General features: G+C 34.9%; 45 protein-coding genes (1 of these 45 running past the window's edge). 3 read left to right on the top strand and 42 right to left on the bottom strand.

Features of this window, described 5'->3' with window-relative positions; translation table 11 throughout:
* The 5 genes from RT261_RS07585 to deoC form a co-directional block, all read right to left on the bottom strand.
* Positions 1–1084 carry the 5' portion of an ABC transporter ATP-binding protein gene (locus RT261_RS07585; protein ID WP_313131342.1) on the bottom strand. Its footprint begins 455 nt before the window's first position, so 1084 of the gene's 1539 nt are visible here — the first part of the coding sequence; its start codon is at positions 1082–1084; its stop codon lies beyond the left edge, outside the window.
* Positions 1085–1923: 839 nt separating this feature from the next.
* On the bottom strand, positions 1924–3108 hold the full coding sequence (locus RT261_RS07580) for a BMP family lipoprotein (RefSeq protein WP_331665432.1): 1185 nt from the start codon (positions 3106–3108) through the stop codon (positions 1924–1926).
* Positions 3109–3129: 21 nt separating this feature from the next.
* Positions 3130–3552: a cytidine deaminase gene (gene cdd / locus RT261_RS07575; protein WP_313131340.1), complete on the bottom strand. Its 423-nt coding sequence runs from the start codon at positions 3550–3552 to the stop codon at positions 3130–3132.
* A 241-nt stretch (positions 3553–3793) separates the two neighbouring features.
* Positions 3794–4501, bottom strand: a complete 708-nt coding sequence (gene deoD / locus RT261_RS07570) for a purine-nucleoside phosphorylase (RefSeq protein WP_313131338.1) — start codon at positions 4499–4501, stop codon at positions 3794–3796.
* Between the two features lie 21 nt (positions 4502–4522).
* The gene (deoC, locus tag RT261_RS07565; protein WP_313131335.1) at positions 4523–5188 is read right to left on the bottom strand and encodes a deoxyribose-phosphate aldolase; all 666 of its coding nucleotides are present in this window, start codon (positions 5186–5188) and stop codon (positions 4523–4525) included.
* Between the two features lie 378 nt (positions 5189–5566).
* Here deoC and RT261_RS07560 point away from each other — a divergent pair, with 378 nt between their 5' ends.
* Positions 5567–6349, top strand: a complete 783-nt coding sequence (locus tag RT261_RS07560; RefSeq protein WP_313131333.1) for a DeoR/GlpR family DNA-binding transcription regulator — start codon at positions 5567–5569, stop codon at positions 6347–6349.
* A 550-nt stretch (positions 6350–6899) separates the two neighbouring features.
* Here the strand turns inward: RT261_RS07560 and RT261_RS07555 are convergent.
* From RT261_RS07555 to RT261_RS07545, 3 genes are all read right to left on the bottom strand, one after another.
* Positions 6900–7463 carry a GNAT family N-acetyltransferase gene (locus RT261_RS07555; RefSeq protein WP_313131330.1) on the bottom strand — a complete coding sequence of 188 codons (564 nt, stop codon included), beginning with the start codon at positions 7461–7463 and terminating at the stop codon, positions 6900–6902.
* Positions 7464–7716: 253 nt separating this feature from the next.
* Complete coding sequence (locus tag RT261_RS07550) at positions 7717–8220, bottom strand: GNAT family N-acetyltransferase (RefSeq protein WP_313131328.1); 504 nt, start codon at positions 8218–8220, stop codon at positions 7717–7719.
* A gap of 130 nt (positions 8221–8350) precedes the next feature.
* Entirely contained in the window at positions 8351–9898 is a 1548-nt protein-coding gene (locus tag RT261_RS07545) for a glycoside hydrolase family 3 protein (RefSeq protein WP_313131326.1), read from the bottom strand.
* Between the two features lie 343 nt (positions 9899–10241).
* Here RT261_RS07545 and RT261_RS07540 point away from each other — a divergent pair, with 343 nt between their 5' ends.
* Positions 10242–11099 carry a MurR/RpiR family transcriptional regulator gene (locus RT261_RS07540; RefSeq protein ID WP_313131324.1) on the top strand — a complete coding sequence of 286 codons (858 nt, stop codon included), beginning with the start codon at positions 10242–10244 and terminating at the stop codon, positions 11097–11099.
* 18 nt (positions 11100–11117) lie between these two features.
* Here the strand turns inward: RT261_RS07540 and murQ are convergent, their stop codons facing one another.
* The 31 genes from murQ to RT261_RS07395 all read right to left on the bottom strand — a co-directional run bounded on the left by murQ (position 11118) and on the right by RT261_RS07395 (position 53239).
* Positions 11118–12023 (bottom strand): N-acetylmuramic acid 6-phosphate etherase, encoded by a 906-nt coding sequence (gene murQ, locus RT261_RS07535; protein ID WP_313131322.1) that lies wholly within the window; start codon positions 12021–12023, stop codon positions 11118–11120.
* A gap of 22 nt (positions 12024–12045) precedes the next feature.
* Positions 12046–12915, bottom strand: coding sequence for a carbohydrate ABC transporter permease (locus RT261_RS07530; RefSeq protein WP_313131320.1), 870 nt, complete (start codon positions 12913–12915; stop codon positions 12046–12048).
* A gap of 10 nt (positions 12916–12925) precedes the next feature.
* On the bottom strand, positions 12926–13882 hold the full coding sequence (locus tag RT261_RS07525) for an ABC transporter permease (protein ID WP_313131318.1): 957 nt from the start codon (positions 13880–13882) through the stop codon (positions 12926–12928).
* A gap of 70 nt (positions 13883–13952) precedes the next feature.
* Positions 13953–15584, bottom strand: coding sequence for an extracellular solute-binding protein (locus RT261_RS07520; protein ID WP_313131316.1), 1632 nt, complete (start codon positions 15582–15584; stop codon positions 13953–13955).
* Positions 15585–15949: 365 nt separating this feature from the next.
* On the bottom strand, positions 15950–16141 hold the full coding sequence (locus RT261_RS21135; protein ID WP_442871768.1) for a phospho-sugar glycosidase domain-containing protein: 192 nt from the start codon (positions 16139–16141) through the stop codon (positions 15950–15952).
* Between the two features lies 1 nt (position 16142).
* A complete protein-coding gene (locus RT261_RS07515) occupies positions 16143–17327 on the bottom strand; it encodes a serine hydrolase domain-containing protein (protein ID WP_313131312.1) in 1185 nt (394 codons plus the stop codon).
* 652 nt (positions 17328–17979) lie between these two features.
* Positions 17980–18192 (bottom strand): hypothetical protein, encoded by a 213-nt coding sequence (locus tag RT261_RS07510; RefSeq protein WP_313131309.1) that lies wholly within the window; start codon positions 18190–18192, stop codon positions 17980–17982.
* A 9-nt stretch (positions 18193–18201) separates the two neighbouring features.
* A complete protein-coding gene (locus RT261_RS07505) occupies positions 18202–18963 on the bottom strand; it encodes a hypothetical protein (protein WP_313131307.1) in 762 nt (253 codons plus the stop codon).
* 301 nt (positions 18964–19264) lie between these two features.
* The gene (locus tag RT261_RS07500; RefSeq protein ID WP_313131304.1) at positions 19265–25435 is read right to left on the bottom strand and encodes an endo-alpha-N-acetylgalactosaminidase family protein; all 6171 of its coding nucleotides are present in this window, start codon (positions 25433–25435) and stop codon (positions 19265–19267) included.
* 959 nt (positions 25436–26394) lie between these two features.
* Positions 26395–27033 carry a hypothetical protein gene (locus tag RT261_RS07495; protein ID WP_313131303.1) on the bottom strand — a complete coding sequence of 213 codons (639 nt, stop codon included), beginning with the start codon at positions 27031–27033 and terminating at the stop codon, positions 26395–26397.
* 21 nt (positions 27034–27054) lie between these two features.
* Positions 27055–27783 (bottom strand): Fic family protein, encoded by a 729-nt coding sequence (locus RT261_RS07490; protein WP_313131544.1) that lies wholly within the window; start codon positions 27781–27783, stop codon positions 27055–27057.
* Between the two features lie 58 nt (positions 27784–27841).
* Entirely contained in the window at positions 27842–30838 is a 2997-nt protein-coding gene (locus tag RT261_RS07485) for a TOTE conflict system archaeo-eukaryotic primase domain-containing protein (protein ID WP_313131302.1), read from the bottom strand.
* Positions 30839–30856: 18 nt separating this feature from the next.
* Entirely contained in the window at positions 30857–31012 is a 156-nt protein-coding gene (locus tag RT261_RS21130; protein ID WP_331665431.1) for a hypothetical protein, read from the bottom strand.
* Positions 31009–31278 (bottom strand): hypothetical protein, encoded by a 270-nt coding sequence (locus RT261_RS21125; RefSeq protein ID WP_331665430.1) that lies wholly within the window; start codon positions 31276–31278, stop codon positions 31009–31011. The genes RT261_RS21130 and RT261_RS21125 overlap by 4 nt, the downstream gene beginning before the upstream one ends.
* Positions 31279–31657: 379 nt before the next feature.
* Positions 31658–32578 (bottom strand): BsuBI/PstI family type II restriction endonuclease, encoded by a 921-nt coding sequence (locus tag RT261_RS07475; protein ID WP_313131299.1) that lies wholly within the window; start codon positions 32576–32578, stop codon positions 31658–31660.
* The gene (locus RT261_RS07470) at positions 32571–34058 is read right to left on the bottom strand and encodes an Eco57I restriction-modification methylase domain-containing protein (protein WP_313131297.1); all 1488 of its coding nucleotides are present in this window, start codon (positions 34056–34058) and stop codon (positions 32571–32573) included. Before RT261_RS07470 ends, RT261_RS07475 begins: the two co-directional genes overlap by 8 nt.
* A gap of 638 nt (positions 34059–34696) precedes the next feature.
* Positions 34697–34891: a hypothetical protein gene (locus RT261_RS07465; protein ID WP_313131294.1), complete on the bottom strand. Its 195-nt coding sequence runs from the start codon at positions 34889–34891 to the stop codon at positions 34697–34699.
* 63 nt (positions 34892–34954) lie between these two features.
* Complete coding sequence (locus RT261_RS07460) at positions 34955–35413, bottom strand: hypothetical protein (protein WP_313131292.1); 459 nt, start codon at positions 35411–35413, stop codon at positions 34955–34957.
* 32 nt (positions 35414–35445) lie between these two features.
* On the bottom strand, positions 35446–35787 hold the full coding sequence (locus tag RT261_RS07455; RefSeq protein WP_313131290.1) for a hypothetical protein: 342 nt from the start codon (positions 35785–35787) through the stop codon (positions 35446–35448).
* A gap of 461 nt (positions 35788–36248) precedes the next feature.
* Positions 36249–37784: a glutamine-hydrolyzing GMP synthase gene (gene guaA / locus RT261_RS07450; protein ID WP_313131288.1), complete on the bottom strand. Its 1536-nt coding sequence runs from the start codon at positions 37782–37784 to the stop codon at positions 36249–36251.
* 314 nt (positions 37785–38098) lie between these two features.
* Positions 38099–38683: a 5'-deoxynucleotidase gene (gene yfbR / locus RT261_RS07445; RefSeq protein ID WP_313131286.1), complete on the bottom strand. Its 585-nt coding sequence runs from the start codon at positions 38681–38683 to the stop codon at positions 38099–38101.
* Positions 38684–39240: 557 nt separating this feature from the next.
* On the bottom strand, positions 39241–42078 hold the full coding sequence (gene uvrA / locus RT261_RS07440) for an excinuclease ABC subunit UvrA (RefSeq protein ID WP_313131284.1): 2838 nt from the start codon (positions 42076–42078) through the stop codon (positions 39241–39243).
* A gap of 57 nt (positions 42079–42135) precedes the next feature.
* Positions 42136–44121, bottom strand: coding sequence for an excinuclease ABC subunit UvrB (gene uvrB, locus RT261_RS07435; protein ID WP_313131282.1), 1986 nt, complete (start codon positions 44119–44121; stop codon positions 42136–42138).
* A gap of 582 nt (positions 44122–44703) precedes the next feature.
* On the bottom strand, positions 44704–45957 hold the full coding sequence (locus RT261_RS07430) for a S41 family peptidase (protein WP_313131281.1): 1254 nt from the start codon (positions 45955–45957) through the stop codon (positions 44704–44706).
* A 33-nt stretch (positions 45958–45990) separates the two neighbouring features.
* Positions 45991–47334, bottom strand: a complete 1344-nt coding sequence (locus RT261_RS07425) for a murein hydrolase activator EnvC family protein (RefSeq protein WP_313131278.1) — start codon at positions 47332–47334, stop codon at positions 45991–45993.
* Between the two features lie 66 nt (positions 47335–47400).
* The gene (ftsX, locus tag RT261_RS07420; RefSeq protein ID WP_313131276.1) at positions 47401–48315 is read right to left on the bottom strand and encodes a permease-like cell division protein FtsX; all 915 of its coding nucleotides are present in this window, start codon (positions 48313–48315) and stop codon (positions 47401–47403) included.
* Positions 48305–49042: a cell division ATP-binding protein FtsE gene (gene ftsE / locus RT261_RS07415; protein WP_313131274.1), complete on the bottom strand. Its 738-nt coding sequence runs from the start codon at positions 49040–49042 to the stop codon at positions 48305–48307. The genes ftsX and ftsE overlap by 11 nt, the downstream gene beginning before the upstream one ends.
* A gap of 1 nt (position 49043) precedes the next feature.
* Positions 49044–50132, bottom strand: coding sequence for a PucR family transcriptional regulator (locus tag RT261_RS07410; protein WP_313131273.1), 1089 nt, complete (start codon positions 50130–50132; stop codon positions 49044–49046).
* 273 nt (positions 50133–50405) lie between these two features.
* Positions 50406–51518, bottom strand: coding sequence for an ABC transporter ATP-binding protein (locus tag RT261_RS07405; RefSeq protein ID WP_313131271.1), 1113 nt, complete (start codon positions 51516–51518; stop codon positions 50406–50408).
* A 197-nt stretch (positions 51519–51715) separates the two neighbouring features.
* Entirely contained in the window at positions 51716–52588 is an 873-nt protein-coding gene (locus tag RT261_RS07400; protein ID WP_313131269.1) for a YitT family protein, read from the bottom strand.
* A 222-nt stretch (positions 52589–52810) separates the two neighbouring features.
* A complete protein-coding gene (locus RT261_RS07395; protein ID WP_313131268.1) occupies positions 52811–53239 on the bottom strand; it encodes a hypothetical protein in 429 nt (142 codons plus the stop codon).
* A gap of 589 nt (positions 53240–53828) precedes the next feature.
* On the opposite strand from RT261_RS07395, the gene ymfI reads away from it, so the two are divergent.
* Positions 53829–54560 carry an elongation factor P 5-aminopentanone reductase gene (ymfI, locus tag RT261_RS07390; RefSeq protein WP_313131267.1) on the top strand — a complete coding sequence of 244 codons (732 nt, stop codon included), beginning with the start codon at positions 53829–53831 and terminating at the stop codon, positions 54558–54560.
* A gap of 461 nt (positions 54561–55021) precedes the next feature.
* On the opposite strand, the gene RT261_RS07385 is transcribed toward ymfI, so the two are convergent.
* From RT261_RS07385 to RT261_RS07375, 3 genes are all read right to left on the bottom strand, one after another.
* Positions 55022–55990, bottom strand: coding sequence for a DUF4825 domain-containing protein (locus RT261_RS07385; RefSeq protein ID WP_313131266.1), 969 nt, complete (start codon positions 55988–55990; stop codon positions 55022–55024).
* Complete coding sequence (locus tag RT261_RS07380; protein WP_331665429.1) at positions 55983–56459, bottom strand: RNA polymerase sigma factor; 477 nt, start codon at positions 56457–56459, stop codon at positions 55983–55985. Before RT261_RS07380 ends, RT261_RS07385 begins: the two co-directional genes overlap by 8 nt.
* Positions 56460–56922: 463 nt before the next feature.
* Positions 56923–57671: YitT family protein (locus tag RT261_RS07375; RefSeq protein ID WP_313131262.1), on the bottom strand; the 749-nt coding region annotated here is incomplete at its 5' end.

The raw sequence follows: 57671 nt of genomic DNA, 5'->3' as shown, positions 1-57671 counted from the left end.
AAGTCTGAAGTACCGCATTCTGCTGGAGATTGTAGTCAAGTACAAGACCATGTTTATGTCTGTCTTCCGGAATGTGTGACATACCTGATACACTTCTCTTACGTATCGATTTCTTAGTAATATCTTCACCATTCAGGATAATTTGTCCGCTGTTAACAGGCATCAGACCGGTAATTCCATAAACCAGTTCCGACTGGCCGTTACCATCGATACCTGCTACACATAATATTTCTCCTTTTCTGGCTTTAAAAGAGACATTATTCACTACATCTTTCTTGCTAAGTTTTGATTTAATGGTAAGATCCTTTACTTCCAGTACTGTTTCACCCGGTTTAATGTCGATTTTATCCAGATGAAAATTAACTTTACGCCCTACCATCATTTCCGACATTTCTTCTTTTGTGGTTGTTTCTACGTCAACTGTTCCTATGTATTTCCCTTTCCTAAGTACGGAACAGCGATTCGCAACCTCTTTAATTTCATTCAATTTATGAGATATAAAAATAATAGACTTTCCTTCATCTACTAAATGCTTCATTATCTTCATTAATTCTTCGATTTCCTGTGGTGTTAAAACTGCTGTAGGCTCATCGAATATCAGTATATCATTGTCACGATACAACATTTTCAGTATCTCTACTCTTTGCTGCATACCAACTGTAATATCTGAAATATATGCATCCGGATCGATTCTAAGATTATAACGGTTGCTTAAGTCTATTACTTTTTTTCTTGCATCATCCATTTTTAAGAAACCCCGTTTAATGGTTTCTTTACCTAATACGATACTCTCTAATACCGTAAAATTATGAACTAATTTAAAATGCTGATGAACCATACCGATTCTTAAAGCATTGGCATCATTTGGGTTGTTTATTTTTACTGCTTCCCCATTAATTTTAATTTCACCTATTTCAGCCTGGTATAAGCCGAATAATACACTCATTAAAGTTGATTTTCCTGCTCCGTTTTCTCCTAACAGTGCATGAACTTCACCTTTCTTTACTTTGAATGTTACATCATCAAGAGCTTTGAAGTTGCCAAACTCTTTCGTAATATGATTCATTTCAATGACATATTCCATTGTAGTACCTCCTAAGCATAACACTATGCCGATTAATAAAATATCTGATATAAGCCGGTATACTGTGTTTGTAAAATTTCACCAACTTATCTTGATGGGTTATTCATCTTTTCCTGCAAATTGATTCATCTGGCTCTCTGTGGATACAACATATCTATATAATTCTATGTTGAGTGTAATAACCTCCTTTATATAATTTTGAATGAAGAGTTTTGCTTAGGAAATACCCCAATACTTCTATGTAACTCTTTATTCATATTAAACACATATTGCATATCATATCTGTTACAGATGTAATGCTCTGTTTATAGCTCTGATACTGCTATGGAAACCGGTTGAAAGAATTATTATATGAAAGGTTTCACATATTCTTTTCAACCCTATATTTTCAACTTACCACCTATGAATGCATTATCAGAATTGGGTAAGTAAAATATACCTCTTAAAAAACAGCACTTCTATCTATATTTAACTGCTGCAACGTCAGTTCTTATTAACATAATATCTTCTATACATGCTCCACATATAAATGTTCCTTTTTCCAATATGTTTATATGATTCACAAATAATTTACACATATAATTTCATATTTTATATAGCTTCCAGACAGGCTCATGTAGGTTACAGCAGAATCTTTCATTTTAATATATATTTTGTAGTTTGTCCTTCCAAAATAACGAATAAGCGAGTCTTATTCCACTGAATTTATATATTTGTTAAATAAGGATGCCGCAAAAGGCTTTTGCACCTCTTGAGGCAACCCTTACTTAATTTACTATTTAATAATTAATAATACGTTCCTGATCTCATCTATAAATATGAATTAAAAAACAGTAAAACTACTTAATTAATTCTACAGCAGCCTTTGGTGCTTCGATTGCTGCTGCATCTGCAACATCAGTATCCTTCTTAAGAGCAATTTCACCAGCTACGATCTTTGCATAGATAGTATCATAATCTGCCTGTGAAAACTTCGTAAATTTTGATGTAGCCATTGGAAGTTGAACACCTTCAACAGATGCATTTAAAACTGCTGATGTTCCACCTGGGAATGTATTGTTATAGAAAGCTGTAATTGCATCATAAACAGATTTACTTAAGTTCTTCATGGAAGAAGTAATAACTGTTTCAGATTCACTGGATTGGTCAACGTCTACACCAATAACTTTTGTTCCTGCTGTTTCAGCAGCTTTCATAACGGAGTTACCAACTGCACCACCACAGGCAAAGATTACTTCTGTTCCTTCATTGTACCAGGAAGCTGCTTTTGCCATATTTTCAGGAGTTGCTTCGAAGTTACCAACATATGTGTATTTAATTTGAACTGCATCATCCGCTAAGCCCATTTCCTGAGCTGCATATTCAGCGCCCTGAATGAATCCATAACCGTAACGGATAACTGCCGGAACAGCAATACCACCCATGAAACCTAACTTAGTATAACCTTCTTTAACAATTGCATAACCTGCTAAGAAACCTGCTTCTTCTTCTGCATAGAAAACAGAGTAAGTGTTAGAAGCTATATCAATTGGCGCATTCTCTTCATCAGAATGTGGAGCACCGTCTAAGATAACGAAGTTTACATCCGGATATTTTGTTTGAGATGTATGGATTGGTACTTCAAATAAGAAGCCTGGGCAAACGATAATCTTTGCTCCACCTTTAACTGCTAAATCGATTTGAGTTAAATATTCATCATCAGATTTACCAGTTGGTTGATAATATTTATATGTAAGTCCTTTTTCTTTCGCGTAAGCTTCAACACCTTCCCAAGCACCTTGGTTAAAGGATTTATCGTCGATAGTTCCAACGTCTGTAATTAAAGCTAATTCATAAGTGTCAGTTTTAGGCGCTTCTGCTTCCTTGGTTGGCTCCTTAGTAGCTTCAGGTGTTGTTGTTGTTTCCGTATTTTCCTCTGTTTTGTTTTTATCAGTTTCTTCCTTATTTTGTTTTCCACATGCACCAAGAACAAAAATCATGGTTGCAATCAACGCTACATTAACTAATTTTTTAAATAATTTCATTCCAATTCCTCCCAATACATATTATTTGTTTAAATCTTTTTCTGTAAAACTTAGTGGCAATAATTGCTCTAACGTATATACCTGATAGTCCTCCTCTGATCTGGCTAATATAATCCGGAATTCCTTTGGATCACAAAATTCTGCCATGACCTGTCTGCACACTCCGCATGGCGCACAGTATTCAAAATCTCCTGATGAGGCCCCTTCAAGATTTCCTACAACCGCAATTGCTTCGAAATCTTTTACCCCCTCTGAAACTGCCTTAAAAAATGCGGTGCGTTCTGCACAATTAGTAGGTGTATAAGCGGCATTCTCAATGTTACAGCCTCTGTATACTTTACCGTTCTTTCCTAATAAAGCTGCCCCCACTTTAAAATTAGAATATGGAGTATAGGAATAATCTTGTGCCAGATACGCTTCTTTGATTAACTCCTGATCTTTCATATATCCTCCTTTCCTCATTAATTTGTATCAGGTATTGCAATACTAAGCTACTTTACATCATGTTAGTATTTATTTATGAACATGCACAAATAGCAATCGTTTTAATATGTGATTATACCATTCATGCAATTATCACCATACAGTTCACTTAATACATATTAACAATTTAATTATATAATAAAACAAACCAATATACCATAATTTTCATAAATTATCTTTATAAAGTTTACAAAAATTAGGTTTATGCTATCTCTAAAGCAATCTTCATCATATTATTGAAACTAGTCTGTCTTTCTTCTGCAGTGGTTGCTTCTCCAGTAACTATGGAATCAGAAATAGTACAGATTGCCAATGCATTCTTACCGGTTCTTGCAGCATTCATGTATAATGCAGCAGCTTCCATTTCTACACATAAAACGCCCATCTTAGCCCACTTCATTGTTCCCATGGAATCATCATAGAAAGTATCTGAGGACAAAAAGTTACCTACTTTATAATTAACACCTTCCATGGACTCTGCAGTTTCTACTGCTTTCTTCAATAGTTCAAAGGAACATATAGGAGCATAAGTTCCGGGAAGCTCAAACTGGCTTCCAAAACTTGAATTGGTACATGCACCCATTGCAAATGCCACATCCCTGATTTTTAAATCCGGATGCATGGAACCTGCTGTTCCAATACGAATAATATTATCTACATCATAGTAATTAAATAATTCATATGAATAAATGCCAATAGAAGGCATTCCCATGCCGCTTGCCATTACAGATACCTTTTTACCCTGATAAGTTCCTGTATAACCATTTATTCCTCGAACCGAATTAACAAGAACCGGATTTTCCAAATAGGTTTCTGCTACAAACTTAGCTCTTAAAGGATCTCCCGGCATCAATACTGTTTTTGCAAAATCTCCTGTTTTTGCTGCTATATGTGGTGTTGGTATTCCCATAGTTTATCTTCCTTTCTATTATTAATATCCTTTTGTTTCTTCACCATGCACTATTTTAATTGCAGAACTTGTTCCGATTCTCGCACAGCCTTCGTTAATAAAGTTTTCAAAATCTTCAATAGTTCTTACACCGCCTGCGGCTTTCATCTTCACATTAGGACCAATATGTTTTTTAAACAACTTAATATCTTCCAATGTAGCTCCTGCTGTACCAAATCCGGTAGAAGTCTTAATAAAATCTGCTCCTGCATCCGTTACTATCTTACATAATCTGATCTTTTCTTCTTCGGTTAGATAACAGGTTTCAATGATAACCTTTAATATCTTATCCCCAACTGTCTTCTTTAATACGGCAATCTCTTCCTGTACTTTTTCATAGTCACCATTTTTAACATCAGTTATATTAATTACCATATCAAATTCTGCGGCACCATCTGCCAATGCCACTTCACATTCGGCAATCTTAGCCTCTGTTGGGCAGTATCCTAAAGGAAACCCGATAACTGTACAAATGTTAATTTTATCTCCATAGGTCTCATGAATTCTTTTTACATAACAAGAAGGAACACAAACAGAAGCTGTTTTATATTGAATGGCTTCCTCACATAATTGCTTTATTTCTTCCCATGTTGCGTACGCTTTCAACAGTGTATGATCAACATAATGCAGCATATCTAATTTATTCATTTAAAAAATTCTCCTTTCACGAGGCATACACCTTACCAGGTGTGTTATGATAGAGTAATGATCAAATTTATCAAACCACTACTGCTGATTAAAACATGTATCTTTTATAAATTTTTCCAAATGGTTCAGCATGCTTTTATGAGTTTATTTTACCACCATTTAATATCTTGGTCAACAATATTTTGTTCAACTTTTAACATTTGTTCATTCTATTTCATTTTATTTCTAAATTATTTTGTTTAATTTGTAGAAATAAAAACATTTTTCAAAAAATCTTTGCATATTTATCCACATAATGTTATAATGGTAACAAATTTAGCTGAAATAATATAATAAAATACATTTATGACCCAATGTTATTATAAAAGGAGAATTTAAATGGGCAAAAAGACTGACCGAATTAACCAGTTAATCGAGATAATAAGAACAAAAAATGGAGCATCCATAAAAGAACTTGCTAGTCTCCTTGATGTATCTGAGATGACCATTAGAAGAGACTTAGCTGTATTAGAGAAAAATAATATCGTTAATAATGTATATGGTGCTGCTATTTATAATCCGGTGAATAAGCAAACACAACTTGACTCAAATTACGAACTAACCAGTGCTCAAACTACACAGGACTCGGAAAAAAGAAAAATCGGTGCTTTTGCTGCCTCTTTAATAGAACCAAAGGACATCGTGGTTATTGATACCGGATCTACCACAGAAATGCTGGCTCTAAGCATTGATGATAATTTAGAAGCAACTATCTTATGTTATAATTCAAATATATTTAATTCTATAAAAATGAAAGAAAACTTATCACTTCTTTTTTCTGGGGGAAGGTATCATCAAAAGACTCAGATGGTAGAAAGTGCAGAAGGAATTTCCCTTATAACCAGTATGCGATTTACAAAAGCCTTTGTATCCGCGGCGGGAATCCACCGTAATCTTGGAGTTACCTGTGCTTATCCTTATGAAGTGCCAACTAAAAAGGCAATCCTGCAATCTTCCGTACAAAAGATATTACTTTTAGACTCCAGTAAATTTGATCAGGTAAAACCTGCTTACTTTGCTGATTTAAAAGATTTTGATACAATAATTACAGATGATTCTTTACCAGAGGAGTGGAAAGAGGAAATAGAAAAAATGAATATCAAATTATACACTGTTTCGTAAAAAAACAAGGGCTGACTTAACTGTTAGTCCTTTTCTATTTTAATCCTTATATTCCCCCTGCTTTCTAACACGAATTCTCTCGCCCCTCTTGTAAATTACTTCGTATATTGCCAGTACCTTGCTTTTTAAAAATAATCACGAATATTGTATATTTTTATTCACACATATCGCATTAAGTCATATTATGTAATATCAAAATAAAAAGGAATGATAAGTCTATGGGCAGATATGAATCAAATTGGTGCCGTGATAATTCTTGTAATGACAAATGGCGAAGAGACGGTCTTTTAGGCGATAGGTTCGACAAATTTGACAGGTTTGACAGGTTCGACAGGTTCGATAGGTTTGACAGATTTGATAAAGAAAGATTTGGCTTTCGCGGTGAGAGATACGATGATTGGCATGGTAAACGCGGTGGTGAATACCGTAGAGACAGGGGCAAAAGAGGATGTTGCTGGTAAAGCAACAAAATATTCTGCATCACTTAATTATTTGGTGATGCAGAATATTTTTTCTTATATTTATATTACGCATTTTAATTGGCTTTTTATTAAAGGTCAATATCATAAAGCATTTGCTTGTAATCCAATGATGTGTAGCCTTTTCTCAAATATAGTTTTTCCGCTGCCTTATTTGATTCACATATTTCTAGTCTAAACCTTTTTGCTTTTGAAGCATATTCTTCTTTAATAAAATTTAAAAAGGTACTTCCAAGCCCTGAACCTCTGAACTGTTCTAGTATATACAGTTCTTCAATCCACACCGCCATACCACCTGCTTCATTGGAATAGGTTAAGCTAATTTGCCCATAACCTGCGATTTCTCCCTGCTCCTCAAAAATATATACTTTGGCATAGGGCGATCCTGATATAACTTCATCAAATGTATTAAGAATATTTTCTTTTGGTATGGCATGTAAAACCGCTTCTGAATGATAGAATGCATCTACCATTGATATAAATTGTTCTTTATCCTGTTCTTTTAGTTCTCTAATCACTTTTCTCACCTCTGTTACTAAATAGTTACTATTTAAAATAATTAGGATTGCTTTCATTTTAAAAAGTGAGTAGCTATGATTACGATTATATTCGCATCGTTTATCATAACTGCTCATCTAATAAGGATAACATATTTCGTTATACAAAGCAAATTTTTAAAAGTTAGATAGTAAGGTTGTCTCCAAACGGATTTTTATATACTTGCATATTTCATTTAATAAATAAAGGAAGGGCCATTGCAAAATGAATCTTTCATACTGGATAAGAATTGTATAATCAGTCTAATTCTCTGTATCCGATATCTATATTCCACTTTGCAGCAGCCCCCTTTATTATACGGTACGCTTTGTTACTGGTCCTTTTAGGATATTAATTTATGTTATTTTCCTTTTTCTCAATTGATGCTAAGAAATGCTGGTAAATATTTATTTCCTTGGAGCTTTCAATTAAAACTGCACCCACACATTTTTCATAGAATTTTACCGGACCCACACCTCCAATAATCGCGTAGGCATATCCTTCCTCTTTCATCGCATTTAAGGAGCGAAGCAGCAGTGCTTTTCCAATACCTTTGCCCTTGAATTCATCTGCTACTCTGGTTGGTCCAAAAAAATCCGGCGCCGTTGCATTATAACATGCATAGCCTAATATCTGGCTGCCTTTTGCAGCAATAAAGCAAGATACCGGACGATTTGAAAAACATACATCGCATTCTCCTGCTGCACTGGCACTGGAATGCGTCTTCACCCAGTCAGTAATACGAATTTTGTCAGGTGGTAAAGCACGGAATATTTCATTTCCTTCCCCTTTCAGACGTTCTACTTCTGCGTGATAATCATCGATTGCTAATAGATTGACTAACATATCTGCCATTGTTCATACCTCTTGTTCTTTATAATGTTATGTACTGACTGACGTAACTGTTATAATATTATCTTGCAGCTTTGTAATTCAAGACTTTGGAAAATAAACTGCAACATATTATTTTCTTTATCTTCTCTGCCTACATCTGAATTGGCAATCTGCCCTTTAATTCATATGGATGTTTTAACAACTCGGTCAATACATCCAGGCTATTTATAGTATATTCGTAAACAGCGATTCCATATACGTTTTTCGGAAGCTTCCTCAAATCATAAGGATTTCGCAATGCGAATACAATGACGTTCTGATTCCTTTTTGCAGCTTCATTAACTAAATCAAGCTGTCCTTTGTTCAGATGTCCATTATAAGTTCCGATTACAATAGAACTGGCCGTTTCCCCTTGTTCCAATACTTTCTCAATTTCTTTTTCTTCCGGATTCGGTGAAGTTAGAATACCCCGTCCATTAAATTGTTTTGCCATGTATGCCGCGAAATGAAAAGTGTCATCATCTACATTAGAAATATTAGTAGCTCGGAATGGTATACTGCCTAAGAACAGGGAATCTGAATCAACTTTCGGCAAAGTATTCGTAGGCATCTGAATTGGTGTAATGCTATCTTTCCGTAACTGCCTTGCAAAAGCTTTTCCTTTCTCCACATCAAACTCCGTCTCAGTATCGTTTAAGTTAATATACTTTTCTTTGAAGCTAAGTATTTTTTCAACTGAGGCATTCATCTCTTCCATGGAGAATTCACCTGCCTCAAGTGCTGCAGTTAATACTGTCGCTGCTTCTTTAGGATAGTTTCTGGTATGAGATAAGAAAATCAAATCCACCCCAGCTTTCACTGCGCTCTTAACTCCTTCTATTGTACCATAATACTTTTGAATTGCACTCATTTCCATACAATCACTTACTACTAATCCCTGAAATCCCATCTTATTTTTTAACAATCCAGTAATAATATTGCGAGACATAGTTGCCGGTATATGTTCAGGTTCTAATTCTGGAAATATAATATGTGAAGTTGTTATGGCAGGAATTCCTGCATCGATGACGGCCTGAAAGGATACTAGTTCGCATTCCTGCAATTGAGCAAGGTTTTTATTTACCTGTGGCAGTCCAAGATGTGAATCCACATTGGTATCTCCATGACCTGGGAAATGCTTCGCCGAGGCAAGGACTCCCCCTTCCAAAAGACCTTTCACCATTGCAACGCTGTATTCTGCAACTTTATGTGGATCATCACCATAGCTTCGTACACCTATGACCGGATTATCCATATTAGAATTAATATCTACATCAGGAGCTAAATTGAAGTTTACTCCAAGTGCCTTTAATTGCTCTCCGGTGATTTTACCTGCCTGATATGCATTCATAACATTATTGGTAGCTGCAATTGCCATAGCACCGGGAATATTAACACAGTCTTCTTCCAGTCTGGTTACCATTCCCCCTTCTTGATCAATAGTGATAAATGCGGGATATCCTGTACTTTCCAAAGCTAAACGTTGCAGCTTATTGCATAAATTCCTTAATTGGGGTGCACTTACAATATTGTGTTTAAACAATATAAAGTTCCCAATTTTATGTTGAAAAATTAATTCTTCCAACTCAGTATCAGTATCCGTTCCCGGAAAACCAACTACAATACGCTGACCTATTTTTTCTTTTGCTGATAAATTCATATTAACCTCATTTCTGGCGCTTGGCGCCGTTTTAACAATTTAAGTGTCTGATAATACACCGATAATTGCTGTCTGCTCCTGAAATGGAGATAATAAGACCGATCGTTGTATTTGGGTAGCTGCCATATTACTGCATATGAGTATTTCTTTCAAAACCATATATGATTGACAGCGTCTTATTTTTATAGTTAAATAGTTACATAATATTCATCATCACATGGAATTATATTTCAATAAAGTCCTCTATTAATATTCTGGTAAAGAAGACAGCTTTCGTTGTTCCAAACTTAGTTCATTGCTATGACAAAGCAAATTATGCAAAGGAAGGCAGGTATCATATCAAATGACAAATATTGAGATCAAAACACGCAGTATTATGGATTCCCTTAACAATTCAGAGAAAAAAGTTGCAACCTATTTCTTAAATAATATAGAAAACATATTCTCCATTCCCATTGCCCGTTTGGCAGATGAATCGGGGGTTAGCCAGGTAACCTGGATTCGTTTTTGCAAAGCAATTGGATATGATGGTTTAAAAGACTTAAAGAAAAGCCTTTTTATTGAGTTGAATAATTCAGCTGCAGATATAACAGATACTCTGGAATTCTCTGATATCAGGAAAGACAGCACACTGGAACAAATGTGTAACACAATCAAAAATGCCGCAATACAAGCAGTTGATGATACCATTAAACTAATTGATCCTGAAACCTTCACTAAGGCTGTAGATATCATAGCGAAAGCAAATAATATACGAATATTTGGTGTTGGTGCATCTGCACAGGTTGCAGATGACCTGTATAAAAAGTTGATGCGCATTAACAAAAATGCAACATTTGGATATGATATGCATACCCAATTAACTTACGGTGCCAATGCAGGACCAAAAGATGTTGCAATCATTTTTTCCTATTCCGGAACCACAAAGGAAATGCTTGAAATATTATCCTTAACACAGAAAGCAAATTGTCCCACTATAGCCATTACGAAATATACAAAAAGTCCGTTAGTGGCAAATGCAGATTATTCTATCTACTTATCTGCACCGGAAATTGATCACCGAAGCGGTGCTATGAGCAGCCGTATTGCCCAGTTAACAATAGTGGATCTGCTCTTTACAAGCTTAGCAAACAAGAACTACTCAAGAGTAGAAAAATATCTTGAGAGGAGCTCTGAAGTTTGCCGCAGCCATAGACTTTAACTTTGGTAAAAAGCTATTTTAATTCTTTCTCCTGCTAATAACTCTCGCGATATGACCATTTGCATCCATTAACGCCTTTTCTGCTTCTTCCGCATTCATATTACATTTTATCATGACAATTGCGGTTTTGGCAGAATACCCGCATAGAGATAACGTTTCTCTTGCTTTGGCATCACTGACTCTGGTAGTACTTCGGACAATGGAAACGGTTCTCTCCACTAGTTTCTCATTGGTTGCTTTTACATCAACCATTAAATTACCATATACCTTACCTAATTTTATCATAACGGAGGTACTTAACATATTTAATACCATCTTCTGGGCAGTTCCGCTCTTTAAACGTGTGGAGCCGGTAATTACTTCCGGTCCCGGTTGGGGTGTTATGGCTACATCTACAATAGAATTCAGTTCAGAGTTCGGGCTGCAAGTTACACTAATTGTCTTAGCACCAATACTCTTTGCATAATTCACCGCCCCTATTACATAGGGTGTCCTTCCGCTTGCTGCAATTCCAACTAATACATCCCGATTATTAAAGTTGATGTCTTGCAGATCCTTTACGCCTAGCTCCTGATTATCTTCCGCACCCTCCACTGCTTTAATAATAGCCGTGATTCCTCCGGCTATAATTGCCTGAACTAATTCCGGATCCGTTCCAAAAGTTGGAGGACATTCCACAGCATCCAATATGCCTAATCGTCCAGAGGTTCCACAACCACAGTAGATAAGGCGTCCTCCCTGAACTATCTTTTCATAGATGATTTCTACTGCTTCTGCAATATGTTCTAATTCCTTCTCTACTGCAAAGGCGACTTTTTTGTCCTCATCATTGATTAGCAGCAAGACTTCTAATGTGGAAAGACTATCAATATTTTTTGTTCTTTCATTCTTCTGCTCAGTTTCAATTGCATTTAATTCTAGCATTTGTTTTACCTCTCTGTCCTTATCAGCCTTTTACAGATCCTACTGTAAGCCCTTTCACAAAATATTTCTGTAAAAATGGATATAGAATAATAATTGGTAATGTTGAAGTAATGATTACTGCAGATTTTATTGAAATTCCTATGGTTGCTTTATCTGCAGAACCAGCTGCATCTCCAACCATGGTGGTTCCATTTACTATATTTCTTAAGAATAACATTACCGGGAACTGACTTGTGTTTAGGTAGATTAATCCATTAAACCAGTCATTCCAGAAAAATACAGCGGTATACAGCCCGACCGTCGCAAGAGCTGCTTTTGATAATGGTACTACGATTTTTCTTAACACACCAAAATAGCTTAACCCGTCAATTAATGCCGCTTCTTCAATCTCCAACGGAATGGATTTAAAGAAATTAATTAATATAATTAAATTAAACTGATTGATTGCAAATGGGAGTAACATTGCCCATCTTGTTCCCGTTAAGTGTAAATTCGATACTATCAGGTAATTCGGAATCAAGCCACCTGAAAAAAACATTGAAAACACAACCATTTTCATTACAATTTTATGGCCTTTTAAAAATCCTTTAGAAAGCGGATACGCAAATAAAGTTGTCATGGATAAGGAGATTACTGTACCAATTGTTGTATAGAATATGGTATTTCCATAAGCTTTAAAAAAGTTAGGGTATGTAAATATTTGCTTATATGCTTCAAAATTAAGGCCTACCGGTAATAAGGAAACTTGATTGTTCACAATTGCTTTCGGAGAGGAAAGAGATAACGCAATCATATAAATAAATGGAACTAAGCACATTAATAAAACAAAAATCATAATCAAATAAATTATGGCATCAAAGATTACGTTGCCTTTTGTACGATATTTTTTCACAGGGCACCTCCTAATAGATTCCATCGCCGGTTAATTTTTTACTGATTGCATTGGATGAAGACACAAGCACTACGCCGATAATTCCAGTAAATAAACCGATTGCTGTTGCATAGGAATAGTTCTGATTATAAAGACCTATTCGATAAACTAAAGTATCTATAATATCGCTAACCTGTGAATTTGACGGAGTATACATTAACAGAACCTTTTCAAAGCCAAGACTTAGCATACGTCCAACATTTAATATAAGCATAACCATAATGGTTGGTAAGATGGAGGGTATTGTTACATGAGTGATTTGTTGAAAACGATTCGCTCCATCAATTTGAGCTGCTTCAAATAAATCAGAATTTATGCCGGTTATAGCAGCTAAATAAATAATAGCTGTCCAACCAGTAAATTGCCAAGTATCCGTAAGCACATAAAGCCATCTAAAATACTCCGGCTCATTCATAAAATAAATTGGTTTCATACCAAATACATTCTGCAGAAATATATTTAACAATCCGGAACTTGGTGATAACAATTCACTTAATATGGCGATTACTACTACAGTTGATATGAATCTTGGCATATACGAAACGGTCTGTATCACTTTCTTAAAACGTACATTACGTACTTCGTTTAGCAATATAGCAAAAATAATTGGTATTGGAAAATTAATAATTAAATTCATGAGGGATATAGTAAAGGTATTCCTAAATGCTCTCCAGAATGCTGGGTCCTTTAGAAATGTCTCAAAATACTTAAATCCAACCCATTTTGCCCCAAATGGCCCCATTCCTGGTCTATAGCGACGGAATGCAAGCACATTTCCAAACATAGGAAGATACTTAAATATAATAAAATATAAAATTGGCAAAACCATCATTGCATAGAGCTGCCAATAACGTCTTATATGTTTTTGCAAAGGGCTTCTTCTCTTTATTACGTTTACGTCTACATTCTGTTTTTCGCGTAAATCCATAGTTAACCTCCTGTTTCTATAAGAGGCTACCCTTAGTTTGTATTATAAGGGTAGCCTCCATCATTAAAGATTATTTCTTTAGATTATCATTATAAATCTTGCAGAATTCGTCAATCTTTAGTGTCTTCATTTCATTTACATAAGCATCCCAGTCTTTTTCAACACTCTTCTTGCCTGTAGTAAATGCATCTGCCCAAACGTTAAAAGTATCAAATAATGGTGTCTGTAACACAACCGCGTCTTCTGCCTGCATATCGTCAAACGCTGGTACAGGTGGAAGTGAGCGAATTACATTATCCATTGCATTAACTTCCTGGTTAATACGTGCATAGTTTTCATCGTATTTTGTCATTTCCCGTTCATTTACCCAAACCACTTGTGTAACATCAGAACCACATCCATATTTTGTTTGAAGTGTTTTGTAAATACCTTCTGGAGAGTTAACTATTTCGTCTGCATATTTAACTTTTCCATTTTCCATAGTATAAGTAACACCTTCAACACCTAAGCACCATAATTTAGCACCTTCTTCTGAGAAGAATACATTATCGATGGTACGTACTACACGTTCAAAATCATCTCTTTTTGCTGTTGAAGCTGGGAACATAATACCAGAACCAGTACGGCTCTTTTCTTGATGATGAGCACCAGCTGGACCTGCTAATGCAGGATACATTTGTAACTTAAATCCTTCAATTTCTGAAGTAGCAGTAACACCACCAATTTGATCATAATAAGCGTAGGTAGCCATAGATTTGCCAGTAGCCATCTTCTGAGACCACATATCGCCGTCGATTGGATCTGCCATCTCAGGATCTAATAAACCTTCTGCATATAATTTTGCAAGGTAACTAATGTATTCCTTGTATCCTTCACTAATTGCTCCTGGGAAGTATTCTTTCTTATCATAATCCCAGCTTAATGTATTTGTACCTGATGAACCGTTCTTACCTAAACTAACGCCGAAAGAAGGCATTGTCATTCTGTATAATACACGTGGACCAGCCAAAATGGTAAGTGGATAAGAATCCGGATTCTTTGCTTTATAAGCTTTTAATATATTGTATAAATCATCAAATGTTTTTGGTGCTTGTAATCCTTCTGCTTCTAAGAAATCTTCTCTTAAAATAAGGCCACCATCATAAAAAGGTTTATCAAAAAGTCCTGGCATATAATAACGTTTACCATCTGCTAGATTTTTCGAATCAACTTCTTCCTGTAATCCAAATTCTTCTACACGAGCATTAAAATTTGGAGTGAACTCTGAATAATCACTGATAGGAACTAATGCACCGTTCAAAGCAAGAGAAGCATTTTCACCTACTGTACTCTGGTAAAGAATAACATCCGGAGCGTTGCTGCCAGTATTCAGTGTTAAGGAAACTTTTGTCTGGTAGTCAGCAATTGGAATAACCTCAAATTGGAAGTCAACGTTAAACATCTTTTCTGCTTCTTTTACCGTTAACCAATCCTCTTTAAATGGTAACGTAGCATTATCTGAGTAGTAAATTTTGATTTTAACCGGTTCTTCTGTCTCCGGCTGTTTTGTTTCTGCCCCCGCTGTTTCTTTTCCTGTTGTTTCTGTCCCTGTTGTTTCTTTTTTAGAAGAATCATTTGTAACAGGGGTTTTCTTTTGGCCGCATGCTGTCAATAACCCTACTACCATAGCAAGCGTCAAAAATAATGATACCAACTTTTTCATTTTAAAATCCTCCTCATAAATTTTGCTATGTATTCACGCATATTCAACAAAGATACATATGTATGTAAGTTTCATAATATAGAACATATCATGTAACTTTGTTTCATAATTGTATCTTAACATTATAATAAAGTTTCGTCAATATAATAATGCAAAATTGTTAAAATAAATAATTAATATCACTAATTTATGTATATGTTGCACAATAAGAAAATAGCCCTGTATCTGTATAGGTCGGGTTTTAAACCGCTCCTTAATACCAGATGCAGAGCTTAATAAGCCAGATAGCAGCTTTTTTATTATAAAATTCTTTAATTATATGTATTTAATGAAGGTTCCTACTCCTTCTGAAACAGTTTTGGTTCTTAAATTGGTTTTAGGAATCCTATCTTTGAACCATTCGTAATATTCTTCAATAAAAGGTGATATTCTTTTGGTAGTTGTCCGATAACATTTACCCTTTCATCTGCCGGAAGATTTTCTGCTCTTAATTGTAGTAAATATTTATTTGTATAAGCAGTATATATTATAGCATTTATAAAGCGAAGGTCAATCATTTCAAAAAACATTCAACAATTGCATCATAAAATAAAATGGATACCCAGGATTAGACATTTGATTTAAAGTACCCGTGATATATAAGTCTTTTTCAGGGCAATAAAACGCAAAAGAGCTGCTTGCTCCTGAATGCCCGATAATTGTACACTTAGGAAAAAATATAGCAACAGGTTTTACAAGCTTACTGCGCATAAGACCACCCCCATATTCCAACGAAGTCATTCCGGGACTTGTAATCTTTCTAAAATTACAAATATGATTCAAATTGTCTTTTGAAAACAATTTCCCTTGGAAAAAGGCTTTCAAGAATATCATTTGTTCTTTTGAATTTGATACAATACCTCCACTGGCGGGAAAAGAAGCCAAATATAGTGGAGCAATAACCGTATTACTTTGCACATATACTGGCTGCATCTTATTTAAGAACTCTTCTGTATTTTTTTCTTTTGTCATCAAAAATGTTTCTGTCAGTTCAAGTGGCTCAAAAATATAATCTTCATATGCCTGCTCTAAAGGTATGCCTGAAACTTTTTCAATAATAAGACCTAGCAAATCAAAATTAATATCCGAATAATATGATTTTCTTGATTCTAGCGGGATAAAATGAGTATTTAATTCTTTTGCGATATTTATGGCTTCTTCTACAGAACTGTTGACATCTCCTCTGGTCATTAGGTGCTGTATCAAGCTTTCTCCATTTTTATTCTTTTCCTCAAAGTAATCAGGCAAGCCAGATGTTTGAAATAATAAGTTCTCAATGGTTAGTTGTTTTGAATAATCGACACCTTTGTAAATATGTAGATCGGTTAAGGTTTCCTCCGATAAGTAAAGCCCAAGATTATCTTGCAGTGATAGTTTTCCTTCATCATAAAGCCTCAAGATAACTGCGGCTGTATACAATTTAGTTATACTGGCGGCAATATAGTCTTTGTTTTCATCAAAACTTCCCGCACAAGCCTGCCATTGAAATGAGCCGTCTCCCGATTCTATTCTTACAGTCCCGCTAAAAATATTTTTACCATCAACTCTTTTTTCTAAAATTTCTTGCAATTGATTTTCTGTTTCTAAATTAGTTTTCAATACAAACTTTTTGTTTTCCTGATAGTGATTGATAATTAAAATTACAATGGATAAAACAATAATTGACAAAATAATAATTATTACAACTTTTAAAAATTTTATCATACGACTTTACTCCATTCTATTCTTTTTATTTTCTTAATCTCCATAGAATCAATATTTCAATACTTCTATATTACTACATTTATCTTATACTTACAATATTTTCTTGTTACTGTTATTACACTACACCATCTTCTTCTATTTGCTTCCGTAACCACCATTTTGGTACTTCAAATTGTTTAACAATACAATTTTCTTCGCTGTCATATGTGTCATATATATCAATCTGTAACCATGTATTTGTAACTTGAATTTTGTACCTTACATTCTAGTAATGATTTTCTTTTTCTTCTGTTTGTAGTAGGTAATGATTCATTCATTACTATCTGCGTTGAGTGTCCTTTCATTAGTGGTAGCCACCTTCATACGTAAAAAACGGGTAGTTATGATTGGCACTTTAAAAGCCGAAAACAATCAAGAACTACCCACTTTTGTATATAATAACTATTCAATTAAAAAAGCGAGTAGTATTGATTGACACTTTAAAAGCTACGGACAATCAAAAACTACCCACTATTATAAATAATAACATTTAACTAATTCTTAAAAAGCTAGTAAAATCAACGCTTTATCAGATAGAAATCATTTACAAGTCTCTCTCATTCAACAATTTTTTACTGTTATTAAGCATATTTGTTTTACACTCTTACATATATCAATCTTTCTTTTCAGGTTTTAACAATAGATATATTCCTAAAATAGCAGATATAATAGCTAATACAATAGTCACAATGTCATTAATATATCCAGTTTTAGTAGAAACCCCCAAATTACTCATTGCAACATTTAAAAGATAGTAACCAATTCGATCTGTTGCATAAAGTATGCTCGCTATAAGAAGGAATATTGAACCAACTATTTTTTTCATTTTAACCCCCTAATAATTACTATTGTAATTATTATCTTCTTTCCACACATAAGCACCATCCGGACAATAGAATGATTTTCCTGCTAAAGTCATCCTTACTTGTGTTGGACTAGTAGAAGATACCGATTTTCTTTCCTCAATTATAGTAGTCGATATGGGTCCTCGTGTTGTATAGTATTTCTGTGCCTCGCCGTTTACATATTTTAACTTCGGTTTAAACTCCAACCAAACCCTCTTTTTGGGAGCTACATTAATAGTAAATTGTTCAGAAAAACTGCTTGTATTTTGCCAACCAGAACCAACTGATGCCGTAAATGCGTCATTAAACTTACCACTTAAGCTGGTATTGATTGTCCACGATACACTTGTTGATGCGTTTAATGTTTTAGATTGTTGAACGCTCGTTCCATTACCCGCATATGTTGATACCCTTTTGCTGGTTCCCCATTTTGTTCCACTTGAGCTTTGTACAAATCTGTACTTATAAGTAAACATTCCTCGCATCAGCCCATTGTCCTCTTCCACCTCAACAGGCTCTGGTACAAATGATTCCTCCGGTACTTCGATGTCTGTTTGGTTTTCTAATTCATCATAAATTATTTGCGCCTCGATCCCGGTATAAAATTGAAACACACCATTTTCATCTGGTATTGCAACTTGAACTACGATTGCATCTTCGTTACCAGAAGCTGCTGATACTGGCATAACCCCTGTTACTAGTAAGCCTGACATAAATGCCAGAGCAGTTACTTTCTTTAACTTATTTCTCATTTTTTTACTCTCCCTTCCAAATATGTTAGTTTTCACTAACTTATTTTACCATATCATATATTTTACAGAACTTCAATAACCTCTAATGAGTGTTTTTCTCAGTAAAGATTATTTTTCAGAGTCTTTCATTTATCAAGTTAATTCTTAAAAAACTGTGTTGGATGGTTTTCTTTATTTCTCTTTTTACTTCGCCCCGATTTTTTTCACTGCATCATCTTTTCCTTAAAAAGATTCGAAAAAGGACTGTACACGGCTGATTTGAATCAATCCGTGTACAGTCCTTTCCAAATTGTTTAATTTACTATTTGATTGTAAGTTTATTCTTTATAGATTTCTTGTTTCCGTTCTTTAGTGTAATTGTTGTAGTAATTGTTACTTTTCCCTTCTTCTTGCCAGTTATATTACCTGATTTATCAACTGATGCAACTTGGGAATTACTGCTTGTAAATGTAATTTTAGCTTCTTCTTTTGTTTTATCTTCTGCTTTTTTACTAAAAGTACTTACTTTCTTAATTGTATCAGGTAACGAAAGTGTAATTTTTTTCTTCTTACCAACTGCAATGTTACTGGTATTTAATTTAACGGCTATCTGATTTACTAATGTTAAACCTGTATTCTTATCTGGTTTAGCAGGTGTAAGAACATAATCTGTTCCAACTGCTGCATTAATAGTTACAGTGCCATCTGATCCAACTACATACTCATTATTAGGAAGATAACTAAGCTTTTTTGTTTTGGTATTGCTTGTAAACAAATAAACCTTTTTGCCTGATTTAAATTTACCATCTAACGGAACTTTTACTGTAGCTGCGGCTGGTAATTTACCTTTTTCAGCAAAGGAGATTAACATTGTATTCTTTTCAGAATTAGCAGTATCTTTTTTGATAATATTTTTTATATTCTTCTTATCCGTTCCTGCTTTATCTAAAGGTTTTATTTCCAATCCTAAATTGATATCCTTAAGCTTCGCAGTACTTGCAGCTAATGCGCTTCCAGTGAATGTCCATTCTGTATATGTTGTTTTAGCAGCGTTCTTAATAGCTATTACGATATCTTTTTTGTTTGTTTTAGCAGCACTAATTACGTCTTTTGAGAGCACTATTTTACTAATAATGTGTTTTGTTTCTTCACTTGGAAGTGTTACTATTACTTTGACTTTCTTGATATTTTTATCCTTAAGTCTGGTTACAGCCTCTTTCTTTGGAATTTCAATGGTTGCTTTAATATCAATGTCTGTTTTGTCACCAAGTGCATTAGATATAGCTGTTGATGCTTCCTTTAATTCCTTTGAATTTAAATTAACTTCCACTTCCGCTGTCTTTTTATTTGTCTTTACAGTTTCTTTCTCTGAACTTATTGTAAGGTCAGCATTACATTTTCCTTTATCTAATGTAGCAATTCCTTTTACCGATACCTTAGAATTATTTCCATAGTTTGATATACTAATTTCTACTTCTCCTGCTACGGATTCATTCTTAATAATTGTTGTTTTAATGACTTCTCCAGTTTCTTTAATTACAGTTTCTCTGCTGTATTCTGTAGTTACTGAGCCATCTGCTTTCTTATCGGTTGTAATTGTAGTTACTGTCCTTTGCTCTGCAGTTTCCTCTTTGATAACATCTGATTGATTTGTACCGCCTTCGTCAGGTGTTGTTGGTGTACCAGGATTTGTCGGCGTATCAGGATTTGTTGGCGTACCAGGATTTGTTGGATTTCCTTCTGGGAAGTTTGGAACATTTCCTTCATATACTATCATTTTCACTGGCATGCTCATCTTGCCTTCAACCGCTTTATATCTTACATAGTATACACCAGCTGCCAATCCAATAATTTCAGTTGATGTACATTCTTGATAATTAGTCAATACCTTATTGCTGTATTCCATAGCTGTTGTAACACCAACTATCTTACCATTTTTTTGTCCTACAGAAGCATTTCTTACACTCAATGATGTTGGCTTAATAATTTCTGAATTTTCTGATTTTGTAATTCTGAATTCTGCTGCTGATGCATAATCTCCAGTACTTTTCACCGCATATATTCTTACATTCGTAACATTACTTACCTCATTAAATCCAGCAATCTGCCATGCATCTGTTGCGGCCCATGTACCAGTAGCTACTTCAGTAAACGTTTTTCCGTTATCCTTACTTACGCAGATTTTGTATTCTGATATGGAACCATTTCCCCCGCCCTGTCTTCTCATATGGCGAACACCATTAATTGTTTTGGCTTCCTTCAAATCAAACTGGAACCAGAAGTCTTCTCTGTCACCACCATCCCAATTCGTATGCCAGATTGTATCCGGGTCATCATCCACTGCATATTCAGCATCCCCTTCACCTGAAATACCCGGTTGGAAGGAACCTGCTTGAACTGTAAATTGGTCAACTGTAATATCTTCACCAATATCAAACCCTGCATTATCAAGTAAAACAAGTTCAGCTAATACTAATTGTTCAAATGCCTTTTCTATAATGGTCTGATTTGTAATCTTTGCTGTAACAACTGCCTGAGCATACTCAATACTTGACTGTAATTCCTGCCATCCTAATTTCTTATAGTCTTTCTTCTCATACTTTCGAAGATCAGAAATAAGTTCCCTCAAAGCATTGCTGTCAATTTTAATCGCTTTAAGTCCTTTGATTGCTGATGCTAATTCTGTTGCAGCAGTATTAATTACGGTTTGGCTTGCATCAATATTATTGTAGACAGTTTTTGCTTCATCAAATTTTATTTTGAATACTTTATAGCTTTCTGGGCTAAAGTAACGTTCTAATTTTGTTTCTGCCAGGTTCAAAGCAGATAGTAAAGCAGTTCTGTCAGTACTAATTTTCTTGATAACCAAATTATCAAGCATGAAATCACTATAACCTCTAAAGTTTAAATCTCCATCAGATAAACCAGTTTGATCTGGTTTGGCTTCATTCATTGTAGAGTAAATACCAATCCAACCCTGACCAGATTTATCACCAATTATTTTTGTTGTAAATCTTCTCTCTTCCGGCAATTTTAAAACAGTTGACTCAAGTTCTGTTTGAGACTTAATCACACCATCTTTCTTTAAATAATCGCCATTTCCTACAACAAATGCATAAGTTCCATCACTTCCTGCTTCATAATCAAATGTGATTTCATAAATACATCCTGGTTCAAATCTGAAGTTTTGTGGAATTGTCTGGTAAACCAGGCTGTCTCCTTCTACAAGACCATTTGTCTTTACTGACCAGTTACCTTCAATTACATCATTTATTCTCTTGTTATTCCAGCCTCTTTGTGTATATGGTTCATGTTTTTCAGCAAGATGTGTTCTATTATCCTCAACGCCTTCAATATTACCAATTACAAATGGATAGATTCCTTGTGCAACATTTTCAAAATTTTGCACAAATGTATCATTGTCTGGATAGTTAACGGAATCATTTTCACAGATTCTAATATCGTCAAAGTATACGGCACCTGCACCTGCTTCTTTATCTAATGCCAATCTCACATTTGATACATCCGAACCTGTTTCAAAGAATACATACAGGTTCTGGAAATAACTTGTATCGTCAACAGTTGCTGTTGATTTATTCGTATTGTGTGCATAGGCTTTAATAAAATTAAGTGCTATTGATTCTGCTGCATAATTACTTACCGCCTCTTTCCCTCCAGTTACAGTCAGCGAAGCTTTACACTCACTTCTATTATCTACACCAACATATGCTGCATATTTTGTATTTGGTTTTAAGTCTGTTAATAACTGACTTACAGATACCTTTTGAACATTATCTTCAATCTTCAACATCGGGTTGTTGCCTTGGCTCTTATAAATAGCTGCATCTTCCGGTTTTGTAGCTCCCTCTATCGTCCATGCACTTAAGGAACCACTGTTAAATCCGGAATCAACGATTTTCATTCCATCGCTCCAAGTCATATTTTGATTTGGTTTTTCATTTTTCAAAATTACATATGGAGTTTTTGCTTCTGCTGTTAAAGTAATTTGTCCGTTTTCAACATTAACAGTTTTTAAATCCTGCTTTCCTAAATCGTCTAAACGATACACTTTAACGCTTCCGGTCCATCCAGCAGGTACAGTCCATGTTGTTGTACCGCCTTGTGTGTTCCAGTGGTATAATTTTTCATCTTCTGAATTTACTACATTACCATCTTTATCCCATATCCAAGGAATCAAATACTTTGTATCACCTTCCATACCTTCGTATATTTTAATTCCATCATAGTTCATTGTTCTTGTTCTGTAGCCAGTTTTATTACCTGTAAAATCATTAGATTGTCTTTTGATGGTTAGGGTATGTGCCTGATCCTCTGTTTTAAGCTCTGCTTTCATACCTGGTATCCATGTGTAAGTTTCATTATTATCCGTCATAGTAACTGGATTTCCATCTTCCCATTTCATTACACTAAAGTGCTGCACAAGTTTTGTTGCTACATTTACTTCGAACAAGGTATTGATGTAATCTCCATAATTACTTCTTCCCTGCCATCCTTCGAAGTCTTTCATACTGTAACCACCAAGAAGTGGTGCATCAGCTTCACCGCCATATGATGGATAATTACCAACCCATGCATCCTTTTGATGATTTCTAATAAATCTGGTAATTCTACTGTTAATTCCCTTATAGGTATAGCCACCATAGGTAAGGTCTGCTGCCCAGTGCTGGAATGTGGAATCATATTCATTGGCGAAACCCCATTCACCGGCAACTCTCCAGCCATGTCCTAGAATTTCTTTTGCCAGCTGACGGCTTGCCCATGAGCCATTGTCCCCTGACTGACCATTTCCCCATACGTCTACATAAATAAATTCAAGATTGTTATTTTGACCACCTAATTCATCATATAAGTCTTTCCAACGGTCTACTCTTCCGTGTTGCAAATCATATGCTGCATCGATGTTAATACCCTGATCAATCCAGTTCCAACCATATTTATATGTTCCATCTTCATTTTTTCTCAAAATATCTTCTGAAAAATATTTTGACTCTGGATATGTTTCACTTGCATTAACATGGATACCAAAGGTTGTAGCGTATTCTTTTCCTTTTTCCAGAAGTGTTTTCATATCCTCAACGCCACCAATTCTTGTTCCGATATCGGCATAGTTTAAATGGCCAGAATCATGACCTTCACTTCCATAACCTTTTAATAAGACAGACTGACCAAGACCATCTGTATTCAGAGCTATCTTCTTCACATTATCCAGTGTCATAAGGAATGGATTCTGTGCCTGACTACCAAAATTCATCGCAATTCTATATGCTACAAGGTCTGGTACTTTTTCTGATCCAAATGGATTATTCATAATAGTACGGTATCCGATTGCTCCATCCTGCCAATCGACTAATCCGTCAACATTTTCATCCCCACAGATAACTACTTTACATGATGGTAGTTCATCAAGTACAATTTCATTTCTTCCATTTATATCAGGACCTCCTGTGTACTCAATAGTTCCATCTTCTTTTCTATCATCTGCTGATTTCTGATATGTCCAGAATGTACTGGAGAGACCTATTGTCTTATATGTATGATCTTCCGCTGTTGCAGTTACTCTCTGCCAGTCCGTGCTTGCACCTAAATTATTTTCAGAGTTGCTCCAAAGACCTGCACTTAATTCATTATTTGATACAAATGCATACATATAACCTTGTCTTGCCTCTGCTGTAACATTCAGTTTGTCGTCTACAATAACTTCTCTGTCACCTGATTTATGTGTATTTACTGACATTCTCGCACCCTGTAGATTTGCACCTTCTTGAGTACTTCTAACAGATACAAGACTGTGATTTTTTATTTCAATTGTCTTAACTATACTATTATCATCAATCTTTGTTATGTTAAATTCAAGTGTATTGCCCTTAACAACAAGTTCACAGGTAATAACAGCATCTATGCCCTTTTCAGAATCCAGAGCGGTAAGTACATATTCCATCTTATCGGAAGTTTTTGTACTTGCAACAGCAGGTCTCACATCCACTCCGTTAATTGTGATTGTGTCAAGCTGTTCTGTCTGTCCATAGAATACTTTCCCGCTATCTGTACCAGATTTCATATCGTACTGAATAACTCTTGGGAAGGCTGTATCAACTGTAACATCCATTGCTTCTGATGAAATTGTATCTAATACGATTGCCGGACCAGAAACTGCAACCACATTCGCATCCGCTGCAGCACCTGCATTGTTTTCCAATGTATCTAAAACTGCATCATCATTTTGACTTTCATTAAGCTTTTTACCATTGTCTTCATTGTCTGAGTCTATTAACTCTTTTTGTTCAATCTGTTCATTTTCCTCTGTCACAGGATCCTCATGTCCTGAATCCATAGAATCTCCTAATGAAGCTTCATTATCTTCCAATGCAGCAGTCTCTGCTTTGGCTACAATCATTCCATTCATCGAAGATGTAGCAATTAATGAACTGATTAACATCATACAAAAAATTCTTTTTACTCCTCTTTTTCTCATTGGCTTCCTCCTTGTACAGTAATCAAGTTAAATTACATTTTTAGAATTTAACTCTGCAATATTAGAATAATAGTTAATATAACTGTGATAACTGTTATTTCTTAGTGTTATCTTAACTATTACTTACTGTAACAAATCTAACATTTACCCGATTGACCATCAACATATTAATTGCTTTTTTATATAGATTTATTGCTTTTTTGTATGTTTTGATATATTTTTATCTAATATTTTGCTAATTTCCATCGTTTTAACATTTAACTTTAATATTATCCAGAAATCATTTGTATAATTTTCACATATAAGCTATTTGAACATGTTTCAATAACGTAGATATAAAAGTTAAACTTCCTATGCAGCAGCTTCATCTACTATTTTAACCCGGAGCAACTGTCATTGATCCTTATGCACAACTATATACAAGGTCATGGTAAAGTAACCTTCGCTTTTTGGCACGCCATTTTTATTTGTAAACTGCAAAACATTCGTAATTTGACAAAATGCCACCATTTGAAATGCCTTTCCTATGAAAAACATAGGTTCTTTCGTTCCTTACTTGATTGGCTATAATCTATTCTTCTGACCTTGGGATATGATCCTCTTCGCTCTTTTGTTATGTCATTTTTATTTCTTTTTTATTTCTTTTCTATTATCACTATTTTTCATTTTGAGAAATTTCCTAATAATTCAAAAATGGGTAGTCTTGATTATCACTTTAAAAAGTTAAAACAATCAAAAAACTACCCACTTTATATATATAACTATTCAACTAATATTTAAAAGCTAGTAAAATTAACACTTTTCAGATGTAAGCTTTTAGAAATTATCCAACCAGTGCATGGAGTTATTTTACAAATCTATTTGTTTCTATTTTTCTAAATGGCCGATTTCTATGTATTATCTAATTTTTCATATGGCACGATAAAATTTTAGAATCAAAATAGAATCACCAATTTAACTTACTTTTTTATCAGTGTTTCTATATCATTTATGAAAAAGGATAGCATATCTCCTTTTTTTAGTCTCCTTCCTAATCCTACATCTCTGCGAATTTCATAAATAATATCTTCCATAAGTATCAACGTTTCTGCCCCACCATTTTTAATAGATTGTTTTCGATATTTTAACCACTTTTTCACTACGCGATTTGATCCCCAAAGAGTCAATCCCTTTGAAAATTCTGAAACCATACTTATCATATCTTCTTCAGACATCTTATTTTGATCAGGCTTGTTGGAGTCTTCCATAGTTTTATAGACCATGGAGATAAATTGTTCATACGGTTGTTCTCTTTTATCAAATAAATATTTTTTTACATTAAATCTATATTCTACAATTCTCGCAACAATCGAGCTTATTACAACGCCAACAATTGAGACTGAACCTGTAATCATAGCAACAACGATTAACTTGTCAGTATTGCTTACAAAATTTTTCAAATAAAAATTTATTTCATCAAATCCCTTTTGAACTATTTTCACCATATTTCCCAGAAACCATGTTGCAAATAGTACCATTAAAATCAATACAATAAGAGCTATTATCATATTAATTCGCGGATGTCTCTCCGCAAAAGTCCCATTAATCTCATTATCCATTTGTGCTCCCTTCTGTATCATTTATTTATATTCTGACACTAGGCAATAATTATTACTACTTATCATATATACACACTCAAATTCAATTAAACAAAATATATAGCTAGTCTCTTCTAAATCATCATATTGCCAAACCATACGGTCATTCTTTACAATTGCTCTACATAATTGGTAAAATGACGGTTTAAAATACTGTGCCTCGTCAATTAGCACATAATCATAACATTTATCGGAATTTCTGTTTTTGTTTGCCATCAAATCTTTACAAATATAATCAAATGGATCGTTATCTCTAAACGTTGGCCTATGCTTAAATCCCAGTAATTCCATAAGCTCTTTAGTTGAATATTCTTTATCACAAATGACCTTTAACAGTTTTTCAACTTGTTCGGTGACTTGTTTCATTACTTGTTCGGTATCTGCAATTTCACATAATGCATCATAAATGGCTTTTAGCAGAAACTCCACAAATTTGCCTGAATTAGCACTATGATCACACTCGCCAAGTACTTTGTAATATCTATCTTGCCGTTCCCTAATCAATGATTCAATCGGAAGTCCGCCAAACAGTGATCTCCATTGATACAGCAATAGTGTCTGCCACATTCGTCCCATTCTTCCATTACCATCTGCGAATGGGTGAATAAACTCAAATTCATAATGAAACACACAACTTTTTATAAGTGGGTGTACTTCCGCTTTCTTAATCCAATCAACTAACTCTTTTATCAAATGAGGAACCTGATTTATATACTCCTAGTCAAAATAATTTTCAATTCGCCTTGTTGCAATAATTATTCTGTAGTCATCACAGAATCGTCCCAAACGTAATCTCCATAAGTTCCTGCGCAATTTTCCTACTCACAACTCGCATTAGATTATCATCTTCTTTTTCACCAGACAATAAATTCATGCTTCCATACCATACAATTTCTCCATCAACAATCGCATAGTGTTCATGCATGATTGGTTCCTGCTTAACCTTTATTCCAACCTCTATAAGCTGATTGATCAATTGTCTGGTCTTCTCTATTCTGTTTTCTGGATAACTTTCCGGCTTCAACGTTATGACTGTTACAGTGGCACCGGATTCTTGTCTTTTTCGTATCAATAAGATAATTCGTTTCACTTTCTTTTCATTAATACCTGGACTGGAAATTATAATATTATGATTCGCTTCAAGAAGATCTTTTTCATAGATTGCCCCATAGGATTCATTGTCGTAAATAGCATTTGCAATCTGTTTTTTATCAGTTAAAGCCAAGCATATTTCATAACCAATTTTTTTATATGCGCGAAGTCTCTTATGATACATTCTCTCTAGTACTCGGATATGCGAATCCACATAGTCATATATAATTACATCCTGCTTGCCTTCAAAATCTCTATGTAATCTCCCTGCATATTGTTCTACATTTCCCTGCCATGCAATTGGTGTCGTTAATATCATGGTATCAAGCCTAGGATAATTGAAACCTTCCCCAATATATTGTCCAATTGCCACAAGTACAATGGTTTCATTTTCTGGTACTTCTTTCATTTGCTTTCTTATTAAATCTCGCTCTTTGGCACTTTTCCCACCCTGCAATAGGAAAATATGATCCGCTTTTCCATTTAATTTATCATATAAATAAGATGCATGATCTTTGAATTTTGTTAGCACTAATGGTGTTCTTCCATTCGCAATACAATCTTCCACATCTGAAATAATCTGATTATTTCTAATATCACTTTCCCTGACCATCTGATATGCTTCATTTATTTTAAGTGTTTCTCCTCCAGCATGTACTAGCCTTGTAAAACGCGGATAGACAAAATGTTCTATTCCCTGCTCTTTCGCCTTATCCTTTGCTGTATAACGATATCGAATTGGACCAAACTGCATAAATACTTTCTGCTCCTGACCATCATCACGTTTTGGTGTTGCAGTCAGTCCATAGACATATTTTGCATTTACTTCATTTAATACTTCTTCTGCTGTTTGCGAAGCCCCATGATGACATTCGTCCATGATAACTAAGCCATAATCTTTCACCAGTTGATTGATTTCTCCCTTTTTACCAAGGGATGAAATCATTACAACATCTATAATTCCAGAAACCGAATTATGTCCTGCATACATACGTCCGATTACACTTTTTCTCTTTTTTATCCTACCTGTAGCCGTTTTATACTCCGGTGGTTCTTCGTCAATATATAGAAACTTTTCAAAATCTTCCACCCAGTTCTTCATAATTTCTGTGTTATGAACCAATACCAAAGTATTTACTTTCCGTGAAGATACCAGATAGGCACCAACTGCTGTCTTTCCAAATGCTGTTGCAGCTCCAAGTATTCCAGTATCATAATCAAGCATTTTATCGGCTGCTTTCTGCTGTTCTGGATACAGTTCTCTGGCAAAAGATACCGATATACTTCTACCAACTTGCCTATAGTCTTCTTTTTTAAATGGTACACTTGAATCCGTAAGCTTTTCGACGAGTTTTTCCTCACAACCACGAGGGATGCAAACATAGTGATCTACATCCTGACTACAAGATATAATTCTTGCAGTTCCTTGTGTTGTAAAACCCATCGCCTGATTTTTATAAAACTCCGGATTACTAAAGGCGGCTAATCTTCGAATTTGATTCTGCAATCGTGGTTTTACATTCTCTATATCTATATAGATCTGGTTCGTCAATGTGATGTTTAAAATACCATCTACATCAGACGCCTCAAATCTTTGTTTTCGCTTTTCCCATGGTTTTGGTTTTTCATTTTCAATTTTTTCAATGTTCCCACTCATATCTTCTGCAAGAACTCCAAGTAATCCTTCCGTCGTCCATTCATTTATTTTTTCTTCGATAAAAGCTTTGGATATCTTACTGGTCTCTTTGAGAGTGTTCCATTGATTCGGATATGCATTCCACTTTTCATCAATAAAAGCACTATTGCCATTTTTCAATGCCTGTCCCTGTAGTGGCAACGCTATCAGATTCCCTAATCCACCCTCTGGCATATGATCCTGTGCTGGCAACATTCTATCATAGGATTTAAAGTTTTTTTGATTTACAGATTCCGCTCCTTTTGTAAGTAATGCTGTCCCAAATTTCCTAGCTAAAGAGGTTAGAATTGATTCTTCGAAAAAAAGCCAAATACGTGCGCCCTTCCCTGATCTTGAACGCTCCACCAGTACCTGAATATCATTATTTTTACAAATTGCACGCATTGCATTTACTTCTTCCATCCATTCATCATCAGTATTTGCATAATCGTCTCCATTTGTTTTTTCATCGTGATTGTCAAAATCAAAAACGAGAAAATTGCAAGTTTCATCTGGAAACATTGGATATAAGCCGATTATGTCAGAGCAATCTTCTCTTTCGCCTTTTAGGTGATTCATAATATTATCACCAATCAGTGGCTTATAGTTTTGGTTCTTACACTCGCCACACTTAATCTTATTACCAGTTTTCTTTGGACATATCCCATCTTTCCAAAAGTTCCAACACTGGGTATAGTAACCGGTCTTTCCTGTTTTGGAATTTGGCTTACCACCTCGCTTGCTATATACATCCATTCTTCCCTTGAATATGGAATAAAAATATTTTGCATGATTTTTGGTTATAACTTCTGGAAGGATGCGTGCTCCTTGATTTTCTTCTGTAGCATCAGCACGCAATACTGTTTCCTCTGGTTGTTCTATTTCATTTTTATAAGGAATCTTTGCTTCTTTCAAAATACCTTGAAGATATTCCACTCTGGATTCCAAACTGCATACTTTTTGTTGTAATTCATGTATTAATTTATCTTTATCATCCATGGAATACCTCCTATATAATTAACTCACTATCTCCCAATGCCCACTATACCCTCTTCCAACATATTTAACATTGGTCATCTTTTTCATCTGTCTCTCAACAGTCTTTTCACTCACTAAATCTTCTTTTGCAATTTTTTTAACTTTATTATTTTCTTTTATAAGTTTTACAATCAATTCCGCAAAGCATCTTCCTCTTGGCCGACATCTTGACTGACATTTTCCTGTTCTGGTCCTACTTTTGAAGTTGTAATATTTTTTAAAGATATCGTTATTTTAAAAATATCACCTTCATCAAACGACGGTGTTCCCCCAGAATAAAGCTTCGTATATTTATTGGTATTTCTCATTCCAGAACCTAATTCTTCTGCAAGTCCTATTTCACGGAACACTTTAGAAATTGGTGGATTTTTAGGAAATGGTTCAAATCTATCGCGTCTCAATTCCCCAATTCCATGTGCAAGATTGCTATTTTCTGTATAAACTTTATCTTTCTCAATAATAAGCTTGGCAGGGAATCCACTTGATAGTCTCGATGTGCTAAAATATTTGAAATAACTTCACGTAATATTCTATCCTTGCACAAACACTTTGAATTCCTTCGAGCACAAACACATCATTCAAATGTTTTTTTCCAAACTCTATAAGCCTATCAATGCTGTCTATATGATTTGATATAATTACATCACGATCATCGTAACGATCTACGTTTTCAACTCGATATATTGCATCGGTCTTAAACTGTGGCATTATTGGCAGTATTTTTTTCAGCTATTTTTTGTATCCTCCAATGTTTTTTGTTTCTATTTCCCATCTTCTCCCCTACTTTCTCGGTCCCATAAACCTGTCCCCATTCAAATGTATCATATGGTCTGGCATCTCTGATATCCACACTTCTGTTTCCCATGCCAGACTATCCGAAAACTTTTTGAATACCGCAAAGTTCTGGAATGCTGTCACGAATATCTTTCCAGCAGTTACATTCTTTGTCATTTCAGAAATCTCGATAATACGCTTCGGATCCATCGGGCCGACAGATGTTACTGATTCGATAAAGTAAATCCAATCTTTATCCTCCCGATACAACACCACATCTGGCATTTTGTCATGCAAGGTAATCTCAAATCCCAGCTCCTGCAATTTCTCGACATTCTTAACCAAATCCTTTTCTATGGTATCTCCCACATAGAGGCACTCTGAATTTGGTGCAAATCTCGGGGCAAATTCCTCAATAATTGCTTTCTGTAGCTCGTTATGCTTTCCTGCTGAAAATGTAAACTCCTGATTGTTTATCTTAACAGGCATTTTTGTCATTTCCTTTTTCGATGCATACATTTCAATGAGTTTTTCATGATACGTAACAAATCTTTTGATAGCACTCTCTGCCTTGTGACCGCCAATGCTACGAATCATCTCAAGGGTTTCTGCGGTCAGCCTGTACCTGTAATTTGGGCTGTTCGTTGCTTTTCCATTATCTTCAATCAAAGCCGCTGTGCGGAAATGGTGTAATGCCTGCTTTCTAAATGTCTCACGACTGTTTTCTGCATAAATCACTCCATAATAAGCACCTACAAACTGGATGATATCATGAATACGTATCCATTCATTTGTAGCTGATTTCCAATCATCATCTTCTTTTATGTTCGCCATTGCAAGCAATGCATAACAACACAAGTCTGCCTGCTGCTTTTCTGGCATACCGATTTCTCGTAATAACTGTCGTGCCTCTTCTACTTTACCCACAATATTCCTCCAATATCCTGTCACAATTTGATTCTGACAAGTCTTTTGTTTTTATAATTTTTCTGCCTATTTCTTGTATAGTTTCCAACTTTGGAACTGGCATAGCATTTACTTCTGTCGAATTTACCTGCGTAGAACCATTCAGTATCCTGTAATAGGAATCATATATGGTGGAATTAAAGAGAACATACAAACCATATACCACACACTCTGACAGTTCTGTAGCAAGACCATCAATAAAGTTAATCTTGTTCTGTGTGCTGATTACATCATACTGTGGATAGTTCTTAGAAAGATATACACCACACTGCAGTCTACGTTTTTCCTCTTTTGCAGTAAATCGCTTTACAAATAAATAATTCTTATTTTGCTGCTTCAATCCCCTCTGGTCTGTGACAACATACTCATGCTCCTTGTTGATTGGGAACTTCACAATGCCATCTTGGATATGCTGTGAGTAGAATAGTGGTATCGCTCCTTCCTCACTCTCATCCCTCAAAATGTCTCGATTTCTAAAATCAACAGTCAGCCCCGTTTTCATCTTAAGTCCTATGTCTGGCAATGTATGCCCCAGCTTATTCAATTTTTCCAAGACCTCAATTTCATTCTTGTCTGTAACTAAATATACATATTTGCCTGCACCCGATACAACAACATCATATGGGGCACGAAGCTCCGTTACATTCTCGAAATCATGATTCGTCTGTGAAGATGTAACCACCACTTCTTCTGGCTGAATCTGTGTTTTCTTCACTTTAATAATAATCGTTTCCTGCAATACATCTTCTTTGTCGAACACCCTATTCCTACTAACAAACAAATGAATATGTTCCAACTTACTCTCTGTCAGGAAATACTCTCTAAATTTCTTAAAATAAGCTCCCGATGTCCAAGAACGTGGAATAATATAAACCATTTCTCCATCAGCTTTCAAATTAAAAAGTCCCATTGATGCAAATAAGAAATAGAGATTTGGTGCTCCATAGCACACTTCTGGCATTGCTGTTGCTTCTGGTGCATCTTTGGGAATTTTCATATAAGGTGGATTTCCGATTACTACATCATATTTCTTAGGTTCTGGATTTCCTCCTATCATGTGATTGAAGTCCAGATATTGGCTTGTAATATAATTTTCTGTTATAATTTCATACTCAAATTCTATTTCTGCATTATTTTTCACATATTCTAGGTTATTCCTCAATATTTCTAGAATATTGTTATCTGTTTCATAGCAGGTAAGGCTTACTTTTTTCACTATTTTCCTGCTTTGCAGCACCTCAACAAGAGCGCAGGATAAAATCCCCGATCCTGCACCCGCATCAAGGACTGTTAATGTATCTTTATCCTCTACAATCGAAAATAAGCCAGCCATATACATTGCTGTTTCTTTGCTCGTAAAAAACTGCCCATATTTTTTTCTTTCCTTCTTAGGCATTTCATCTATATATAAATTGGTCTGTTCAATAATACAATTTATCATTACTGCAACTCCTTCACTTTGAATATGCATTCAAACAAATATTTGCGCTTTACTTTATCACTTAGAACACATTGGCTAGCAGAGCACCCCCTGCCACATTACCACTTAAACCAATAAAACAATCTAAGTTTGCAATTAGTGCATCAAAAGTATTCTTCATCTTTCCCATATTCTTATCTCCTTTTCTCTCAAAAACTCGTTTTATATGTTCCATCAAAAAAAATATAATAAGTGGTACTACAACAAGAAGTACTCTCTTTGGTGCTAACCCTTGCTCTGCAAGCCAATACATTCTAACTTATATCATCATCTCTCCAAATCTCGTATCAAGTACTTAATACATCCTACACGTCTTCAACATAAACTTTGCTGATATCCTCTCCTCTATTATACAATTTCTTCTCGTTTTTTTCTATCTCTTTTGTCACAAAACAGCTCTGAAAGGTAAACATCTTTATATATCACTGACTTCACTCAAAACTGTGTTTGTGGAAATCTATCACTGTTTTATGAATTTTCAGGTAAGTTATCCACATCATATCTTTAGACTCATTTTCTAACCTAAAATTTCTGTGGATTTCTATTCTTTTTGAAATTTACTCTTTTCAAATATCACTTCCTTTGGTAAACTGTTCTTATCAAGAAATGCTTACTGATGTGCGTTTCTCTGTGTAAGATATATCTTCTCTTGTTAGTTGCCGACCAAAGCTGGCTAACAAACCAGAAGATATATTTTTTATTGTCCTTTTTATTTCTCTTAACCCATGAATTCCATTTTCATATAGCTGTAACAGCACATCTGCTATCTGTGTTAGCAGATAATGGTTCTTCATGGCATTGTAATTAAGACTGTTCGCATGTTCTATGTCATAACGATGATTTTTCTGAATGTTAAATCACTCATTTTCTATTTTCCAGCGTTTTCTTCCTGTCTGTACAAACTCCCAGGCCGCCTTTCCTATGATTGATAATCCTGTGATCCATTGAAAGTTTCCTGCTGGTCTCCCATCCATTTCTATCTTTAATTCCATTACGGTGACATTGTGCCCCTCATGATAAAGCTCTGATACCCATTTCATATCATTCTTCACATTTTCACGCACTTTCCGTTTGTAGATTCTTTCTTCTTCTATCATCTTTCCTTCATTTTCGCCCATTCCTACTATAGTTTGGTACTCTTTTGCAAGGGTTGGAATGCTCCCATCTTTAAAACGAAGAAGGAAACTCCACTCATTTTCCTTGCATATCTGAAATACAAGTGCACAGGCATATAGGCTGTCTCCAAGTATGCAAATCGGTAACCGAGGATGGTTTTTCTTTAACTTTTCAGCCAGTCTTTTGATTGTTTTTACCAATCTTTTTTGTAGGCAGATATGGACCTGATTTATCACTTGTCTTTATCTTTCACATACTGATTAATGAAATTCATCAAGTTATGCTTTGCCTCATCCTGAAATTCCTTATCTTTATAATGCCCTATCTTTGGCTCAAAGAAATGTCTTTCATAAGCCTGACACTTGAGAATGGTTTTACAGCCATGTCTAATTTTCCCGTTTTCATCCAAAAACTCCTTCTTAGTACGAATATGCTTCCTCTTTTCAATAAAGTACATGTTCCTGGTAACAATCTTTTCTATCGATTTTTCTAATAGCTGTCGTTCCAAAAAAATCAAATGGATGTGATAATTACTCATAGTCTTATTATGGTGAAGTCCTGAAAAACACCCCACACCATATTACTGCTTGAAATAATCTATCACCGTTTGAAGCAACCATTTTTTTATCATACTGGATAAAGTTCTCTGGCAAAGCATAATCAATTCCTTAGCTTCGATACAAGTCCCTTTTGTCCCACTCCGTTTGAAATCCTCCTGATTTTTTGGCAAGCAGTTTCCAGAACTGATTTTGGATTGTATTATAAGTCGCATTCCTCTTTTTACTTATATTTGGATTACCAGCAATTTATAATGCACTAGTAATTCTACACAACACTTTTCAATAGCTAATTTTGATATTCCATTTATAACTTTTAAAAATAGCAATGTCTTTTTATGAATATTATTAAACTTCTTTATCCTAACTAAGCTACTACTAAAAAAATAATTTCGGAAAATATTGTCATTTGATTGTCACCGGACATAAAAACAGCCTGCAAATCCGTATAAATACTGGGTTTGTAGGCTGTTTTTAATTACTCAAACTCAATCGTAGCTGGTGGTTTCCCCGTAATATCATAGCAGATACGATTCACATGTTTCACTTCATTAACAATTCTACTAGAAATATGTCCAAGCAAATCCCAAGGAAGTTCAGCAAATTCAGCAGTCATAAAATCCGTAGTGGTTACTGCACGAAGTGCAACGGTATAGTCATAGGTTCTTTCGTCTCCCATAACACCAACACTGCGAATATTTGTTAATACTGCAAAGTATTGCCCTATACTTCTGTCAAGTCCGGCGTTGGCGATTTCTTCGCGGTATATTGCATCTGCCTCTTGTAGGATTTTTACTTTCTCTTCCGTTATATCACCAATAATACGAATAGCAAGACCTGGGCCTGGGAAAGGTTGTCTGAATACAAGTCTTTCTGGAATGCCTAGTTCTAATCCTGCTTTTCTTACTTCATCTTTGAATAAGTCACGAAGAGGCTCGATGATTTCTTTAAAATCTACATAATCAGGTAATCCTCCAACGTTATGATGACTCTTGATAACGGCAGATTTACCTAATCCACTTTCGATAACGTCAGGATAGATTGTTCCTTGAACTAAGAAATCAACGATTCCTATTTTTTTCGCTTCTTCTTCAAATACACGAATGAATTCTTCACCAATAATTTTTCTTTTTGTTTCCGGATCGGTTATACCTGCTAATTTGTTGTAGAATCTTTCCTGAGCATTAACACGTACAAAGTTTACATCAAATTGCTCTGTGAATACTTTTTCAACTTCATCACCTTCGTTTTTACGAAGTAATCCATGATCAACGAAGATACAAGTCAGCTGTTTACCAACTGCTTTACTTATCATAACAGCAGCTACTGAGGAATCTACACCACCGGATAAAGCACATAGTACTTTTTTGTCTCCGATTTTTGCTTTTAAATCTTTGATGGATTGTTCCGTAAAGGAATCCATCTTCCAATCTCCTGAGCATTTACATACTTCATATAAGAAGTTACGAATCATCTTGGTTCCTTCTTGGGAATGTACTACTTCAGGATGGAACTGTACACCATAAAGATTCTGGGATGGTTTTTCGAAAGCAGCTACAGGACAAGATTCTGACCTAGCTGATATTGTAAATCCTTCTGCAAATTGTTCAATATAATCTGTATGGCTCATCCAACAGATCGTATTCTTTGATACATCTTTAAATAATTTTGATTCATGATTAACGGTTACTTCCGTCTTACCGTACTCTCTTACAGGCGCTTTGGATACTTTTCCGCCTAACAAATAGTTCATCAATTGAGCGCCATAGCAGATTCCCAAAACAGGAATACCTAATTCAAAGATTCCTTCGTCTATAGTCGGAGAATTTTCTGCATAAACACTAGCAGGGCCACCGGTAAAGATAATACCTTTTGGCTGAAGTTCTTTTATTCTCTCAAGGCTTGTATTGTGAGGCAGCACTTCACAGTACACGTTACACTCTCTAACTCTTCTGGCAATCAATTGGTTGTATTGACCACCGAAATCAAGGATGACAACAAATTCCTTATTCACTCGTTCTTCCTCCTATTAATATGAAAGATAATTTAATATGAAACACTAATTTTAACACGAAATACAAACTAAGTTATATTTATCATTGATATCTATAAGTAACATTATTCTCATTAAATATGATTCTTAATAAAATTATAGAAGCTAATCTGATACCATAACCATAGCGTAAAAATATATAGCCTATTTTACAACATTTTTTTCGTTAATACCAGTAAAAAATATTGTAGCATTTTATCAAAAAATATACAACTTATATATTTTTCACGAATTTGTCAACAATTATTAGATATGAAAGCATCTAACTAATACATTTATGAGTTTAATTCATCCAAGGTCTTATAATAAGCAGGCAAAAACTCTTCCATAAATATATTCACCTCTTCTAAATTCATCTTTAACAAGGTCTCTGTTAAAATCCTCTTTGCGCTTGCAAATTCAGTATTACCAGCCTTTTCTTCCTGAATGCACTTAATCAAAGCAGATAGTTTGTCTGCTGCCTTTACTAGCTTCCACATATGTTCTTCTTCCTCCCGAGGAAAGAATAAAGCCTCATACTCTTCTCTAAGATCTATAGGAAGCATATCCAATAACCGTTTAGCCGCAAGGACCTCGATTTCTTTAAAAGCTTCTTGGATTTCTTGATTAAAGTATTTGATAGGAGTTGGCATATCCCCTGTGATGATTTCAGTAGAATCATGGTAAAGTGCAATCAATGCCGTTTTCTCCGGATTAACTTTACCCCCTAATCGTTTCTTCCCAATCACCGCCAGCCCATGAGCCAGCATACTTACTTCCAACGAATGTTCACTGATATTTTCTGGTTGAGAGTTTCTCATTAATGCCCACCGCTCAATGTATTTCATTCTTGATATCATAGCAAAAAAGTTACTATCCATATAAGCTCCTTTTCCTATAGTATAGAAGGATGAAATTCTTCACCTTTGGCTCAGAATAACATCCTTATAAGCTTTGACTATCTGATTTCTTGAATCATCTTATTCCTTGGAATATCTTGTCTTTTAGAACACCTTAATCTTAGTACATCTTACTCTATGAAACATTTTACTCCATAAAGCATCTTACTCTATGAAACATCTTACTCTATAAAACATCTTACTCTATAAAACATCTTACTCTATGAAACATCTTACTCCATAAAGCATCTTACTCCATAAAACATCTTACTTTATGAAACATCTTACTCCATAAAGCATCTTACTCTATGAAACATCTTACTCCATAAAGCATCTTACTCCATGAAACATCTTACTCTATGAAGCATCTTACCCTTCGGAATATCTTAACCTATCAAACATTCTATTCCCTAAATTCATCCTGCTCCTTGTAACTATCCTCCATTAGAAGGTTCTACTCCTTGAGCACGAACACGCATTCCCTTATTACAACTAATTCTACTCCTAAGCATACATGCATTCTCTTATAACAGTTAATTCTATTTCTTATCTTCTAACATCTTTTTAATATAATATCCTGTATAAGACTTCTTATTCTTTGCAACTTCTTCCGGCGTACCTTTCGCAATAACCGTACCACCTTTGTCTCCGCCTTCCGGTCCTATATCTATAATATAATCTGCGGTTTTGATTACATCCAGGTTATGTTCAATTACCACTACTGTGTTTCCACCCTCGGATAATCTTCTTAATATCTCAATTAACTTATGAACATCCGCAAAATGTAGTCCTGTTGTAGGCTCATCCAAGATATAGATTGTCTTACCGGTACTTCTCTTACTTAATTCAGTAGCCAGCTTGATTCGTTGCGCCTCACCACCGGATAATGTAGTTGAGGGCTGTCCTAATTTAATATAGGATAAACCTACATCATAAAGGGTCACAATCTTTCTATGAATGGAAGGAACGTTTTCAAAGAACTTCATTGCTTCTTCCACGGTCATATCCAGTACATCATGGATGGTTTTCCCCTTATATTTCACTTCTAAAGTTTCTCTGTTATATCGTTTTCCACCGCAAGATTCACAAGTTACATATACATCAGGGAGGAAATTCATTTCAATTTTGATAATTCCATCACCGCTGCACGCTTCACAACGACCGCCTTTTATATTAAAACTGAAACGCCCTTTGCTATATCCTCTCATCTTGGCATCCGGAGTACTGGCAAATAAATCTCTAATTTGGTCAAACACACCGGTATAAGTAGCCGGATTAGATCTTGGTGTTCTTCCGATTGGAGACTGGTCAATATTGATAACTTTGTCCAGCTTATCAATTCCAATCATATCATCATGTCTTCCCGGTATGATTCTTGCTCTGTTTAAGTCTCTTGCCAAACGCTTATAGAGAATCTCTGTTATTAAAGAACTTTTACCGGAACCGGATACACCGGTGACAACAGTCATAATTCCAAGAGGAATATCCACACTAATATTCTTTAAGTTATTCTCTTTTGCCCCTTTAATAGTTAAGAAGCCTGTCCCTTGCCTTCTTTCCTTAGGTACCGGTATCTTAATTCTTCCGCTTAAATAAGCACCGGTAATGGATTCCTCTACTTTCATAATCTCTTCTGCAGTTCCTGCTGCCACTACTTCTCCACCGTGCTCACCTGCTCCCGGTCCTATATCCACAATATAATCCGACGCAAACATAGTATCTTCATCATGTTCTACTACAATTAGAGTATTTCCTAATTCTTTTAGGTTTTTTAAAGTTTTTAACAGTTTATCATTATCTCTTTGATGTAAGCCAATACTAGGTTCATCCAGTATGTAAACTACACCGACTAATCCGGATCCTATTTGGGTAGCCAAACGGATTCTTTGTGCTTCCCCACCGGATAAAGAACCAGTTGCTCTTCCTAATGAAAGATAATCTAAGCCTACATCCACAAGAAATCCTACTCTTGCTCTTATCTCTTTTAAAACTAATTTACCTATTTTCTCTTGGATTGGTGTTAATTTCAGATTTCCCATAAAATCTTTTAAGTCACAAATGGAATATTCCGTTACCTCTGATATATTCTTATCACCTACAGTTACCGCAAGAGATTCTTTCTTTAAACGTCTTCCTCCACACTCTTTACAAGGTGTGGTTTTCATGAAGCTTTCATATTCTGGTTTAACAGAATCAGAGCATTCACGATAACGTCTTTCCATATTACGTATGAGGCCTTCAAATGCAACGTCATACACCCCTTCTCCACGTTGCCCTTTATAATGGACCTTTACAGTTTTACCATTGGTTCCGTAAATGATTATATTTCTTATATTTTCCGGTAAATCTTTATATGGGGTATTCAAATCAAACTTATATTCTTTTGCCAAAGCCTCTAAGACACATCTTGTATAACTGGAACGGTCAACTACGGATTGCCATCCCATAGCCGCAATGGCTCCTTCTGTGATGCTAAGAGACTTATCCGGTATCAGCAAATCCTCATCAAATTCCATTTTAATACCAATACCATGACACTCCGGACACGCACCGAAAGGATTATTAAAGGAGAAGCTTCTAGGTTCAATTTCATCTATACTGATGCCACAGTCAGGGCAGGCAAAATTTTCACTGAAATTGATTGGTTCCTTTCCCTGAACATCAACCAGCAATAGGCCTTCTGTAAGTTTTAATACATTTTCAATAGAGTCGGTAAGTCGGTTCTCAATACCTTCTTTTACAACAATACGGTCAACAATTATCTCAATATTATGCTTTATATTTTTCTCTAACTTAATTTCTTCCGATAACTCATAAAGGTGCCCATCTATAATCACTCGAACATAACCACTTTTCTTTGCTTGTTCCAGTAATTTAACATGTTCTCCTTTTCTCCCCCTGACAACGGGTGCTAATAATTGAATTCGGCTTCCTGCTTCTAATCGCATGATTTCATCTACCATTTGATCCACAGTCTGTTTCTTTATCTCTTTTCCACATTTGGGGCAATGTGGAATACCAACTCTTGCATAAAGCAGACGAAAATAATCATAAATTTCTGTTACAGTTCCTACGGTAGATCTGGGATTCCTGTTGGTTGATTTCTGGTCAATCGAAATTGCTGGCGAAAGTCCTTCTATGCTTTCAACATTTGGTTTTTCCATTTGCCCAAGGAATTGCCTTGCATAGGAAGATAAGGACTCCATATATCTTCTCTGACCTTCTGCATAAATGGTGTCAAAGGCCAGGGAAGACTTTCCTGATCCGCTTAACCCCGTCAGAACAACAAATTCATCTCTTGGAATATTAATACTGATATTCTTTAAGTTATGTTCTTTTGCACCTCTAATTTTTATATAATGTTTCTTGTCAGCCATGATTTCCTCTTTCTAATTATGAAAAAATAATTTAAAATAAAAAATATTCAATACTCATTAATCCATATCATGTAATTGCTTTTTCAGTTCCATTAATCGGTCTCTTAATTCTGCCGCTACCTCAAAGTTAAGTTCTGCTGCCGCCGTATGCATATCTTTTGTAATCTTCTTCACTACCGCTTCTAATTCTTTTCTGCTCATGGATTCAGGATCTTTATCCATCTTATAATAGTCTTTATCTGCTTTCTTGGATATACTTATTAGCTCACGAACCTTTTTCTGAATGGTAGTTGGCGTAATACCATGTTCTTCATTATATTTATCTTGAATCGCCCTTCTTCGATTGGTTTCGGAAATGGCTTTATTCATAGAATCTGTCATACGATCTGCATACATAATAACCCGTCCTTCTGAATTACGGGCAGCACGTCCTATTGTCTGTATCAGGGAAGTTTCAGAACGTAGGAAACCTTCCTTATCCGCATCCAGTATAGCTACTAAAGTTATCTCCGGTATGTCTAATCCTTCTCTTAGTAAGTTAATACCTACCAATACATCAAATACATCCATTCTCATGTCCCTTATAATTTCAGAACGTTCTAAGGTATCAATATCGGAATGCAGATATTTAACGCGGATTCCAACTTCCCGCATGTAATCAGTTAAATCTTCCGCCATTCGTTTGGTCAATGTAGTAACCAATATCTTATTCTTGTGAGCCACTTCTTTATTTACTTCAGAAATCAAATCATCAATCTGTCCTTCCACCGGACGTACAGAAATCTCCGGATCCAATAAACCGGTAGGTCTGATGATCTGTTCTGTACGAAATAATTCATGTCCCTCCTCATAGATAGAAGGAGTAGCAGATACAAATAACATCTGATTTATTTTACTTTCAAATTCATCAAAATTTAATGGACGGTTATCTTTGGCAGAAGGAAGACGAAATCCAAACTCCACCAAAGTGCTTTTTCTGGACTGGTCACCAGCATACATTCCTCGTACTTGTGGTATAGTAATGTGGGACTCGTCCACAATAATCAAAAAATCATCTGGAAAATAATCTATTAAAGTATGGGGTGTACTTCCAGGTTCCAAGCCGGATAAATGTCTGGAATAGTTCTCAATGCCGGAGCAGAATCCGGTTTCCCTTAACATTTCAATATCAAAATTAGTTCTCTCCGATATTCTTTGGGCCTCTAATAACTTGTCCTCACTCTTAAAATATTTCACCCGTTCTTCCAGTTCAGCCTGAATAGTTTTAATCGCTGCTTCCAGTTTTTCTTTAGATACTACATAGTGGGAAGCGGGGAATATAGCCGTATGTTCCAATATACACTTAACTTCTCCTGTTAACACATCAATCTCTGTAATTCGATCTACCTCATCACCAAAGAATTCTACACGAATGGCGCGATCGTCGGAAGTTACCGGGAATATCTCTACCACATCGCCTCTTACACGGAAAGTACCACGTTTGAAATCCATATTATTTCTTATATATTGAAGATCAACCAGCTTTCGTAACACTTCATCCCTATCCTTGATCATACCCGGTCTTAAAGAAATAACCATTTCCTGATAATCAATTGGGTCACCTAAACCATAGATACATGAAACGCTGGCTACAATAACAACATCTCTTCGTTCTGATAAAGCTGCCGTAGCAGAATGCCGCAACTTATCAATTTCATCGTTGATTGCTGAATCTTTCTCTATATACGTATCGGTTGACGGAACATAGGCTTCCGGTTGGTAATAATCATAATAACTTACAAAATATTCAACTGCATTTTCCGGAAAGAATTCTTTAAACTCCCCGTATAACTGAGCTGCTAGTGTTTTGTTATGAGCTATGACTAAAGTAGGTCTATTCAGAGCCTGAATCACATTAGCCATGGTAAACGTTTTACCGGACCCTGTAACGCCAAGTAATGTCTGAAACTGATTTCCTTCACTAAACCCTTTTACCAGATCTGCTATGGCTTCAGGCTGATCTCCCGTAGGAGCATATTCAGAAACAAGCTTAAAATCACTCATCTGTCTTATCCTTTCTATATAATATCTATTGAAGTTATTTTACATTTATATTTATATCGTACAATCTATTTGAAATTATATCATGGACGTAAAGCACATTCATGCCTTGAAGCTCCACTCAGAATTCTCAAACAGACATGTCGTTTAAAGACTCTGTCTCTCACTATCCTCATATCGTTTTTTTATTGTATCATATCACCAAATTAAAATCAATTGTTTTTCGAATGTTTGTTCTAATTTATTGTGGTAATTCTTCTTTCATTTTATTAAGGGAAATTGAAAATCAATTCCAATCTCCCTTTAAAAATCTTTTTAAGTAATCTTTTTAATTTGGCCGTAAAACAGCAAAGCCACTCAGCAAAAAGTAAGATCAAATATTTAGCCTCAACCATTCTCAGATTATCTCTAATAGGTTCCATTCCTTTTATAAAACTATTAACTAATACCAACTAACCAATGCCGATTAATTAAGACCTATTACTTAAAACTGATTATTTAAGACCTATTATTTTAAACCGATTAACACAAAACGAGCTTTTCTTCCTTTCGGTTTGAAAAACTCGTTTCACTCATATTACTATTCTATTTATCTATTTCTTTTTTAATAATTTCAATCGCCTTTTGTAACTGATTATCCTCTTCTTTTTTAATGACAACCTTCTTCTTTAGTTCATCCTTCAATTCCACAGTCACATCCGGCTTAATACCGATACCGTGAATATCCTGACCTTTTGGAGTAAAGTATTTGGATACTGTAACTTTTATTGCCGTGCCGTCCTGTAACGGGATAATAGATTGTACAATACCTTTTCCAAAACTTGTTGTTCCAACAATGGTCCCTTTGCCATAATCCTGAATTGCCCCTGCAAATATTTCCGATGCACTTGCACTTCTTCCATTAATTATGACTGCCAATGGCTTGCTAAATTCTTCTTTACCATCGGATTTCTTTTCTTCACGATTGCCATACTTATCTTTTGTATAAACAATTAAGCCTTTGGGCAACATACGGTCTAACATATCAGAAACTGTATTTAAAAGTCCGCCTGGGTTATTTCGAATATCTATAATAAGTCCTTTTTGGCCCTGCTTATCAAGTTCTGCTATGGCATCCCTGAATTGTTGTGCTGTCACTTCATCAAATTCAGAGATTGTGATGTAACCAATCTTTCCATCTAACATTTCATAAGAGATGGTAGGCACTTCAACAACTCTTCTAGGAATAGAGAAATCCAAAGGTTCTGATTCTCCCTCTCTTATAATGGAAACTTCAACTTTGGTTCCTTCTTCTCCTTTGATTCTGCTTACTACCTCTGTTAGATCAAAACCTGTAACTTCTTTGCCCTCCACTTTATATATTATATCTCCAGGCAAAAGACCAATTTCATATGCAGGTCCTGTCACAAATGGTGTTACAATGGAAATAATACCTGTAGTCACATCTTGGGTCACTGTAGCACCAATTCCGCAGTAGATACCACTGGAGGATTCCATTAATGATTTATACTCCGCTTTTGTATAATAAGTAGAATATGGGTCGCCTAAACTTTGTAATATTCCCTTATAAATTCCATCTGCAAAGGCTTCTTCATCCACATTTTCAAAATAATAATGGTCAATAAGAGCTTCTATTTTCTTAACTTTTTTCATTATTTTTTCATTATGCTCTTCATCTTCCGTTTTTTTTGCAGCAGCTTCTGCATTATTTATTTTGTTTAAGCCTGCATTATCATCTTTTCTATCCGGTCCAACTACATAAATAGTTAATGCTATGGTAAATATTATTAACGCACCGGCCAAACCGGACAGAAAGCCTGATAGAAATTTATTTTTCATAATAGCCCCCATTTCTTTTTATAATGTCTAAACTTAATAGCTTACGTAATTTAGCGGGTTTACATAAGAGCCATCTATTACTATACCAAAATGTAAATGTGGTCCAGTTGAATATCCGGTAGAACCTACTAATCCAATAGCATCACCTTGATTTACATAGTCTCCTACTGATACCAATAATTTGGAACAATGCATATATACGGTGTAAACACCATCTCCATGATATAACATGATGTAATTACCTGCTGACACACTATAAGTAGCAGTAACTACTTCTCCACTCTTGGTCGCCTTTATATTGGAACCTGAAGGTGCACCTATGTCAATTCCTTTATGATAAGTGCTTGCACCTGCTGTAGGACTTTCTCTGCTTCCAAAGTTTGATGTTATTCTTCCGCTGGCAGGAACAGGCCATATAAAGTTACCGGAGACAGTACCGGATGAAGAACCGGAAGTGGAACCAGAATCAGACCCAGAATCAGAACCAGAAGTAGAACCGGATTCACTATTTTCCTGTTTCCTTCTTTCTTCCTCTTCTTTTCTTCTGCGTTCTTCTTCTTCTCTCTTTCTTCGTTCTTCCTCTTCTTTACGCCTTCTTGCTTCTTCCAGCAATTGCTCTATCTGTTCTTCCTGTTCTGCAATTTTATCGCTATATTCTTCAGACAGCGCTTGATTTTCTTTTATAGTCTCTTCGTATTTCTTTAATTCTTTATTCTTATCTGCAGATAGTTTTTCAACTGTCTCCTTTTCATACGCAAGTTCTGCTTTTAAAGCCTCAAGATCATCATGCTTCTTTTGAAGAGCAGCTTCTTTATCTATAACATCTTGCTTTAACCTGGTATATTCATCTAAAAGACGGTTATCATACTCGGTAATTTTAGATATGTATTCTACATGATTTAATAGTTCTGCAAGGTTATCCGACTGCATAATAACATCAAAATAAGTAGTGTTACCATTCTCATACATGTACTTGATACGCTTTTTCATGGTATCATATTGATTAGCCTCGGCAATACGTGCTGCTTCTAATTCTACCTGGGCAATCTTTATATCCTTATTCACCTGTTCAATATCTTTGTTTAATGCCTCAATCTCACCCGCAATTGTATTTAACTCCATATCCAATTTTTCTATATATTTAAGTATATCATTCTTATCCTTCTCTAATGCCTTAATTTTTGCTTCCGTTTCTTCTTTCTTTCTTTCAAGGCTGCTTTTTTCATCTTTGGCTTTATCAATTTCAGTTGCAAAGGATAAAATGCGGAAAGGATTTATTACCATTATAACCAATAGAGTTATTAGTATACCATAGAAACCTTTTCTGGCTATGTTTTTTTTACTGCTTTGGTGCTTATCAAATTGGCTTTTGTGCATTTTTGTAACATGCTCCTTTCAAAGTCTTTGAAAGAATGACTTATCATTCACACTTTCCGTAATCAGTTACTTAACTTCTTTTATTCGTAAATGTTTCCTCACGGTCATAAAGCTTCCTACAAATCCGATTCCGATTCCTATGGCTAAGGAGATTGGAATAAGATTAGAGAATATATCATTTATTTTAAGGAATTCAAAGGTACTGAATATATTAATATATTTTTCCGTTATGTAAGATATTACTTTATGATAAATAAAATATAAACCCACTAACGGAAATATGGAACCTAAGAATCCGATGATGATTCCTTCCACAATAAATGGTGATCTAATAAAAAAATCCGTGGCGCCAATTAGCCTCATAATATAGATTTCTTCTTTTCTCACCGAGATACCCATGGTAACGGTTGTACTAATTAAAAATATAGCAACTGCCAGTAAGACGATAATAATTGCAGCGGAAACATATCCCACTAAAGAATTAAAGCTTTCCAGGCCTTCTGCAACCGAATCAGAATGATTAACCTGTCTGACTCCATCTATTTTACTTATGTATTTTACCAGAGATTCCTGCATGGATATATCATTAACATATACCGAATAAGAAGCAGAATCTGCCAGGGGATTATCGTCTCCAAAGGTTTCGGCTAATTCTTTAGTCAGATATTTCTCTTTGTAATTATTCCATGTCTCTTCTGCCGAAATATATACCACTTTAGATACTTCAGCTCTTTTTCGAATTTCATCACCAATGGCTTTTATTCTATCCTCACCGGTACCTGTATCAAAAAAAACCGTTACCCCAACTGAAGTCTCGGCTGTTTTTATCATATATTGAAAATTAGCTACAACAAAATAAAATATACCGAATAAAAACAAACATGCTGAGATTGTTCCAATAGAGGCAAGTGAGAATAATCGGTTTCTTCTTATGCTTTTTAATCCTTGTCTTAAGCTATATATAAATGTATTAATTCGCATGGGTATATCCGCCTTTTTGTTCATCACTGATTAGTATACCTTTGTTCATTGTAATTACTCTCTTTTGCATCATGTCTACGATTTCTTTATTATGTGTAACAACCACCACCGTAGTACCTCTTTTATTAATTTCTTCTAAAAGGTGCATTATTTCCATTGAGTTTTTAGGATCCAAATTTCCAGTTGGCTCGTCTGCCAGCAAAATAGACGGATTGTTCACAAGTGCTCTGGCTAAAGCCACTCTCTGCTGTTCACCACCTGATAATTCACCTGGCAGGGAATTATGTTTGTCTGTCAGTCCCATTACGGATAGGATGGCAGGTACATTTTTCTTGATTTGGTAAGCCGGAATTTCGATTACCCTTTGGGCGAATGCAACATTTTCATATACATTTCGGTCTTTGAGTAATCTAAAATTCTGGAATACCACTCCAACTCCCCTGCGATACTTTGCAATCTGACTACGTCTTAGTCTTGATAAATCTCTTCGATTTACAAAGATTCTTCCACTGGTTGGACTTATTTCCTTTAACATCAATTTAATAAGAGTAGATTTTCCGGAACCACTGCTGCCTACAATAAATACGAATTCCCCCTTAAAAATCTGAAAGTTCACATTACTTAGTGCAGTAGTTCCGGTATGGTAAGTTTTTGTCACTTGATCAAATCGTATGACTGGCGTTTCTAATTCACTTAAATGTTTACTTATATTATAGGAAAATGCCATATTAATACTCCAATGTCTCCATATACTTCATGTATTTTACAACCATCAATGCGATCTTAAAGGTAATAGCGTCTTCGAATACTCTAAGATCCAAACCGGTGCTCTTTTGTAATTTATCCAATCTGTATACTAATGTGTTTCTGTGAATATATAATTGTCTTGAAGTTTCAGATACATTTAAACTGTTTTCAAAGAATTTATTAATGGTGGTTAATGTTTCTTCATCAAAATCATCCGGTGATTTTCCTTCAAAAATTTCTTTGATAAACATTTTACATAAAGGCATAGGTAATTGATAGATAAGACGACCAATTCCCAAATTATTATAAGCGACTATATTTCTGTCACTATAGAAGATCTTTCCTACATCCAACGCCATTTTAGCTTCTTTATAGGATCTGGATACATCTTTAATTTCATTAACAATAGTACCGAAAGACACATGAACTTTTGTCATGGCTTCTGTATTTAACATATCTAAGATTACCTTAGCTGTTTTTTGCATATCTTCATAGGATTCACTTTGTTTTAATTCTTTTACAAGAATTATGTTTTTCTCATCAACTGCAGTGATAAAATCTTTTGTTTTACCTGAGAATAAGCTTCTTACTGTTTCAAGAGCATTCACGTCTTTTTCATTCTTAGTTTCAATAATAAAGACAACTCTTCTTACATCTGTTTCAATATGAAGTTTTTTGGCTCTATTATAAATATCCACCAACAGTAAGTTGTCTAACAATAAGTTCTTGATAAAGTTATCTTTATCATATCTTTCTTTGTAAGCAACAAGAAGATTCTGAATCTGGAAGGAAGCAATTTTTCCTACCATATAAACATCATCACTGTCTCCTTTTGCTAAAATAACATATTCCAACTGATGTTCATCAAACACCTTAAAGAATTGATATCCTTGTAAAACCTGACTATCTGCTGGGGATTCTACAAATGCCAGTACTGCATTCTCATAATCTTCCGCATTATTTATAGTTGTAGCCAAAGCTTTACCTTCTGTATCCATTACACAAATATCAATACGAGTAATTGCTTTTAAACCTTCAATTGTATTTTGTAAAATTTGATTGGAAATCATATCGTCCACTCCTTCAGTGTAAAAATTTAATTTTCTCTATTAATATATACTTATCCCACTCATTTTATCATTATTTTCGTCAAAAGTAAACTAATATCACAGATTTTTCACGATATTTTTCGTACAATTAGGTTAAATCACCTGTTTTACTAATTAGTTTTTTCATTAAACTAATTCAGTACTGCTTATTTTTGCGTAAAATCACAAAAAAAAGACAGGGAACTGTCCCCCCACTTTTACAGTTCCTTGTCTTTTTTACGTCTTTATATTCTATTAATGTGTTATTACTTGCTCAGTATCTTTGTCAAAAATGTGAACTTTTCCTAAGTCAAATGCTACTTTGATAGTATCACCAGGTCTTGCTGTTGTACGTGGATTAACACGTGCAGTAATATCAAACTCATCAACAGTAAAGTATAAATAAACTTCAGCACCTAATAATTCATATACTTTTACAGTAGCTTCTACTATGCTGTCTTTGGAATTATTGATGAATACTTCTTCATCATGTACATCTTCTGGACGTACGCCAAGAATAACGTCTTTATTCTCATATCCGCTGTCTAATAGCTTCTTCGCTTTTGCTTCCGGTAACTTAATGGAATTGGTACCGAATTGTAATAAAACATCAGAACCAGATTTTACAACCTTAGATTCAATCATGTTCATCTGAGGTGATCCAATGAATCCAGCTACGAATAAGTTATTTGGACTATTGTATAAGTTCTGAGGTGTATCTACCTGTTGGATTAAACCATCTTTCATAACAACAATTCTTGTACCAAGTGTCATAGCCTCTGTCTGGTCATGAGTAACATAGATAATTGTTGTTTGTAATCTCTGATGTAATTTAGAAATTTCGATACGCATCTGAACTCTTAATTTAGCATCCAGGTTTGATAACGGTTCGTCCATAAGGAATACCTTAGGATTACGAACAATAGCACGACCCATAGCAACACGTTGTCTTTGTCCACCAGATAAAGCCTTTGGTTTACGATCTAATAAATGCTCAATGTCAAGGATTTTAGCAGCTTCATGAACTAACTTGTCAATTTGATCCTTGGGAGTTTTTCTTAGTTTTAGACCAAATGCCATATTATCAAAAACTGACATATGAGGATATAATGCATAGTTTTGGAAAACCATTGCAATGTCTCTATCCTTTGGTTCAACATCATTAACTAATTTATCCCCAATATATAATTCACCAGCAGTAATTTCTTCCAATCCGGCAATCATTCGAAGTGTAGTAGATTTACCACAGCCTGATGGTCCTACAAAAATGATAAATTCTTTGTCGGCAATCTCAAGATTAAAATCCTTTACGGCAACAAAGCCATTGGGATATGTTTTGTTAATGTTCTTTAAAGATAAACTTGCCATTATAATTTCCTCCCTAAATTGGTTCGTCTTTTTCAGTATATTATCTTGTACTATTACTATATTACTAATCATACACTAATAGTACTTTGAATGCCATATCCCATTTTTACAAATAAAAATCCAGCCTTTTGTCTAATTTGTATACACTTTTCCAAAAATAGGGCATTTACCTATTTTTCGCATAAAAAATTTGAAATTTACTGTTTATATTCAATAAAGCCCTCTCCCATTACTTCTCTTACATCACTTACTATAATAAATGCTTTTGGGTCAATTTCTGAGACAAGCTCTGTAAGATCTACAATTTCTTTTTTTGATACAACACAAAACAGCATTTTTTTATCTTTATTAGAATACATGCCTTTCGCATAAACACCAGTAACTCCACGTTCTAATTTCTCCATAATCGCTTTGGCAATTTCATCATAAGAATCTGAAATTACATAAGCCATTTTTGCAAATTTTAAACCTTCCAGTATTCCATCCGACACTTTTGTAGTAATATAAACAGCAATAATAGCATACAAGGTTTTAGAGATACCAAACACTATGGCACCGACTGCTACAACACAACCATCGATGACAATTAAAATCCGGGGAATGGAGTAATATGGTTTAAATCTATGAATCAGCATAGCCAATAGATCTGTACCGCCTGTAGATGCGGAAGCAACAAATATCATTCCTAATCCAATTCCACCAAGTGCCCCGCCAAACACAGCGGCCAATAGGTAATCCTCCGGCAATATATTAACTGTCGGAACTAATGCTAACGCTGCTGATAAACATAATGTTGCAAATAAGGTATTCAATAAAAGTTTCTTGCCAAGTATATAAACAGCAAATATAATCAAAGGTATATTAAGAATAATATTCGTAACCCAAAGAGGTATCCCCCCTTTAATAATAAAACCGGTAAGTTCCTTAATAACGATTGCAAGACCCGTAATGCCCCCTGTTACCATTCCTAGAGGTTCATATACTAAATTAATAGATACCGCCATTAAAACAGCACCTATTAAAACAAAAACATAATGCATTGCTTTTGATTTCATCAAAAATTTTTCCATACACAAGTCCCTTTTCTCCAGAGTATTTATACCATTACAAATTAATTTATATTTATACTTTACATAAAACACTTTACATTTTGTAAGGATTGAATAAAATACACATTATCTATCATTCCTTTTTAGAGTCAAATATATTTACCTATAATAGATAATAATTGTACTATTCCACTCCCTGCTTTATAATCAATAAACTATTATCAATAGATTATTACATCTACATTATCTAATCTTATAATTCCCTTTTATATATAGTGTAACTGTTGTAGTTGCCTTTATGCCGCAATCCGAATCCGGGGATAAAAATATATTATATTTTACCATCGTATTACCGCTCTTAAAAAGGTCTCCGCTGGACAAGTTAATTAAACCATTCTGACCTTTCACTGTTGCATTACCAGAGTAAAGTATAAGTTCAGAGCCTTCACCAGCTGTCAGGGTTTCATTCTTCTTAACCGTTACTCTTTTATAATTTCCGCTTCCCATTCCTGAAGATTCGCCCAACCTTTTATCCAAATAACTTTTTGTAATTAAAGGATCACCTGCAGAACCCGGCTCAGAAGTAGCTGCACCAACTTCAATGCCTACTTTAAAAACAATAAGCAGGATTACTATAAAACTTATAAGAATTCCGATTCTTTTCTTATGCATATTAAAATCCTTTCTTTTCCAACGTACCCTATAGTATATCAGAAATATATAGGGCTGACAAGCCTGAACATCAGGTCTGACAGGCCTATTGGGCAAAATGCATTGCCTTCTGTTTTAATTATTCAAATAGTATATTAAAAAATGTATTTTTATTATTGTAAATAGTTATAATCTGCTTGAACATAATAAAAACATAAAATAAATTTCAAATGATAATGAATATCTTTAATTTTATCCATGGTATGATATAATGAAAATAATATAGTAAAATACTAACTTATTTTCACTTTCCAGTGAAGTTCCAGATTATGGGCATGCTTTATGTTCATAACATAAACAAAAGGAGTAACGGATTTACTTACAATTCTGAGTGAAATGTCAAAATTAAGTACTGTTTTTTTATTCATGATATAAACGGAGTAGAAAATTTCAGGTTTTCTGTACGTAACGGTAAGATCATGAAACCCTCTTTTATTCACTATAATAAAAAAATATACTATAATTGAGTTAGTCAGTAGCATCTAATTTGTACTGACTCAAAAATTCTATTTGTTATTAAAGGCATTAAAATGCCAGAATCGAGGTTATTATGAAAAATAAAACCGTATTAGTTACCGGTTCCTCCAGAGGAATTGGAAAAGCCATAGCAATAAAATATGCCAAAGAAGGCTATTCTGTTATTGTAAACTGTGCTCATCGGGAAGATGAATTACTGGCTGCAAAGAAAGAAATCGAACGTTATCATGTTCCCTGTCTGTCTTTTCTTGGAGACATTGGTGATTATGATGTTGCATCTGAATTATTTCAACAAATTTACAATACATTTGGCCATTTAGATATATTAGTGAATAATGCCGGCATTTCTTATATAGGTCTTTTTACTGAAATGTCCTCTGACGACTGGCACAAGGTTATTGATACCAATCTGACTTCCGCATTTAATTGCTGCAGACTTGCAGTACCCAATATGATTTCGCGCAAATCCGGAAAAATAATCAATATATCTTCTGTATGGGGTTCTGTTGGAGCTTCCTGTGAAGTAGCTTATTCTGCATCAAAAGGAGGTATACATGCTTTTACAAAAGCCCTGGCTAAAGAATTGGCCCCAAGTAATATTCAGGTAAATGCCATTGCATGTGGTGTTATTGATACAGAAATGAACGGATTCTTAAGTGACGAGGACAAAGATTCTTTAATTGACGAAATACCTTCCAATCGTTTTGGTACTTCTGAAGAAGTGGGAGATTTGGTGTATCAACTTACACATGGAAATGAATATTTAACAGGGCAAATTATAACCTTAGATGGGGGATGGATATAATTCACCATACACTTATATAAAGATTTAAGTTGTTTTGAATTGAGTTTATTATGAATTATTTGATTATGAATTATTTGATTATGAATTATTTGATTATGAATTATTTGATTATGAATTATTTTAATGCCTATTTACCTCTTATTCGGTAAATAGGCTTCGTTATAAGGATTCTTATTAAAATTATCTGGGTTTGTATTTCTCTGAGCCACGCACAAATAGCCGTTATAGATGTAGCTCCTGAAACATGGATATGAACAATATTTCATGGATTATGAGCATTGTGATTAAGTTCAAAACCTGAAATTCTATAAAAATTTTTTCACTAAATATCAACCATTTCTCCTAAAATTAATATATGCACAAACAAATTGCACTTAATTATTCAACGGCCCAAATAAATTAACTATTACTTAGAGTATATATTTTCTTTTTTTATAGCATATTCCAAACCTATATTATCTTTAGTATAAATCCAATGCCTTCATGAGATTCTGCAGCTGGACAATATCCTTCGAAGCTTCTTTCACATTTTTCCCTGCATACGCAGAAGCCTCTTTAGCAGAGAGGGCTTGTGTTACTACGGTACCATTACATTCATAAGTCCATGATACGGTATTCAGATTATCAATGACAGCCAACATAGCACATGCAAATGATTTCATTCTTTCATTAAAATATTCTTCTTTTTGTGCTTCTACTGTATTTTGAAATTCTAAAGTCCAGCCATAAGGTTCTGCTGTTGTCTGAAGAGAATTTAAAAAACCTCCCAATTCCCCGTAGATACCCAAAGTTCCTGCAACTTTTGAATTAGCAGGCATATCTCCAATATATTTATGTTTTGTATTATATACTTCAGCGACCTTTCTAGAAATAGGCTCGTCTTTATATACAATTAAATCTTCAAAATAAACCGTATCTGCCTTTCCTTTTAAACGGTAACTCGCCGTAAATTTATTACTGCTATTTAAAATTGATGATGGTGCCTCATAGACAGATATCCTTATCACCCCATCCTTTTCATTGAAAGTTGTATGGGTATATGCCATGGAAGGCTCCAATAATTCTCCGCTGAATGTCAGCACATTATTTTCCAGGCTCACATTATACTGAGTCGAGGCAGGCGACACAGTAAATCCATGTTCAAATACCCTCCAGATAAACAGACTAATCACAACAGCAGCTGTTATCAATATCCCGATTCCTGCCGTATACCATGTACGATGTTTTACCTTTTTAAGATAATCTATCTCCTTCTGATCTTCCTCATTGCTTTTCACTTCATTCTGCTGCATATCGTCCAGCAACTTTTTACAATCATTACAATCTTTTATATGTGATTCCACAGCTGCATTGGTTACATCACTTGTCAGCTTTTCCACATAAGATGGCAGCAGGTCCTTTATGATTTCACATTTTAAGCCTTCATTCATCTTTCTTTACCTCCTTCAGCAGTCTTTCTTTTCCCCTGAAATAGTTGACTCTTGCCCAGTTTTCTGACATTCCCATAATATCTCCGATTTCTCGAAATGATAACTCCCCTGCTAACCTCAAATATATTACTTCTCGCAATGGTTCCTTCAACTGGTGGAGTTTTCGCATCAATTCCACTTTGCTCATATCTGAAATTACCATATTTTCTGCAGAGCATACAGTGTCTGTCTCTATCCCATCATCAGAAATCATTATCTTTTTATTCTTTTTCATCCAGGCCAGCCATGAATTTTTGGCTATTGCACAAAGCCACGTAGATATTTTACAGCTTCCATCATACTTACCGGCACATCGCACTGCCTGATAAAATGTTTCCTGTGTAATCTCTTCGGCCAAATCTTCGTTATGAGTCAGTGACAGTAAATAGCGATAAACGGTTTTTGCATGCATCTTATATATATGCTCCATGGAGTCCACTATGCGATTTCCTCCTTTCTGCTCAATCTATCTATTAATTGCTTGAAACATGAATTCGTTACAGTTTTATTTAAATTTTTTTCACTTAGTTTGTACTAAACCAACATTTAACTGCACTATATTGATTTTTCCATTATCTTAACTTCTTCCATTTTATCACTGGTAAAACATTGCGTAAATCTTTTATGCATGAATAAAACTATTTTATGCAAATCACATATAAGAAATCCAAAAGCACACTCCTCAAACGTAAACCATTCGAAAAACATACTGTCAATTTTTATTACATTTTAAATTATCTTTTGTCATTGTTTTTAATCTATATTACGCTTCAAAACTCTTTTAATAAAACTCATTATTCTTATAATACAATTTATTTCATAAAAAGTAAAAAGCCCTGCAAATATAATATTTGCAAAGGCTTAAAAATCCATATATTTTATTTCTGCTCCTGCTATTTCTCTAAATATCTCTTTCCTTCACTAAACCCTCTTCCCCTTACTTCGCTGACACGGCTAATCATGACAAAAGCATCTTCATCTATTTGATGCACTAATTTTTCTACCTTATAAAGTTCCCGGTTTGAAACCACGCTTAATAAAATATCCGTCTCTTTTTCCAAATACCCTGTCCTGCCATGTAAAAGAGTAACGCCTCTGTCAATCTCAGAAATAATTGCTGCCTTTATCGCCTCCGCTTTATTGCTTACTACTTTTAACTGCATTTTGTTTGTACCAAGCATAAGAAGCCGGTCCAAAACAATGGTATATACCAGCACCAAAACAATACCATAGAGGACTTTTTCTTTATCACTAAAAGCGGCCTGTAATGCAAGTATTATGCAGTCAAAAACATATAAACTTACTGAAACCGATATACGGGTGTATTTATTGATAATCAACGGTGGTATATCCATCCCGCCTGTACTTGCCCCCGCCCTGATAACAATAGCGATTGCTGTTCCGATACAGATCCCTCCAAAAAGGGTGCATAAAAAAATATCATTCGTCACCCTATATCCCCCTGCTAATTTTTGCAGCAATTCCAGCGCAAAGGGATAACAGAATGTACTAACCAAAGTTGTCAGTGCGAAATTCTTTCCAAGAACCAATAAGCCCAAAATGAACATGGTTACATTAAAACCAAAAACAAGATATGATACAGGCAAACCACTAAAATTATTAATACTTAATGCTATACCGG

This window comes from Anaerocolumna sp. (assembly GCF_032079385.1).
Taxonomy (GTDB): Bacteria; Bacillota; Clostridia; order Lachnospirales; family Lachnospiraceae; genus Anaerocolumna.
This window is presented reverse-complemented; position numbering and strand designations above follow the sequence as displayed.

Coding starts and splice junctions, on each gene's coding strand:
- RT261_RS07580 (WP_331665432.1), bottom strand. CDS start 3,108: ATGAAATTATTTAAAAAATTAGTTAATGTAGCGTTGATTGCAACCATG.
- cdd (WP_313131340.1), bottom strand. CDS start 3,552: ATGAAAGATCAGGAGTTAATCAAAGAAGCGTATCTGGCACAAGATTAT.
- deoD (WP_313131338.1), bottom strand. CDS start 4,501: ATGGGAATACCAACACCACATATAGCAGCAAAAACAGGAGATTTTGCA.
- deoC (WP_313131335.1), bottom strand. CDS start 5,188: ATGAATAAATTAGATATGCTGCATTATGTTGATCATACACTGTTGAAA.
- RT261_RS07560 (WP_313131333.1), top strand. CDS start 5,567: ATGGGCAAAAAGACTGACCGAATTAACCAGTTAATCGAGATAATAAGA.
- RT261_RS07555 (WP_313131330.1), bottom strand. CDS start 7,463: ATGAGCAGTTATGATAAACGATGCGAATATAATCGTAATCATAGCTAC.
- RT261_RS07550 (WP_313131328.1), bottom strand. CDS start 8,220: ATGGCAGATATGTTAGTCAATCTATTAGCAATCGATGATTATCACGCA.
- RT261_RS07545 (WP_313131326.1), bottom strand. CDS start 9,898: ATGAATTTATCAGCAAAAGAAAAAATAGGTCAGCGTATTGTAGTTGGT.
- RT261_RS07540 (WP_313131324.1), top strand. CDS start 10,242: ATGACAAATATTGAGATCAAAACACGCAGTATTATGGATTCCCTTAAC.
- murQ (WP_313131322.1), bottom strand. CDS start 12,023: ATGCTAGAATTAAATGCAATTGAAACTGAGCAGAAGAATGAAAGAACA.
- RT261_RS07525 (WP_313131318.1), bottom strand. CDS start 13,882: ATGGATTTACGCGAAAAACAGAATGTAGACGTAAACGTAATAAAGAGA.
- RT261_RS07520 (WP_313131316.1), bottom strand. CDS start 15,584: ATGAAAAAGTTGGTATCATTATTTTTGACGCTTGCTATGGTAGTAGGG.
- RT261_RS21135 (WP_442871768.1), bottom strand. CDS start 16,141: ATGATTGACCTTCGCTTTATAAATGCTATAATATATACTGCTTATACA.
- RT261_RS07515 (WP_313131312.1), bottom strand. CDS start 17,327: ATGATAAAATTTTTAAAAGTTGTAATAATTATTATTTTGTCAATTATT.
- RT261_RS07510 (WP_313131309.1), bottom strand. CDS start 18,192: ATGAAAAAAATAGTTGGTTCAATATTCCTTCTTATAGCGAGCATACTT.
- RT261_RS07505 (WP_313131307.1), bottom strand. CDS start 18,963: ATGAGAAATAAGTTAAAGAAAGTAACTGCTCTGGCATTTATGTCAGGC.
- RT261_RS07500 (WP_313131304.1), bottom strand. CDS start 25,435: ATGAGAAAAAGAGGAGTAAAAAGAATTTTTTGTATGATGTTAATCAGT.
- RT261_RS07495 (WP_313131303.1), bottom strand. CDS start 27,033: ATGGATAATGAGATTAATGGGACTTTTGCGGAGAGACATCCGCGAATT.
- RT261_RS07485 (WP_313131302.1), bottom strand. CDS start 30,838: ATGGATGATAAAGATAAATTAATACATGAATTACAACAAAAAGTATGC.
- RT261_RS07470 (WP_313131297.1), bottom strand. CDS start 34,058: ATGATAAATTGTATTATTGAACAGACCAATTTATATATAGATGAAATG.
- RT261_RS07465 (WP_313131294.1), bottom strand. CDS start 34,891: ATGAAGAACCATTATCTGCTAACACAGATAGCAGATGTGCTGTTACAG.
- yfbR (WP_313131286.1), bottom strand. CDS start 38,683: ATGGATAGTAACTTTTTTGCTATGATATCAAGAATGAAATACATTGAG.
- uvrA (WP_313131284.1), bottom strand. CDS start 42,078: ATGGCTGACAAGAAACATTATATAAAAATTAGAGGTGCAAAAGAACAT.
- uvrB (WP_313131282.1), bottom strand. CDS start 44,121: ATGAGTGATTTTAAGCTTGTTTCTGAATATGCTCCTACGGGAGATCAG.
- RT261_RS07430 (WP_313131281.1), bottom strand. CDS start 45,957: ATGAAAAATAAATTTCTATCAGGCTTTCTGTCCGGTTTGGCCGGTGCG.
- RT261_RS07425 (WP_313131278.1), bottom strand. CDS start 47,334: ATGCACAAAAGCCAATTTGATAAGCACCAAAGCAGTAAAAAAAACATA.
- ftsX (WP_313131276.1), bottom strand. CDS start 48,315: ATGCGAATTAATACATTTATATATAGCTTAAGACAAGGATTAAAAAGC.
- ftsE (WP_313131274.1), bottom strand. CDS start 49,042: ATGGCATTTTCCTATAATATAAGTAAACATTTAAGTGAATTAGAAACG.
- RT261_RS07410 (WP_313131273.1), bottom strand. CDS start 50,132: ATGATTTCCAATCAAATTTTACAAAATACAATTGAAGGTTTAAAAGCA.
- RT261_RS07405 (WP_313131271.1), bottom strand. CDS start 51,518: ATGGCAAGTTTATCTTTAAAGAACATTAACAAAACATATCCCAATGGC.
- RT261_RS07400 (WP_313131269.1), bottom strand. CDS start 52,588: ATGGAAAAATTTTTGATGAAATCAAAAGCAATGCATTATGTTTTTGTT.
- RT261_RS07395 (WP_313131268.1), bottom strand. CDS start 53,239: ATGCATAAGAAAAGAATCGGAATTCTTATAAGTTTTATAGTAATCCTG.
- ymfI (WP_313131267.1), top strand. CDS start 53,829: ATGAAAAATAAAACCGTATTAGTTACCGGTTCCTCCAGAGGAATTGGA.
- RT261_RS07385 (WP_313131266.1), bottom strand. CDS start 55,990: ATGAATGAAGGCTTAAAATGTGAAATCATAAAGGACCTGCTGCCATCT.
- RT261_RS07380 (WP_331665429.1), bottom strand. CDS start 56,459: ATGGAGCATATATATAAGATGCATGCAAAAACCGTTTATCGCTATTTA.